Origin of the sequence: Nocardioides daeguensis (genome assembly GCF_019192965.1) — a bacterium.
In the GTDB taxonomy this organism is placed as follows: Bacteria; Actinomycetota; Actinomycetes; order Propionibacteriales; family Nocardioidaceae; genus Nocardioides; species Nocardioides daeguensis.
The window spans coordinates 110,770-165,902 of the sequence record NZ_JAHTKU010000015.1 but is presented as its reverse complement, the minus strand read 5'-3'; the positions used below and the strand labels follow the sequence as shown (position 1 = coordinate 165,902).

General features: G+C 72.8%; 57 protein-coding genes (2 of these 57 only partly in view). 30 read left to right on the top strand and 27 right to left on the bottom strand.

All coding sequences use genetic code 11. The features are described 5' to 3' along the window. Window positions 1-222 carry the 3' end of a cation diffusion facilitator family transporter gene (locus KU893_RS13065; RefSeq protein WP_218234800.1) on the top strand. Its footprint begins 714 nt before the window's first position, so 222 of the gene's 936 nt are visible here — the last part of the coding sequence; its start codon lies beyond the left edge, outside the window; its stop codon occupies window positions 220-222. A gap of 76 nt (window positions 223-298) precedes the next feature. Here the strand turns inward: KU893_RS13065 and leuE are convergent, their stop codons facing one another. Then, a complete protein-coding gene (leuE, locus tag KU893_RS13060) occupies window positions 299-955 on the bottom strand; it encodes a leucine efflux protein LeuE (protein WP_218234799.1) in 657 nt (218 codons plus the stop codon). 32 nt (window positions 956-987) lie between these two features. On the opposite strand from leuE, the gene KU893_RS13055 reads away from it, so the two are divergent. Beyond that, the gene (locus KU893_RS13055; protein ID WP_246592563.1) at window positions 988-1,617 is read left to right on the top strand and encodes a dihydrofolate reductase family protein; all 630 of its coding nucleotides are present in this window, start codon (window positions 988-990) and stop codon (window positions 1,615-1,617) included. 372 nt (window positions 1,618-1,989) lie between these two features. Here the strand turns inward: KU893_RS13055 and KU893_RS13050 are convergent, their stop codons facing one another. Both KU893_RS13050 and KU893_RS13045 read right to left on the bottom strand, forming a co-directional pair. After that, complete coding sequence (locus tag KU893_RS13050) at window positions 1,990-2,706, bottom strand: cache domain-containing protein (protein WP_218234798.1); 717 nt, start codon at window positions 2,704-2,706, stop codon at window positions 1,990-1,992. Further along, window positions 2,703-3,449 carry a FadR/GntR family transcriptional regulator gene (locus tag KU893_RS13045; protein ID WP_218234797.1) on the bottom strand — a complete coding sequence of 249 codons (747 nt, stop codon included), beginning with the start codon at window positions 3,447-3,449 and terminating at the stop codon, window positions 2,703-2,705. Before KU893_RS13045 ends, KU893_RS13050 begins: the two co-directional genes overlap by 4 nt. 137 nt (window positions 3,450-3,586) lie before the next feature. Between KU893_RS13045 and KU893_RS13040 the strand changes: the two genes are divergently transcribed. From KU893_RS13040 to KU893_RS13020, 5 genes are all read left to right on the top strand, one after another. Continuing rightward, window positions 3,587-4,663 (top strand): ABC transporter ATP-binding protein, encoded by a 1,077-nt coding sequence (locus KU893_RS13040; RefSeq protein WP_218234796.1) that lies wholly within the window; start codon window positions 3,587-3,589, stop codon window positions 4,661-4,663. Between the two features lie 63 nt (window positions 4,664-4,726). Beyond that, entirely contained in the window at window positions 4,727-5,908 is a 1,182-nt protein-coding gene (locus KU893_RS13035) for an extracellular solute-binding protein (protein ID WP_218234795.1), read from the top strand. A 2-nt stretch (window positions 5,909-5,910) separates the two neighbouring features. Further along, the gene (locus KU893_RS13030; protein ID WP_246592562.1) at window positions 5,911-6,825 is read left to right on the top strand and encodes an ABC transporter permease; all 915 of its coding nucleotides are present in this window, start codon (window positions 5,911-5,913) and stop codon (window positions 6,823-6,825) included. Window positions 6,826-6,838: 13 nt separating this feature from the next. Next, entirely contained in the window at window positions 6,839-7,639 is an 801-nt protein-coding gene (locus KU893_RS13025; protein ID WP_218234794.1) for an ABC transporter permease, read from the top strand. 61 nt (window positions 7,640-7,700) lie between these two features. After that, a complete protein-coding gene (locus KU893_RS13020) occupies window positions 7,701-9,044 on the top strand; it encodes an NAD-dependent succinate-semialdehyde dehydrogenase (RefSeq protein WP_218234793.1) in 1,344 nt (447 codons plus the stop codon). A 50-nt stretch (window positions 9,045-9,094) separates the two neighbouring features. Here KU893_RS13020 and KU893_RS13015 read toward each other — a convergent pair whose 3' ends face one another. Then, entirely contained in the window at window positions 9,095-9,373 is a 279-nt protein-coding gene (locus KU893_RS13015) for a hypothetical protein (RefSeq protein ID WP_218234792.1), read from the bottom strand. 31 nt (window positions 9,374-9,404) lie between these two features. Then, window positions 9,405-9,794: a VOC family protein gene (locus tag KU893_RS13010; protein ID WP_218234791.1), complete on the bottom strand. Its 390-nt coding sequence runs from the start codon at window positions 9,792-9,794 to the stop codon at window positions 9,405-9,407. Between the two features lie 51 nt (window positions 9,795-9,845). Here KU893_RS13010 and KU893_RS13005 point away from each other — a divergent pair, with 51 nt between their 5' ends. After that, window positions 9,846-10,688, top strand: a complete 843-nt coding sequence (locus KU893_RS13005) for a helix-turn-helix domain-containing protein (RefSeq protein WP_218234790.1) — start codon at window positions 9,846-9,848, stop codon at window positions 10,686-10,688. 182 nt (window positions 10,689-10,870) lie between these two features. Here the strand turns inward: KU893_RS13005 and KU893_RS13000 are convergent, their stop codons facing one another. Beyond that, on the bottom strand, window positions 10,871-11,347 hold the full coding sequence (locus KU893_RS13000; protein ID WP_218234789.1) for a GNAT family N-acetyltransferase: 477 nt from the start codon (window positions 11,345-11,347) through the stop codon (window positions 10,871-10,873). Next, window positions 11,335-11,943 carry a TetR/AcrR family transcriptional regulator gene (locus tag KU893_RS12995; protein ID WP_218234788.1) on the bottom strand — a complete coding sequence of 203 codons (609 nt, stop codon included), beginning with the start codon at window positions 11,941-11,943 and terminating at the stop codon, window positions 11,335-11,337. The genes KU893_RS13000 and KU893_RS12995 overlap by 13 nt, the downstream gene beginning before the upstream one ends. Before the next feature lie 63 nt (window positions 11,944-12,006). On the opposite strand from KU893_RS12995, the gene KU893_RS12990 reads away from it, so the two are divergent. The 7 genes from KU893_RS12990 (at window position 12,007) to KU893_RS12960 (ending at window position 18,331) form a co-directional block, all read left to right on the top strand. Beyond that, entirely contained in the window at window positions 12,007-13,071 is a 1,065-nt protein-coding gene (locus KU893_RS12990; protein ID WP_218234787.1) for an oxygenase MpaB family protein, read from the top strand. A 177-nt stretch (window positions 13,072-13,248) separates the two neighbouring features. Further along, window positions 13,249-14,346: an ABC transporter permease gene (locus KU893_RS12985; RefSeq protein WP_246592597.1), complete on the top strand. Its 1,098-nt coding sequence runs from the start codon at window positions 13,249-13,251 to the stop codon at window positions 14,344-14,346. A 32-nt stretch (window positions 14,347-14,378) separates the two neighbouring features. Then, window positions 14,379-15,059, top strand: a complete 681-nt coding sequence (locus KU893_RS12980) for an ABC transporter ATP-binding protein (RefSeq protein ID WP_218234785.1) — start codon at window positions 14,379-14,381, stop codon at window positions 15,057-15,059. A 67-nt stretch (window positions 15,060-15,126) separates the two neighbouring features. Further along, on the top strand, window positions 15,127-15,720 hold the full coding sequence (locus KU893_RS12975; RefSeq protein WP_218234784.1) for a TetR/AcrR family transcriptional regulator: 594 nt from the start codon (window positions 15,127-15,129) through the stop codon (window positions 15,718-15,720). A gap of 203 nt (window positions 15,721-15,923) precedes the next feature. Then, on the top strand, window positions 15,924-17,141 hold the full coding sequence (locus tag KU893_RS12970; RefSeq protein WP_218234783.1) for an NAD(P)/FAD-dependent oxidoreductase: 1,218 nt from the start codon (window positions 15,924-15,926) through the stop codon (window positions 17,139-17,141). 151 nt (window positions 17,142-17,292) lie between these two features. Further along, window positions 17,293-17,589 carry a DUF1905 domain-containing protein gene (locus KU893_RS12965; protein WP_218234782.1) on the top strand — a complete coding sequence of 99 codons (297 nt, stop codon included), beginning with the start codon at window positions 17,293-17,295 and terminating at the stop codon, window positions 17,587-17,589. Between the two features lie 7 nt (window positions 17,590-17,596). After that, window positions 17,597-18,331, top strand: a complete 735-nt coding sequence (locus KU893_RS12960) for a DUF4184 family protein (protein ID WP_218234781.1) — start codon at window positions 17,597-17,599, stop codon at window positions 18,329-18,331. On the opposite strand, the gene KU893_RS12955 is transcribed toward KU893_RS12960, so the two are convergent. From KU893_RS12955 to KU893_RS12920, 8 genes are all read right to left on the bottom strand, one after another. Then, window positions 18,309-18,782 carry an acyl-CoA thioesterase gene (locus KU893_RS12955; RefSeq protein WP_218234780.1) on the bottom strand — a complete coding sequence of 158 codons (474 nt, stop codon included), beginning with the start codon at window positions 18,780-18,782 and terminating at the stop codon, window positions 18,309-18,311. The genes KU893_RS12960 and KU893_RS12955 overlap by 23 nt on opposite strands. Window positions 18,783-19,068: 286 nt before the next feature. Further along, window positions 19,069-19,746, bottom strand: a complete 678-nt coding sequence (locus KU893_RS12950; RefSeq protein WP_218234779.1) for a response regulator — start codon at window positions 19,744-19,746, stop codon at window positions 19,069-19,071. After that, window positions 19,743-22,280: a sensor histidine kinase gene (locus KU893_RS12945; protein ID WP_218234778.1), complete on the bottom strand. Its 2,538-nt coding sequence runs from the start codon at window positions 22,278-22,280 to the stop codon at window positions 19,743-19,745. Before KU893_RS12945 ends, KU893_RS12950 begins: the two co-directional genes overlap by 4 nt. Before the next feature lie 4 nt (window positions 22,281-22,284). Continuing rightward, a complete protein-coding gene (kdpC, locus tag KU893_RS12940) occupies window positions 22,285-22,887 on the bottom strand; it encodes a potassium-transporting ATPase subunit KdpC (protein ID WP_218234777.1) in 603 nt (200 codons plus the stop codon). Between the two features lie 15 nt (window positions 22,888-22,902). Beyond that, window positions 22,903-24,915, bottom strand: a complete 2,013-nt coding sequence (kdpB, locus tag KU893_RS12935) for a potassium-transporting ATPase subunit KdpB (RefSeq protein ID WP_218234776.1) — start codon at window positions 24,913-24,915, stop codon at window positions 22,903-22,905. Between the two features lie 110 nt (window positions 24,916-25,025). Then, a complete protein-coding gene (kdpA, locus tag KU893_RS12930; protein WP_218234775.1) occupies window positions 25,026-26,684 on the bottom strand; it encodes a potassium-transporting ATPase subunit KdpA in 1,659 nt (552 codons plus the stop codon). A 2-nt stretch (window positions 26,685-26,686) separates the two neighbouring features. Next, window positions 26,687-26,776: a K(+)-transporting ATPase subunit F gene (gene kdpF / locus KU893_RS12925; protein ID WP_218234774.1), complete on the bottom strand. Its 90-nt coding sequence runs from the start codon at window positions 26,774-26,776 to the stop codon at window positions 26,687-26,689. Beyond that, a complete protein-coding gene (locus KU893_RS12920; protein ID WP_218234773.1) occupies window positions 26,773-27,144 on the bottom strand; it encodes a hypothetical protein in 372 nt (123 codons plus the stop codon). The genes kdpF and KU893_RS12920 overlap by 4 nt, the downstream gene beginning before the upstream one ends. A 138-nt stretch (window positions 27,145-27,282) precedes the next feature. Between KU893_RS12920 and KU893_RS12915 the strand changes: the two genes are divergently transcribed. Continuing rightward, complete coding sequence (locus KU893_RS12915; RefSeq protein ID WP_308167222.1) at window positions 27,283-29,244, top strand: APC family permease; 1,962 nt, start codon at window positions 27,283-27,285, stop codon at window positions 29,242-29,244. Between the two features lie 195 nt (window positions 29,245-29,439). Further along, window positions 29,440-29,769, top strand: a complete 330-nt coding sequence (locus KU893_RS12910) for a 4a-hydroxytetrahydrobiopterin dehydratase (RefSeq protein ID WP_218234772.1) — start codon at window positions 29,440-29,442, stop codon at window positions 29,767-29,769. A gap of 238 nt (window positions 29,770-30,007) precedes the next feature. Here the strand turns inward: KU893_RS12910 and KU893_RS12905 are convergent, their stop codons facing one another. Further along, on the bottom strand, window positions 30,008-32,392 hold the full coding sequence (locus KU893_RS12905; protein WP_218234771.1) for an ATP-binding cassette domain-containing protein: 2,385 nt from the start codon (window positions 32,390-32,392) through the stop codon (window positions 30,008-30,010). Window positions 32,393-32,545: 153 nt separating this feature from the next. Between KU893_RS12905 and KU893_RS12900 the strand changes: the two genes are divergently transcribed. Further along, window positions 32,546-33,175 carry a hypothetical protein gene (locus tag KU893_RS12900; protein WP_218234770.1) on the top strand — a complete coding sequence of 210 codons (630 nt, stop codon included), beginning with the start codon at window positions 32,546-32,548 and terminating at the stop codon, window positions 33,173-33,175. Here KU893_RS12900 and KU893_RS12895 read toward each other — a convergent pair. Next, a complete protein-coding gene (locus KU893_RS12895; RefSeq protein WP_218234769.1) occupies window positions 33,129-33,347 on the bottom strand; it encodes a hypothetical protein in 219 nt (72 codons plus the stop codon). The genes KU893_RS12900 and KU893_RS12895 overlap by 47 nt on opposite strands. Before the next feature lie 166 nt (window positions 33,348-33,513). On the opposite strand from KU893_RS12895, the gene KU893_RS12890 reads away from it, so the two are divergent. Beyond that, a complete protein-coding gene (locus KU893_RS12890; protein ID WP_218234768.1) occupies window positions 33,514-34,143 on the top strand; it encodes a TetR/AcrR family transcriptional regulator in 630 nt (209 codons plus the stop codon). On the opposite strand, the gene KU893_RS12885 is transcribed toward KU893_RS12890, so the two are convergent. Continuing rightward, window positions 34,133-35,185 (bottom strand): LLM class flavin-dependent oxidoreductase, encoded by a 1,053-nt coding sequence (locus KU893_RS12885; protein WP_218234767.1) that lies wholly within the window; start codon window positions 35,183-35,185, stop codon window positions 34,133-34,135. The two genes, KU893_RS12890 and KU893_RS12885, sit on opposite strands and share 11 nt — an antisense overlap. Next, the gene (gene trxA / locus KU893_RS12880; protein WP_218234766.1) at window positions 35,182-35,532 is read right to left on the bottom strand and encodes a thioredoxin; all 351 of its coding nucleotides are present in this window, start codon (window positions 35,530-35,532) and stop codon (window positions 35,182-35,184) included. The genes KU893_RS12885 and trxA overlap by 4 nt, the downstream gene beginning before the upstream one ends. A gap of 95 nt (window positions 35,533-35,627) precedes the next feature. On the opposite strand from trxA, the gene KU893_RS12875 reads away from it, so the two are divergent. The 3 genes from KU893_RS12875 to KU893_RS12865 are packed head-to-tail and all read left to right on the top strand — an operon-like array spanning window position 35,628 to window position 38,078. Continuing rightward, window positions 35,628-36,185 carry an NYN domain-containing protein gene (locus tag KU893_RS12875; protein ID WP_218234765.1) on the top strand — a complete coding sequence of 186 codons (558 nt, stop codon included), beginning with the start codon at window positions 35,628-35,630 and terminating at the stop codon, window positions 36,183-36,185. Between the two features lie 41 nt (window positions 36,186-36,226). Next, window positions 36,227-37,195 carry an NAD-dependent epimerase/dehydratase family protein gene (locus tag KU893_RS12870; RefSeq protein ID WP_218234764.1) on the top strand — a complete coding sequence of 323 codons (969 nt, stop codon included), beginning with the start codon at window positions 36,227-36,229 and terminating at the stop codon, window positions 37,193-37,195. Window positions 37,196-37,208: 13 nt separating this feature from the next. After that, window positions 37,209-38,078 (top strand): exodeoxyribonuclease III, encoded by an 870-nt coding sequence (locus KU893_RS12865; RefSeq protein ID WP_218234824.1) that lies wholly within the window; start codon window positions 37,209-37,211, stop codon window positions 38,076-38,078. Window positions 38,079-38,089: 11 nt separating this feature from the next. On the opposite strand, the gene KU893_RS12860 is transcribed toward KU893_RS12865, so the two are convergent. Together KU893_RS12860 and KU893_RS12855 are read right to left on the bottom strand one after the other, a co-directional pair. Further along, window positions 38,090-39,310 (bottom strand): glycoside hydrolase family 16 protein, encoded by a 1,221-nt coding sequence (locus KU893_RS12860; protein ID WP_218234763.1) that lies wholly within the window; start codon window positions 39,308-39,310, stop codon window positions 38,090-38,092. A 228-nt stretch (window positions 39,311-39,538) separates the two neighbouring features. Beyond that, the gene (locus KU893_RS12855) at window positions 39,539-40,786 is read right to left on the bottom strand and encodes an MFS transporter (RefSeq protein WP_257441414.1); all 1,248 of its coding nucleotides are present in this window, start codon (window positions 40,784-40,786) and stop codon (window positions 39,539-39,541) included. Between the two features lie 186 nt (window positions 40,787-40,972). Between KU893_RS12855 and KU893_RS12850 the strand changes: the two genes are divergently transcribed. Genes KU893_RS12850 through KU893_RS12840 form a run of 3 tightly spaced genes read left to right on the top strand, consistent with a single transcriptional unit; the run spans window position 40,973 to window position 43,816 of the window. Then, complete coding sequence (locus KU893_RS12850) at window positions 40,973-41,857, top strand: hypothetical protein (protein WP_218234761.1); 885 nt, start codon at window positions 40,973-40,975, stop codon at window positions 41,855-41,857. Between the two features lie 58 nt (window positions 41,858-41,915). Continuing rightward, complete coding sequence (locus KU893_RS23625; RefSeq protein WP_218234760.1) at window positions 41,916-43,139, top strand: sensor histidine kinase; 1,224 nt, start codon at window positions 41,916-41,918, stop codon at window positions 43,137-43,139. A 5-nt stretch (window positions 43,140-43,144) separates the two neighbouring features. Further along, window positions 43,145-43,816 carry a response regulator gene (locus KU893_RS12840; protein ID WP_257441413.1) on the top strand — a complete coding sequence of 224 codons (672 nt, stop codon included), beginning with the start codon at window positions 43,145-43,147 and terminating at the stop codon, window positions 43,814-43,816. Between the two features lie 94 nt (window positions 43,817-43,910). Here the strand turns inward: KU893_RS12840 and KU893_RS12835 are convergent, their stop codons facing one another. Both KU893_RS12835 and KU893_RS12830 read right to left on the bottom strand, forming a co-directional pair. Beyond that, complete coding sequence (locus KU893_RS12835; RefSeq protein WP_218234759.1) at window positions 43,911-46,427, bottom strand: glycoside hydrolase family 65 protein; 2,517 nt, start codon at window positions 46,425-46,427, stop codon at window positions 43,911-43,913. Then, a complete protein-coding gene (locus tag KU893_RS12830; protein WP_257441412.1) occupies window positions 46,424-47,182 on the bottom strand; it encodes an HAD family hydrolase in 759 nt (252 codons plus the stop codon). The genes KU893_RS12835 and KU893_RS12830 overlap by 4 nt, the downstream gene beginning before the upstream one ends. A 96-nt stretch (window positions 47,183-47,278) precedes the next feature. Here KU893_RS12830 and KU893_RS12825 point away from each other — a divergent pair, with 96 nt between their 5' ends. Beyond that, entirely contained in the window at window positions 47,279-48,640 is a 1,362-nt protein-coding gene (locus tag KU893_RS12825; protein ID WP_218234758.1) for a cytochrome P450, read from the top strand. Window positions 48,641-48,967: 327 nt separating this feature from the next. Further along, window positions 48,968-49,474 carry a mycothiol transferase gene (locus tag KU893_RS12820; protein ID WP_218234757.1) on the top strand — a complete coding sequence of 169 codons (507 nt, stop codon included), beginning with the start codon at window positions 48,968-48,970 and terminating at the stop codon, window positions 49,472-49,474. 1 nt (window position 49,475) lies between these two features. Here the strand turns inward: KU893_RS12820 and KU893_RS12815 are convergent, their stop codons facing one another. The 4 genes from KU893_RS12815 to KU893_RS12800 are packed head-to-tail and all read right to left on the bottom strand — an operon-like array spanning window position 49,476 to window position 52,661. Next, window positions 49,476-50,495 carry an NAD(P)H-dependent flavin oxidoreductase gene (locus KU893_RS12815; protein ID WP_257441411.1) on the bottom strand — a complete coding sequence of 340 codons (1,020 nt, stop codon included), beginning with the start codon at window positions 50,493-50,495 and terminating at the stop codon, window positions 49,476-49,478. 25 nt (window positions 50,496-50,520) lie between these two features. Continuing rightward, a complete protein-coding gene (locus tag KU893_RS12810; protein WP_218234756.1) occupies window positions 50,521-51,513 on the bottom strand; it encodes a sensor histidine kinase in 993 nt (330 codons plus the stop codon). A gap of 2 nt (window positions 51,514-51,515) precedes the next feature. Beyond that, on the bottom strand, window positions 51,516-52,187 hold the full coding sequence (locus KU893_RS12805) for a response regulator transcription factor (RefSeq protein ID WP_246592560.1): 672 nt from the start codon (window positions 52,185-52,187) through the stop codon (window positions 51,516-51,518). 6 nt (window positions 52,188-52,193) lie between these two features. Further along, entirely contained in the window at window positions 52,194-52,661 is a 468-nt protein-coding gene (locus KU893_RS12800; protein ID WP_218234755.1) for a DUF2231 domain-containing protein, read from the bottom strand. 268 nt (window positions 52,662-52,929) lie between these two features. Here KU893_RS12800 and KU893_RS12795 point away from each other — a divergent pair, with 268 nt between their 5' ends. The 3 genes in view from KU893_RS12795 to KU893_RS12785 are tightly spaced (each overlapping or abutting the next) and all read left to right on the top strand, a layout consistent with a single transcriptional unit that may run on beyond the window. Continuing rightward, the gene (locus tag KU893_RS12795; RefSeq protein WP_218234754.1) at window positions 52,930-54,036 is read left to right on the top strand and encodes a DUF6801 domain-containing protein; all 1,107 of its coding nucleotides are present in this window, start codon (window positions 52,930-52,932) and stop codon (window positions 54,034-54,036) included. Further along, the gene (locus KU893_RS12790; protein WP_218234753.1) at window positions 54,033-54,812 is read left to right on the top strand and encodes an MlaE family ABC transporter permease; all 780 of its coding nucleotides are present in this window, start codon (window positions 54,033-54,035) and stop codon (window positions 54,810-54,812) included. Before KU893_RS12795 ends, KU893_RS12790 begins: the two co-directional genes overlap by 4 nt. Beyond that, on the top strand, window positions 54,812-55,133 hold the 5' end (the start) of the coding sequence (locus KU893_RS12785) for an ABC transporter permease (protein ID WP_218234752.1). 506 nt of this gene lie beyond the right edge of the window; 322 of the gene's 828 nt are visible here — the first part of the coding sequence; it begins with the start codon at window positions 54,812-54,814; its stop codon lies beyond the right edge, outside the window. Before KU893_RS12790 ends, KU893_RS12785 begins: the two co-directional genes overlap by 1 nt.

Genomic DNA, 55,133 nt, shown 5'->3' with positions numbered 1-55,133 from the left:
GGCGGGATCGACGGCGTCTGCGACGTCCACGACCTGCACGCCTGGACCCTCACCTCCGGCATGCACGTCGCCACCGCGCACCTCGTCCTCGACGAGGGCGCCGACGGCGCCGGCGTGCTGCGGCAGGGCCAGCTGCTGCTGCGCGAGCAGTTCCAGATCGAGCACGCCACCTTGCAGATCGAGGGCCACCGCTCGGCCGCCTGCGACGCCGTCACCTGGTGACCTTTCCGCGTCGCACCTGACGGATGGGCTGTGAACTGGCGCGTTCCGCAACCCACGTCAGGTGCGACGCGGCGACTCAGGCGTGCGCGAGGGAGAGCTTGACCGCGAAGCCGAGGAAGACCGCGCCGACGGCCGACGTCCCGGCCGCGGAGAGGCCCTTGCGGCGGCGGAAGGCCGCGGCCAGGCGGGTGCCGCCGAAGATCAGCGCGCTCAGGTAGGCCACGCTGGCGATCTGGGCGAGCGTGCCGAGCACGAGGAACGACAGCGCCGGATGGGCGTAGTCGGGGTCGACGAACTGCACGAAGAAGGCGACGAAGAACAAGATCGCCTTCGGGTTGAGCAGGCTGATCACCAGCGCTCGGCGGTACGGCCGCTCGCCCGGCACGGGCGGCGGCGAGCCCTCCTCGATCGCCCGCACCGCGCGCCGGCGCTGGCGCCACATGACGATCGCGCCGCGCAGCATGGTGAAGGCGAGGTAGCCGAGGTAGCCCGCGCCGACGTACTTCACGAGCGCGAACGCCACGTGGTTGGCCTGCAGCAGCGAGGCCACCCCGGCCGCCGACAGCGTCATGAGCACCGCGTCGCCGGTCCACACGCCGGCCGCGGCGGCGTACCCGGGACGGACGCCGCGGCGCGCCGCCACCGACAACACGTAGAGCGAGTTCGGGCCGGGCAGCAGGATGATCAGGACGAGACCGACGAGGTACGTCGACAGGTCGGTGATGCCCAGCACGGACCCGATCCTCCCACGCCGAGCTGGGAGCGATGAGTTCGCGCGCCCGCGCCGGTCTGCAGGTCATGGGCATCGTGACCGCGGACATCGCCATCACCCTCGACGGCTTCGGCGCCGCGAGCGACCAGTCACGGGAGCACCCGTTCGGGTCCCTCGACGCGAGCCGGCTGCACGCCTGGATGTTCGAGCACGCCGACGACAACGCCGCCGAGGTCGCGGCGATCGTCGACGCCGGTGCCTTCGTGATGGGCCGCAACATGTTCACGCCCGGCCGCGGGGAGTGGGACCCGGCCTGGCGCGGCTGGTGGGGCGAGGACCCGCCGTACCACGCACCGGTGTTCGTCCTGACCCACCACGAGCGGGACCCGCTGCCGATGGCGGGCGGCACGACCTTCCACTTCGTCACCGACGGCCTCGCCTCCGCGCTCGCGCAGGCCCGCGCCGCCGCCGGCGAGCGCGACGTCGCCATCGCCGGTGGGGCGTCCACGATCAACGCCTACCTGGCGGCGGGCGCGATCGACGAGCTGCGGCTCCACGTCGTCCCGTACGTCGCCGGGCTGGCCAGCGGCTCCCGGATGTTCGACGGGGTCGGTCCGCTCGATCTCGAGCCGGTCGCGACCCGGCCCACGCCGTACGTGACCCACCTGACGTACCGGCGGTGATCCGGTCCGGTGGTTTCGAGGCTCCTCGCTGGCGCTCGTCGCACCTCAACCACCGGGGCGGCTCCTCGATGGTTGAGGTGTGAGGCCGCCCGCGGCCGAGTGCTCCCGCTGGTTGAGGTGTGAGGCCGCCCGCGGCCGAGTGCTCCCGCTGGTTGAGGTGTGAGGCCGCCCGCGGCCGAGCCTCGAAACCTCTGGCCGGACCTCGAAAGCCGGGGGTTGGCACCGTCCCGGCATCGGTTGCGGTGGTTTCGAGGCTCCTCGCTGGCGCTCGTCGCACCTCAACCACCGGGGAGGCTCCTCGCTGGCGCTCGTCGCGCCTCAACCACCGGGGCGGCCGGCGACCACCGGGGCGGCCCGGCGACCACCGCAGGTTCAGTCGAGGGCCACCACGGCGAGGGGGAGGTCGCCGACGCGCTGCTCGCTGGGGAGCGCGTCGAAGGCGACTCCGTCGAGCAGGTCGCCGCACAGGTGCCGGCCGCTGTTGCTCGCCAGGATCCGGCCGAAGCCGTTGACCACGGCGATCCGGTGCTCGCTGGCGCGCAGCGAGGGCAGCAGCGCGCGCTCGGCGTTCTTCACCGCGACGTCGGCGCCGCCGACCCCGCAGAACCGGCCGTCGACGACGACGGGAACGGTGAAGGTGAGCGTGTACTCCTCGGTGCACAGGTAGTCGACGTAGGGCCCGGTGACGTGCCGCTGCCCGGTCTCGCGGGGCACGACGTACCACGGCAGGTGCTGGTAGTCGTAGAACCCGATCGCCTGTGGCTCGGAGTGCGTCACCAGCCGCTGTGCTCGGCCGTCCGCGTCGCGGGCGAACCACTCCAGCCACCACTCGGCGTCCTGGAGCACCCCGGGCGCGGCGACGAAGCCGGCGCCCTGGACGGGCTGGGCGGCGTCGCCGAGGACCGGGACGAGGAGCGGCTCCACCGCCGCGAGGTCGCTACGCCGGGGCGCCGGCCGGCCGGCCAGCGCCTGCTCGACGGCGGCCGCGATGGCGGTGGCGACGCCGAAGGCCTGCTCGGCGATGGTGGCGACGGCCGCGATGACCGGCGCGGTGTCGGCGACGGCGGGGCGGGTGTTCGAGGGGTTCATGGGCGGGCCTCGCTGAGCTGGTAGTCGACGAGGCGGGCGGTGGAGTCGGCCACCCGCTGCTCGGCCGCCGCGCGGGCGGCGTGGGGATCGCGCTCGGCGATCGCGGCGACGACGGCCCGGCAGCTGCGGACCATCTGGGCGTGGCTGTCGTCGTCCCCGAAGGCGAGCCACAGCAGGGTCCCGAACTCTGCCTGGAGGTTGACCTCCTCGTGGTAGAGCCGGGGGGACTGGGCGGCGGCGGCCACCTCGATGTGGAACTGGGCGTCGGCGCGGCGTCGGGCGTCGGGCTTCTCGGCGTGCTCGAGGGCGTCGGCCACCCGCTCCAGCCGGTCGACGTCCTCGGGGCTGGAGCGGCGGGCGGCCAGGGCCGCGCTGGCGCCGCAGATGGCGGCGTACACGTCGCCGAGGTCGCGCAGCTCGCCGAGGCCGAACCCGTCGAGCCGACGGCGGGCGAGGTGGCTGATCCCGTCCTCGGGGGTCCGCACGAAGCTGCCGCCCCCGCGCCCGCGCCGCGTCTCGATGAGGCCCTCGGAGCGCAGCACGGACAGCGCCTCGCGCACGGTCACGGTCGAGACGCCGAAGATGCCGGCGAGGTCGAGCTCGCCGGGGAGCTGCTCGGCGTCGGGGAGCAGGCCGAGCGCGATCGCGTCGGTGAGCCGTCGCACGACCAGCTCCGAGCGGCTCATCGACTCCAGCGGCGAGAACACCGCCGCGGATGCGCGCCCGTAGAACGGCACGGTCACCGTCCGACCTCCCTGTCCCTCGTTGTCGCGTGTTACCGCTGCGTGACGTTTCGCCGCAATCTTGCCGGATGCTCTTGTGCTGTGAACTGTGAAGTCATATGTTAACGCCAATCCGTTCGTGACGAAAGGCACATCCGATGTCTCTCTCGACCAGCGCTCCCGCGCAGGCCGCCGTCGTCGACCGCGCCCCCGCGATCTCGATCCGGGGGCTGCGCAAGACCTACGGCGACGTCGTCGCCGTGGACCACGTCGACCTCGACATCGCCGACGGCGAGTTCTTCTCGATGCTCGGCCCGTCCGGTTCGGGCAAGACCACGGTGCTGCGGCTGATCGCCGGCTTCGAGCAGGCGACGGCGGGCAGCGTCACCCTCGGTGGCGTCGACGTGACCCGCGCGGCACCCTTCGAGCGCGACGTGCACACCGTGTTCCAGGACTACGCCCTCTTCCCGCACATGAGCGTGCTCGACAACGTGGGCTACGGCCTGCGGGTGCGCGGGATGAAGAAGGCCGAGCGGCGCGAGCGCGCCCAGCAGGCCCTCGACACCGTCCGGCTCGGCCACCTCGGCGCCCGCCGTCCGGCGCAGCTCTCCGGCGGCCAGCGGCAGCGGGTCGCGCTGGCGCGCGCGATCGTGCTCCAGCCGCGGGTGCTCCTGCTCGACGAGCCGCTCGGCGCCCTCGACCTCAAGCTGCGCGAGCAGATGCAGGTCGAGCTCAAGCAGCTCCAGCGCGAGCTCGGCATCACCTTCGTGTTCGTGACCCACGACCAGGAGGAGGCGCTCACGCTCAGCGACCGGATCGCCGTCTTCGACGCCGGCAGCATCCAGCAGCTCGGCACCCCGCGGGAGATCTACGAGAACCCGACGTCGGCGTACGTCGCCGGGTTCGTCGGCACCACCAACCTGTTCGACGCCGCCACCTCCCAGCGACTCCTGGGCGTCGCCGCCGAGCACGCCGTACGGCCCGAGCGGCTGCGGCTCTCGCCCGGGACCGACACCGAGCCCGCGCGTCCCGACGAGGTGCGGCTGGACGCGGTCGTCGTCGAGACGATCTACCTCGGCACCGGCAACCGGGTGCACCTGCGCACCTCCGACGGCGTCGAGCTGGTCGCGCTCGAGCAGTCCACCGGCTCGCTCGACACCCGCGAGCACCGCGGCGACGACGTCACCGTCCGGTTCGCGCGCGCCGACGTCGTCCCGTTGACCAGCGGCTCCTGACCCGCCCCGCACCACCCCGTGCTCCCGCCCCATCTGCAAACCAACGAGAAAGCGGAGAACCCGATGAAGAACACCCTCCGGAGAGGCCGTGTGGCCGCAGCCTGCCTGACCCTGCTGTCGGTCTCCGTGCTCAGCGCCTGCGGCAGCAGCGACGACGACAAGAAGACCGAGGCCGTCGAGAAGCTCGGCAAGACCGAGGGCAAGGTCTCGATCCTGGCCTGGCCCGGCTACGTCGAGGACGGCAGCAACGACCCGGCCGTCGACTGGGTCTCCGCCTTCGAGAAGGACACCGGCTGCGAGGTGACCAGCAAGAGCTACGGCACCTCCGACGAGGCGTTCAACCTCGCCAAGTCCGGCGAGTACGACGTCATCGCCGCGTCCGGCGACCTGTCGCTGCGCCTGGTGGCCTCGAAGGAGGCCCAGGCGATCAACACCGACCTGGTCCCCAACTACGCCAACGTCTACGACTTCCTCAAGAACACCGAGTGGAACACCGTCGACGGCAAGAACTACGGCGTCCCGCACGGCTACGGCGCCAACCTCCTCATGTTCAACAAGAAGAACTTCGCCGAGGCGCCCACCTCGTGGAGCGCGGTCTTCGACAAGGCGCAGCTGGAGAAGAACAAGGGCAAGGTGACGGCGTACGACTCGCCGATCTACATCGCCGACGCCGCGCTGTACCTGATGAAGACCCAGCCCGAGCTGAAGATCGAGAACCCCTACGCGCTCGACCAGGACCAGCTCGACGCCGCCGTCGCACTGCTCAAGGAGCAGCGCAAGTACGTCGGCGAGTACTGGTCGGACTACCTCAAGGAGATCCAGGCCTTCGAGACCGGGGACTCCGTCGTCGGCACCACCTGGCAGGTCATCAAGAACAACATCAAGAACAAGGACGTCGACGTCACGCTGCCCACCGAGGGCGCCACGGCGTGGAACGACACCTGGATGCTGTCCTCGCAGGCGAAGAACCCCAACTGCGCCTACAAGTGGATGGACTACATCCTCTCGCCCGAGGCCAACGCCCAGGCGACCGAGTACTTCGGCGAGGCGCCCAACAGCCCCGAGGCCTGCACCAAGACGGCCGACCCGAAGCACTGCGACACCTTCCACGCCGGTGACCAGGAGTACGCCAAGCAGCTGTGGTTCTGGCGCACCCCGGTCAAGGACTGCCTCGACGGGCGCACCGACGTCGAGTGCACCGACTACGCCCAGTGGACCGAGGCGTGGACGGAGATCAAGGGCTGATCATGTCCGCCACGTCCGCTGACACCCGGCCCGGCCGGACCACCGACCCCGCACTGCGGGGCCCGGTGGCCCGGCCGGGGTCCCGGCTGCTGCACCGCATGGTGTGGCTCCGGCTCACGCTCCTGCTCTCCGCGCCGCTCGCCTGGATGCTCCTGGTGTACGTCGTCGCGCTGGCGGCGCTGCTGATCACCTCGTTGTGGTCGGTGGACAGCCTGACCAGCGAGATCGACCGGACGTGGACCCTCGACAACTTCCGCACGCTCCTCGAGAACGACGTCTACCGCAAGGTCACCGTGCGCACCCTCGGGGTGGCGGTCGCGGTGACGCTGATCGACGTCGCCATCGCCCTGCCGATCGCCTTCTACATGGCGAAGGTCGCCTCGCCGCGGGTGCGCCGGATGCTGGTGGTCGCGGTGCTCACCCCGCTGTGGGCCAGCTACCTGGTGAAGGTGTTCTCGTGGCGGGTGGTGCTCTCCGAGGGCGGCCTGGCCGACTGGACCGGCCTGGGCTCGCCCGGCTACGGCCTCACCGCCGTGGTCATCACGCAGGCCTACATCTGGCTGCCCTACGTGATCCTGCCGATCTTCGCCTCGCTCGAGCGGGTCCCGGACTCGCTGCTCGAGGCGGCCGGTGACCTCGGTGCACCGAGCGGCTTCGTCCTGCGCACCGTCGTGTTCCCGCTGCTCGTCCCCGGCATCGTGGCCGGCGCGATCTTCAGCTTCTCGCTGACGATGGGCGACTACATCACCGTCAACATCGTCGGCGGCGCCAACCAGATGCTCGGCAACCTCGTCTACATCAACGCCGGCGCGGCCAACAACCTCCCGCTGGCCGCGGCGATCGCGATGATCCCGATCGTGGTGATGCTGGTCCTGCTGACCGCGATCCGTCGTACCGGCGCCCTGGACAACCTGTGATGGAGATCCTGCGATGACCCTCAGCCCGCTCGCCCGGCGAGTCCTGGCCGGCCTCACGTTCGGTGTCCTGGCGCTGATCTACCTGCCGCTGCTCGTCGTCGTCGCCAACTCGGTCAACCCGAGCCAGTCGATGACCTGGCCGCCGGACGGCCTCACCTTCGAGTGGTGGCGGCGGGCCGCCCACAGCGAGGGTGCCCGCGAGGCGCTGGTGACCAGCCTCCAGGTGGCGGCCGTCGCCACCGCGCTGGCGCTGCTGCTCGGCACCCTGCTCGCGCTCGCCCTGCAGCGCTACTCGTTCTTCGGCAAGAACGCGGTCAACCTGCTGGTGATCCTGCCGATCGCGCTGCCCGGTGTGGTCACCGGCATCGCGCTGAACAACGGGTTCAAGGGCATCTTGGGCGTGGACCTGGCGCTGTGGACCATCGTCGTGGCACACGCGACCTTCTGCATCGTCACCGTGTTCAACAACGTCCAGGCCCGCCTGCGACGGATGGGGACCAGCCTCGAGGAGGCCTCCGCCGACCTCGGCGCGGGGGTGCTCACGACCTTCCGGCTGGTGACCCTCCCGCAGCTGCGCTCGGCGCTTCTCGCCGGTGGCATGCTTGCCTTCGCACTGAGCTTCGACGAGATCATCGTCACCACGTTCACGGCCGGCAACGGCGCGACCACCCTGCCCATCTGGATCCTGAACAACATGTTCCGCCCGAACCAGGCGCCGGTGGTCAACGTGGTCGCGGTCGTGCTGATCGTCTTCTCGATCATCCCCGTCTGGCTCGCACAGCGACTGTCCTCGGACGTCGAAGGAGTCCGTTGATCCACCCCACCCGGCGCACCGAACCGGCGCACCGACCGATCATCCGAAGGAGCCCCACCCCATGACCGAGTACGCCGTCCGCAACCCCGCGACCGGAGAGCTGGTCGAGACCTTCCCGACCGCCACCGACGCCGACATCGCCGCCGCGATCGACGCGGCGTCCGCGGCGTACACCTCCTGGGGGCGCACCACCAGCGTCGCCGAGCGGGCCGCGCTGATCCGCCGGGTCGCCGAGCTGCACCGTGAGCGGACCGCCGAGCTGGCCGCCGCGATGGTCGAGGAGATGGGCAAGCCGCTCTCCGACGCCGAGGGCGAGGTCGACTTCTCCGCCTCGATCTACGAGTTCTACGCCGACAACGCCGAGCGCTTCCTCGCCGACGAGCCGATCGAGCTCGGCGAGGGCGAGGGCACCGCGGTGGTCCGCAAGATGCCGGTCGGCGTCCTGCTCGGCATCATGCCGTGGAACTTCCCCGTCTACCAGATCGCCCGGTTCGCCGGCCCGAACCTGGTCACCGGCAACACGATCCTGCTCAAGCACGCGCCGCAGTGCCCGCGCTCGGCCGCGCTGCAGGAGCAGATCTTCCGCGACGCCGGGTTCCCCGAGGGCGCCTACGTCAACATCTACGCCACCAACGAGCAGGTCGCCGACATCATCGCCGACCCGCGCGTCCAGGGCGTCTCGCTCACCGGCTCCGAGCGCGCCGGTGCGGCGGTGGCCGAGATCGCCGGGCGGAACCTGAAGAAGGTCGTCCTCGAGCTCGGCGGCTCGGACCCGTTCATCGTGCTGTCCACCGACGACCTCGACGCCACCGTCGAGGCGGCGGTGTTCGCGCGGATGGACAACGCCGGCCAGGTCTGCAACGGCGGCAAGCGGTTCATCGTCGTCGACAGCCTGTACGACGACTTCGTCTCCCGCTTCACCGAGAAGCTCCTCGAGGCCTCCGGTGGCTCCCCGCTGTCCTCGGTCACGGCCGCGGACAACCTCGCCAAGCAGGTCGACGAGGCCGTCGCCGGCGGCGCGATCCTGGCCACCGCCGGCGAGCGCGACGGCGCCTTCTACCCCAGCGGCGTGCTGTCGGGCATCACGACCGACAACCCGGCGTACCGCCAGGAGCTGTTCGGGCCGGTCGCGATGGTGTTCCGCGCGAGCGACGAGGACGACGCGGTGCGGATCGCCAACGACACGCCGTACGGCCTCGGCTCCTACGTCTTCTCCACCGACGCGGCCCAGGCGCAGCGCGTCGCCGACCAGATCGAGGCCGGCATGGTCTTCGTCAACGGCGTCGGGCTCGACGCGGCCGAGCTGCCCTTCGGCGGCGTGAAGCGCTCCGGCTTCGGCCGCGAGCTGAGCCGCTACGGCATGGAGGAGTTCGTCAACAAGAAGCTCATCCGCACCGTCGGCTGACGCAATCGCTGGGTGAGGTGCGAGGAGCGCGAGCGACGCGCCTCGAGACCTCAGGCGCTGCCACGCACCTGGCGGATGGGCTCCGTATCCGGCGGATACACAGCCCGTTCGTCAGGTGCGTCGGCGTACCGGGCCGCGAGCAGGTCGACCAGGCCCGGCACGTCCTCCAACGCGAGCTGGAAGGTGCCGGTGCAGACGTTGTCGCGCCACAGCGAGAGGACGACGACCTCGGCCTCGGCGTGCCAACTGACCCGCATCGCGCGGCCGTCCCCGCGGGCGTCGAGGTAGGCCGCACCCGCGCTCGGGAGGGGCTGGTGGACCCGGCGCATGCCCCATCATGCGCCGGGGTGCGCTGCGTTGTCAGCCCTCCTGCGGCGGGCAGAGGCAGAACGGGTGGCCGTCCGGGTCGAGCATGACCCGCCAGGCGCCGCCCACCTCGGCCGCCGGCTGGGTGTCGGCGACGCTCGCGCCGAGCGACTCGGCGTGCGCGGTGGCCGCCTCGAGGTCGGGCACCCGGAAGTCGAGGTGGAACTGCTGCGGGTGCGCCTGGCCCGGCCACTGCGGACGGGCGAAGTCCTGCACCGTCTGGAAGTTGAGGGTCGCGCCGAGGACGGAGGCGGAGGCGTACCCGTACTCCGGGTAGTCGCCGGTCACCTCGCCGCCGGTCAGGTCGGCGTAGAAGCGGGCCAGCGCGGCGGCGTCGGCCGAGTCGATGGTGAACGCGATGAGCTCGGTCACGGGAGAGGTCATGTCCCCACCGTGCCCCTGGCCACCGACAGTGGTCTTGAAAGAATCCGACACATGCGCTGGACGCCCGACGGACCGCTCGACGTGGTCGAGCCCGCCCAGCTGCGCGACGTCCGCGGGTACAGCCCCTCGCTGCGCCGCTACGCCCCGCCGCCGGCGCTCGCCGACGCGGTACGCCGGTTCTGGGTGCCGGTGTGGTCCCTGCCGCCGGGGCAGACCTCGGTGCAGCGGGTGCTGCAGTACCCCGTGTGCCAGGTCGTCGTCGGCCCGGACGGCGGGCAGCTGGTCGGTCCGCACGCCGGGCTGAGCACCGAGGAGCTCGCCGGTTCCGGGTGGGCCGTCGGCGTGATGATGCAGCCGGCCGCCGGACTCGCGCTGGTCGGTGGTCCGGTGGTGGAGCTGACCAACCAGCGGCGAGCACTGGCCGCGGTCCCCGGCCTGGACGCCGCTGGCCTGGTCGCGGCGGTCGTGGCCGCCCTCGGGGACGATCCCGCCGAGGTCGCCCGGCAGCAGGAGGCGTGTGCGCTGGTCGCCGAGGCGCTCGCCGTCCTGGTGCCGGTGGACGACGAGGGGCGGCTGGTCAACGCGATCGTGGAGCACGTCGAGGGCGACCGCGAGGTGCAGCGGGTCTCCCAGGTCTGCGCGAAGTTCGACATCGGCGAGCGGGCGCTGCAGCGGCTGACCCGGCGCCGGATCGGGCTCTCGCCCAAGTGGCTGGTGCAGCGCCGCCGGCTGCAGGACGCGGCCGACCTGCTGCGCGCCGGTGAGCGCGTCGACCTGGCGCGGGTCGCCGCCGAGCTGGGGTACGCCGACCAGGCGCACCTGACCCGCGACTTCCGGACCGTCACCGGCCTGACGCCGGGGGAGTTCAGCGCGGAGCCGTCCGGTCGAGGGTGAGGTCGAGCCGGGGGAGGACCCCCGCGGGGGCGGCCGCTGCCACCGGAAGTAACACGCTGTCCGCGCAACTAGCTGTCGCGATTCAGCAGAATCGGCCCGGAGTTCGGCGACTTTCGGCTGACAACCGTCGGGAAGTCGGGTGGACAGCGTGTTACAGCGGGGGTGACCTCAGCCCGGCGGGCTCACGTCAGCTCGCGCAGGTAGCAGAGCATCCGGTAGTCCGCGCCGGGCTGGATGTTCGTGAACCCGTGCCGCTCGTAGAACCGCCGGGTGTCGACGTCGACCTCGTCGACGTTGATGTGCACCTCGATCCCGCCGCGCTGCTCGACCTCGGCGACGGCCCGGGTGAGCAGGGCGGTGCCGATGCCCCGGTCGCGCAGCGGCGGGACCACGTACAGCTCCTCGAGCTGGGCCAGGGGCCCGTCGCCGTACGGCGTGGGGCGCAAGGTGAGGTAGCCGAACCCGGTCGCGTCGCCGCTCGCCGGGTCCTCGGCGAGCACGACGAGCACGTCCGGGCGCGCCAGCAGGGCGGTGAAGCGGTCGCCGAGGTCGGCGGCGCTCGGCGTCGGGGTGTCGTACTCGGTGTTGAAGTCGAAGAGGAGGCCGCCGACGACGAACGCGTCGGCGGGGGTCGCGAGCCGTACCGTCACGGGATCCATGCCCCGATCATGGCGCGTGCCGCCGCGGTGAGGCGTTCGGCGCTGAACTGCTCCGGCTCGGCGAGCACCAGCTGGCCGAAGTGGTCGAGGAGCGCGAGGACGGCGTGGGCGAGCACCTCGGCGTCCGCGCCCGGCAGGACCGCGGCGACCATCATCTGGAGGGTGCCGCGGACCCGGGTGCGGTCGCCCTCGATCCGCTCGCGCACGACGTCCGGGACGTTGGCCGGCGAGCGCAGGATCGCCCGCCAGGTGACCGGGTCGGCGAGCACCATCGCGTGCAGCGCCGGCACCGCGCGCTCGACGATCCCGAGCGGCGTGCTGGCGAGCGCGGTGAGTGGGAGGGCGCCGTACAGCTGGGTGATCGCGCGCTGCTGCTGTCGGTCGAGCAGCGCCGTGAGCAGCGGCCCGAGGCCGTCGAAGGCGCCGTACACGACCGGGCGGGTGACGCCGACCTCGCGGGCGATGGCGTCGATCGAGACGCCGTCGTACCCGTCGCGGTCGATGATCGTCAGCGCGGCGTCGAGGAGCTGCTCGCGGCGCTCGGCCATCGGCACACGGGGCGCGTACGGGCGTCGCTTGCGGGCCGGCGCGGACATGGTGCCCACCTTAGGGCGACCGGACCCTTCCATTTACTACGCATGTGTAGCATTCTCTCCTGCATGGCGACCACGAAGCGCTCCGGCGCGATCACCCCCGCCGACGACCACGGCTTCTTCGGTCCCGGTTCGGTGACCTGGAAGGTCTGGAGCTACCCCACGTCGTTGACCATCGGCTTCAGCCGGGCGGTCGTCGTCGAGGAGCTCGACCCGGCCCTGGTGGCCTCGGTCGACCGCACCCAGGACATCTACCGACGCCCGCAAACCCGCTACGACCGCACCATCCACTACTTCGCGCTGGTCGCGTTCGGGGGGAGCCGGGCGGCCGCGCACGCTGCCGACGTGCTGGTCAAGGTGCACAGCAAGGCAATCGGCACCGAGCCCTACAGCGGCGCGCGCTACGACGCCAACGACCCCGACTCGCAGCTGTGGATCCTCGTCACCGGGTGGCACTCGGTGCTCAAGGCCTACGAGATGTACGGGCCCGGCCGGCTGTCCGAGGCCGAGGAGGCGCAGTACTGGGAGGAGTGCGCCCGGGCCGCCGAGCTGCAGACCTGCTCGCCCGACGACGTCCCGCGCTCGCGAGCCGAGCTGCACGCGTACTACGAGCGGATGCGCCCGGTCATGTCCGGCTCGCCCATCGCGCAGCGGGCGATGAAGCACCTGATGGACCTCGACCAGCTCGTCGGCGACCTCCCGCCGGTGCTGCGTCCGGCGCAGTGGGTGGTCGGCCGGTTCTTCCGCGCGGGCGTGATCGCCACCCTGCCGCACTGGATGCGGGAGATGGGCGACGTGACCCAGCCGCCGGCCCTGGATCTCCTGGCGCGGCCGGTCCTGCGCTCGACCTTCGCGGTGCTGGCGACCAACAAGCGGCTCCAGCTGCGGCTCCTCGCCCTGCTCTCGCCCAGCACGGTGCCGGTTGCCGCGCCGGTCCTGCTCGGCGTACCACCGGTGAGCCCCGAGGTGCTCACGCCGACCCAGGCGCAGGCGCGCTACGGGTACGACCGCCCGGCCGAGGCGCACCTGGCCTGGCGCGCGAAGCAGCACGAGAAGGTGTTCGGCCGCGGCGAGGCGCCCAGCGACGCCGGCCTGGTCGAGTCCGAGGCGGTGCTGGGCCGCCTGGCCTGAGACCGCCCGGTCATCGTCGCCCGGTCATCGTCGCCGGGTCCGTCGCCGGAGGTCCGTGACCGCCCTGTCTGGGGGAGGGCCGTCACGGTCGTCACGAGGTCGCGCCGGGCTCCCTTGTTTGCCGACATCTCGTCGATATGATGTCGACAAGGTGTCGTCAAACAGGGAGTGGTGGAGATGTACCTCGCGCTGAGGGAGCTGCGGGTCGCCCGGGGGCGATTCGTCCTGGTCGGGGCGGTGATCGCCCTCGTGGCGATGCTGACGACCATGTTGTCCGGGCTGGCCAACGGCCTGGTCGACGACGGCATCTCCGGCCTGCGCCGGCTGCCGATGACGCACCTCGCCTTCCAGCACGGTGCCGAGGAGACGTTCAGCCGATCGACGCTCAACGACCGCGACCTCGAGCGCTGGTCCGGCGTCGAGGGCGTCGAGGCGTCCCCGCTCGGGGTGTCCTTCGTGAACGCCCGGACCGAGAGCGGGAAGACGGTCGACGTCGCGCTGTTCGGCGTACCGGCCGGCTCCTTCCTCGCCCCGCGCCACGACGCCGAGGAGGCCCTCGCCGGACCGCCGGGGCTCGTGCTGAGCCACGAGTTCGAGGAGCAGGGCATCGAGGTCGGTGACCGGCTGACCATCGTCGGTGTCGACGAGGAGGTGCCGGTCCTCGGGTTCACCTACGCCGGCTCGTACGGGCACGTCGACATCGCCTTCACCAGCCTCGAGACCTGGCAGTCGCTGCTCTACGGCGACAACGCCCGCGGCCGCTTCTCCGCGATCGCGCTCCAGGGCGACCCCGACACCGTCGCCGCCGCGGCCGAGCGGATCGACGCCGCCGACGGCACCGCGACCGTCACCAAGCAGGAGGCGTACGCCGGCTCGCCGGGGTACGCCGGCGAGACCCAGACCATGTCGATGATCCAGTGGTTCCTGCTCGTCATCTCCGCGCTCATCGTCGGCGCCTTCTTCGTGGTGTGGACGATGCAACGCGCCCGCCAGATCGCGGTGCTCAAGGCGCTCGGCGCCTCCCGCGGCTACGTCGCCCGCGACGCGGTCGGCCAGCTGGTCGTCGTGCTCCTCCTGGCCACCGCGCTGGGCGGCCTGGTCGCCTTCGGCGCCGGGGCGCTGGTCGGCAACACCGCCGTGCCGTTCCGGCTCGCCGCCGCCCCGGCCCTCACCGCCCTCGGCCTCCTGGTCGTCGCCGGCCTGCTCGGCTGCCTCGCCGGCATCCGCAAGGTGGTCTCGGTCGATCCCGCCATGGCCCTGCGCAGCGCCGACTGACCTCTCGCCGAACCCGAACCAGGAGAACCCTCATGTCCCTCCGCCTGGAGAACATCACCGTCGCCGTCCCGGACGGCACGACCCGCCGCGTCCTCCTCGACCGGCTCGACCTCGGGGTGCAGCCCGGTGAGACGGTCGCCGTCACCGGGGCGTCCGGCTCCGGCAAGTCCACGCTCGTCGCCGTCGCCGGGCTGCTCCGTGCGCCCGACGAGGGCCGGGTCCTGCTCGGCGGCACCGACGCCACCGCGCTCAACGACCGCGGCCGGGTCCGGCTGCGCCGCGACCAGGTCGGCATCGTGTTCCAGTCGCCCAACCTGCTGCCCGCGCTCACCGCGCGCGAGCAGGTCGAGGTGGTCGCCCACATCGCCGGCGCGCTCGACGCGACCGCCCGCGCCCGGGCGGTGGACCTGCTCGAGCGGGTCGGCCTGGCCGACCGCCTCGACGCCCGGCCCGCCGAGCTCTCCGGTGGCGAGCGCCAGCGGGTCGGCATCGCCCGCGCGCTGATGAACGAGCCGACCGTCGTGCTCGCCGACGAGCCGACCGCGTCGCTCGACCCGGAGCGGGGACAGGCCGTCCTCGACCTGCTGCTCGACGAGGCCCGGCGGGTCGGCGCCGCTACCGTGGTGGTCACCCACGACCCCGACCAGGCCGCCCGCGCGGACCGCCACCTGCACCTCAGCAGGGGCACGATCCAGGCGGGCAGCAGGGCCTGACCGACGACCCGGGCAGCCGCCCGGGCGACCCCGATGCCACTCGAGCCGACCTCACGGGAGGAGCCCCATGCCGCGGATCACCGGCGCCAGCATCGCCGAGCACGTCGCCGCGCAGGAGGCGGCCGTGGTCGCCGCGGCGCAACGGCTCTTCGCCGAGCGCGGCGTCGCGGCGGTCTCGCTGGGCGACATCGCCGCCGAGGTCGGGCTGCGCCGGACGTCGCTCTACCGCTACTTCCCGACCAAGGGGCACATCCTCCAGGTCTGGTTCGACCGGGAGATGGACCCGCTCCTCGCCCGCTCGCAGGAGGTCGTCGACGAGCTCGGCCCGACGGTCGAGGCGCTGCGCGCCTGGCTCGACGTGCAGCTCGACTTCGTCGCCGACGAGGCGCACGGCGCCCTCGTCGACGCGAGCGCGGGAGCGTCCGACCTGTCGCCGGAGATCCTCGAGCACTTCGGCCAGCGCCACCGCGAGCTCTACGCGACCCTCGGCGGCATCCTCCGGACCGGCGGCGCCCGCACGCCGGAGGAGGTCCGGGTCCGCGCCCTGCTGGTGGCCGGCCTGGTCCGCTCGTCGGCCGACCTCGTGGCGGGGGGCGTCCCGACGGCCGTCGTACGCGAGGAGCTGCACCGGGCCGCGACGGCGGTGGCCGGGCTCGACTGATCGTGGCCGGCCGGTGGCCGGCCGGATCGGTCCGGTGTGGAGTTGTCAGGACGCCATCGGCACCGCCTCCTCCCCCGTGGGGGTGCCGCCTCGTCGCTCAGCCATGGGAGGAGTGTGTGCGCAGGGTCCGACGGTTGACAGGCGCCCTCCTCCTCGTTCTCCATAGAAGGCGTGACGGCTGTGGAGAAGGGGTGGGATCGGCGATGAACGTCGTGGTGATCGGCGGCGGGCTGGCGGCCGCCAACGCGGCCGCGGAGCTGCGCGAGCAGGGCCACGGCGGTGACATCGTCGTCGTGGGCGGCGAGCCGCGCCTGCCGTACGAGCGTCCTCCGCTCTCCAAGGGCCTCCTGCTCGGCTCGGCGGAGCCGGAGGACGCGTTGGTCCACCCCCGGGAGTGGTACGACGAGCACCAGGTCGACGTCCGTGTGGGGACCCTCGCGACGGGGATCGACCTCGACCGGCGCCGGGTGCGGCTCGGGTCGGAGGAGCTGCCCTACGACCGGCTGCTGATCGCCACGGGGGCGACCCCGCGCCACCTGCCGCCGGCGGACGCCTCCGGCGCGCCGGTGCTCCACCTGCGCACCCTCGACGACGCGATCGCGCTGCGCGAGCAGCTGACCGAGGGCGCCCGGATCGCGATCATCGGCGCCGGCTGGATCGGCCTCGAGGTCGCCTCGGCCGCCCGCCAGCGCGGCGCGTCGGTGACCGTCCTCGAGTCCGCGCCGCTGCCCCTGCAGCGGGTCCTCGGCGACCAGCTCGCGACCGTGTTCGCCGACCTGCACCGCGAGCACGGCGTCGACCTGCGCCTCGGCGCCCAGGTCTCCGGCGTCGAGCACGACCACGGCAAGGTCGTCCTCCACGCCGAGGGATCCGACCCGGTCGTCGCCGACCTGCTCCTCGTCGCCGTCGGCGTCTCGCCCACCGACGAGCTCGCCGCGCGAGCCGGACTCGCGGTCGACAACGGCATCCTCGTCGACGCCCGGCTGCGCACCCCGGACCCGCACGTCTTCGCCGCCGGCGACGTCGCCAACCACGACCACCCCGTGCTCGGCACCCACGTCCGCGTCGAGCACTGGGACACCGCGATCCAGCACGGCCGCCACGCCGCCCGGGTGATGCTCGGCAGCGACGAGCCGTACACGCGGCTGCCGTACTTCTTCACCGACCAGTACGACCTCGGGATGGAGTACGTCGGCCACGTCGCCGGCGGCACCGGGTACGACGACCTGGTGGTCCGCGGCGACCTGGCCGCCCGGCAGGCGAGCGTGCTGTGGCTGCGGGAGGACCGGGTGGTCGCCGGCCTGCACCTCAACGACTGGGACGCGATCGGTCCGCTGCGGGCAGTGGTCGGCCAGCCGGTCACCGACGCCGTGCGGGATCCGTCGGTGCCGCTCGCCGACCTCGTCGACGGTGAGGGGTGACGAGCGCCGGCGCGGAGCCGGGTGGCGAGAGACGGTGATGCCCCCGACGGACTGCCGACCGCACCCCATGCGTTCTGGTCGTCCGCTCGCTTGATTCCGCGCCAAAGCGCATGGGGTGCGGGGCATGGCGGAGGCCGACTACGGTTCCTGGATGCCCTTCGTCTTCCGCGGCGCCGTCCTCGAGTGGCGCGGCCCCGCGCCGTTCCACTTCCTCGAGGTCCCGGTGGAGACCAGCGACGACATCAAGGAGGCGGCGCGCGGCCAGGAGTACTGGGGGCAGGTCGCGGTCGACGTCCGGATCGGCGAGACCGACTTCCGCACGGCGCTGTTCCCCAAGGACGGGCGCTATCTGGTGCCGCTCAAGGTCGCCGTACGCCGCGCCGAGGGGATCGAGGTCGGACAGCAGCTCACCGCGACCCTCGACCTCGCGTCGAGGGACCGGGGCTAGGGACGCCGTGCCCGTCACCCTCGCCCACCCGGCAGCCGTCCTGCCCCTGCGCGGTCTCGGACTGCCGCTCTCGGCCCTGGTCATCGGGTCGATGACGCCGGACCTGCCGGTGCTGGCGCAGACCTGGGGGCTCTACACCTTCAGCCACAGCCTCGCCGGCATCGTCACGCTCGACCTCGCGCTGAGCGTGGTCCTGCTGGCCTTCTGGGACCGCTGGGGCCGGGACGCCCTCGTCGACACCGCGCCCGCCGCCGTCCGCGACCGGCTCCCCGCCCACGCCCGGATCGGGCGTCGCGGCTGGCTGCTCGCCCCGCTGGCCGCCGTCGTCGGCTCGACCACCCACACGCTGTGGGACGCGTTCACCCACCAGGGCCGCTGGGGCGCACGGCACGTCGCCTGGCTGCGGGACACCCACGGCGCGCTGCCCGGCCAGCAGTGGGCGCAGTTCGCCTCCGGCATCCTCGGCCTGCTCGTCGTCGGGTGGGCGATCGTCCACCACGTGCGCCGCTCGCCGCGCAGCGGACCGCGGCCTCGGCGCCTGCCCGCCGCCACGCTGCCGGTCGGCTTCGGCGTCGCCACGGCGATCTCGCTGACCGGCGGCGTGCTCCACCTCGACGGCGGCTGGCACGACGCGGCCTTCCACGCCGCCGTGGCCGGGATCCTCGCGCTGGCGGCGCTGGTCGGCCTGCTCGGCCTGGCTTGGCGCATCGCCCCGCAGGTCAGTGACCGGGCCGGGGCCTGAGCGCCACCGCCGGACCGGTGTACGACGCGAGCGCAGCCCGCAGCGCGTCCGAGATCGGCCACGACGACCCCGCCGCGGTGTCCCAGAACACCGTGCTCGTCTCGGCGACGACCGCCGGCGGGTGGTCCGGTGCGACCCGCAGCTCGAGGGAGACCGCGAACGAGGAACGGCTGACGTGGCTGACCCAGATCCGCACCAGGAAGGGCTGGTAGGCCGCGAACCGCATCTCCGTGTGGTACTCGACGTGCTGGGAGCCGACCAGCTCGGTCACGCCCGGCGGCAGGTCGCGGAGCAGGCCGCGCGGCTCGTCCCCCTCCTCGAGGCGGCCGTGCCGGAAGAACATCAGCCGGGCCTCGTCGAGCACCCGGATCGCCTCGACGTTGTCGACGTGGCCGCCGAGGTTGATGTCGCGCAGCCGCGCCTGGATCTCGCACTCGAAGACCTTGCCCACGGACCGCATCCTCGCAGCAGGGGCTCACCCGCTCTCCCGGGCACCGGTGGTCGAGGTGTGAGGAGCGCCGGCGAGGAGCCTCGAGACCTTTGGGCGTGATGACGGCTGGGCGTCGGGGCGGGGTTCGAGGTCGGGCGGGTGGTTTCGAGGCTCGGCCGCGGGCGGCCTCGCACCTCAACCACCGGTGGGGCTCGGCCGCGGGCGGCCTCGCACCTCAACCACCGGTGGGGCTCGGCCGCGGGCGGCCTCGCACCTCAACCACCGGCAGCGCTCGACCACCGGCTGTTCACAGCTCGAAGCGGTAGCCCATCCCCGGCTCGTTGCGGATATGCACCGGCCGGGCCGGATCGGCCTCGAGCTTGCGGCGCAGCTGGGCGACGTAGAGCCGCAGGTTGCCGTTCGCGTTCTCGTACCCCGGTCCCCACACCTCGGTGAGCAGCTGGCGCTGGCTGAGCAGCCGGCCGGGGTTGCGCAGCAGCACTTCGAGCAGGTGCCACTCGGTCGGCGTCAGGCGGACCTCGTCGCCGTCGACGGTGACCCGGGTGGCGCCCAGGTCGACGGTGACCGCGCCGAAGGTGACGACGGGTGCGGCGTCGTCGGGGGGCGCCGTACGCCGCTCCATGACGCGCAGCCGGGCGAGCAGCTCGTCCATGCCGAACGGCTTGGTCACGTAGTCGTCGGCGCCGGCGTCGAGGGCCTCGACCTTGTCGGCGCTGTCGCTGCGGCCCGACAGCACGAGGATGGGCACGGCGGAACGCGCGCGCAGCCGGGTGATGACGTCGACGCCGTCGAGGTCGGGCAGGCCGAGGTCGAGGATGACCAGGTCGGGGGGCGCGAGGTCGGCGACCGCCACGGCCTCGGTGCCGTCGCCGGCCGTGGTGACCTCGTAGCCGCGTGCCCGGAGGTTGATCGACAGCGCCCGCACGATCTGCGGCTCGTCGTCGACGACCATGATCCGCGTCATCCCACCCGCTCCCTGATGCCGAGGTCGCCTCCGGTGGGCTCGCCGGCCGCGACGGGCAGCGAGATCACCATGGTCAGCCCGCCACCGGGCGTCTCCTCGGGCTCCAGTGTGCCGCCCATGGCATCGACCAGGCCGCGCGACAACGCCAGGCCGAGGCCGACCCCGGTGCTGTTGTCGTGGTCGCCGAGCCGTTGGAACGGCAGGAACACGCGCTCGTACTCCGCCGCCGGGATGCCGGGACCGGTGTCGACGACCCGGATCTCGACCCGGTCGAGCACGGCGCTGCCGGTCAGCAGCGGCGGCACGCCCTCAGGGGCGTACCGGTGCGCGTTGGTCAGCAGGTTGACCACGACCCGCTCCAGCAGCGCGGCGTCGACCAGCGCGGGCGGCAGGTCCTCGGCAACGTCGAGGCGCACCGGGCCGGCGATGCTGACGTCGTCGAGGGCGCCGGCGATCACGTCCTCGACGAGGGTGGGGGACAGGTGCACCGGCAGCGCGCCGGCCTGCAGCCGGCTCAGGTCGAGCAGGCTGTCGACCAGGCCGGCCAGGGTGTCGAGCGCGTCGTCGGCGGTGCGCAGCAGCTCGCGCCGGTCGTCGTCGGTGAGGGCGACGTCCTCGGCCCGCATTCCCGACACGACGGCCTTCGCGGCCGCGAGCGGGGTCCGCAGGTCGTGGCCGACCGCAGCCAGCAACGCCGTACGCACGGTGTTGGCCTCGGCCAGGGTGCCGGCCCGGGCTGCCTCCTCGGCGAGCCGGATCTGGTGCACCGCCTGGCTGGTCCGGGCCGCGAACGCCGCGGCCACGCGGGCGTCCTCGGGGGCGAGGCCGTGCCCGCGCAGAGCGAGAGAGGTGTCCGGGTCCGCGGGGACGACGGTGTCCGCCGCCTCGGGTGTCGTCGCCGGATCGGGTCCCGCCGCGCTCAGCAACCGCCAGTGCCGGTCGTCCTTCTCCAAGAACGCCACCGACTCCAGGGAGAGGCTCTCCCGGAACCGCTCCAGCAGCGCGGCGAGGTCGTGGCTGCCGGTGAGCGGGGTGGCAGCCAGGCTGGCGAGGACGTGGGACTCCGCGACCGCCCGCGCCGCCTGCCGGGTACGCCGGGCGGCCAGGTCGACCACGGAGCTCACCATCACCGCCACCAACAGGTAGACCCCGAGAGCGAGGGCGTTGTTGGTGCTCGCGATGGTCAGCGTGTGCACGGGCGCGGTGAAGAAGAAGTTGAGCAGGAAGGAGCCCAGCAGGGCGGCGACCACGGCCGGCCCGACGCCGCCGACGAGGGCGACCGCCACGACGAGAAGCAGGAACAGCAGCACGTCGCTCACCAGGTTGAGCGCGTGGTCGACGGGAAGCAGGGCCAGCGTGAGGAGCGCTGGTAGCAGCCCGGCCAGCGCGTAGCCGCGCACTCGGCGGCGCAGGCTGAGTGCGCCGCGGCCGACCGGCAGCCGCCGCCCCTGACCGGCGTGGGTGTGGGACACGATGTGCACGTCGATGTCGCCGGACGCACGGATGGTGCGGGCGCCGATCCCCGGCGGCAGGACGGACGCCGCCCACCGCGATCGCCGGCTGTCGCCGAGCACCAGCTGGGTGGCGTTCTCGGCGCGGGCGAAGGCGAGCAGGGTCTCGGGGACGTCGTCGCCGAGCAGCTGGTGGTAGCTGCCGCCGAGCGACTCGACCAGCTGGTGCTGGTGGGTGAGGTGCGTGGGGTCGGCCCCGGTCAGGCCGTCGGAGCGACTCACGTGGAGGGCCAGCAGGTCGCCGGTGCCCGAGCGGGCGGCGATCCGCGCGGCACGACGGATCAGCTGCTCGCCCTCGGGTCCGCCGGTGAGTGCGACCACGACCCGCTCGCGGGCCTCCCAGGTGCCGGTGATGTCGTGCCGGCGACGGTAGCCCTGCAGCGCGTCGTCGACCTTGTCGGCGACCCAGAGCAGCGCCAGCTCACGCAGCGCGGTGAGGTTGCCCTCGCGGAAGTAGTTGGAGAGCGCGGCGTCGATCTTGTCGGGCGCGTAGACGTTGCCGTGGGCCAGCCGGCGGCGCAGCGCCTCGGCCGACATGTCGACCAGCTCGACCTGGTCGGCCGCCCGGACCACGGCGTCCGGCACGGTCTCCTGCTGCCGGACGCCGGTGATCTTCTCGACGACGTCGTTGACCGACTCGAGGTGCTGCACGTTGACCGTGGAGATGACGTCGATGCCGGCGTCGAGGATCTCCTGCACGTCCTGCCACCGCTTGGCGTTGCGTGAGCCGGGCACGTTGGTGTGCGCCAGCTCGTCGACGAGCACCACCTTCGGCCGGCGCCGCAGCACCGCGTCCAGGTCCATCTCCTCGAGCTCGGTGCCGCGGTAGCGGCTGGTCCGACGAGGCACCAGCTCGAGCCCGTCGAGCATCGACGCGGTGTGGCTGCGGCCGTGGGCCTCGACATACCCGACGACCACGTCGGTGCCACGGTCGAGCCGTCGTCGACCCTCGCCGAGCATGGCGTAGGTCTTCCCGACGCCGGGGGCGGCGCCGAGGTAGACCCGCAGCCGACCTCGCTTCATGGGATCAGTCTTCCAGCCCGTCGAGAGCGAGGTTGAGCTCGAGCACGTTGACGCGCGGCTCGCCGAGGAAGCCCAGGGTGCGGCCCGTGGTGCTGTCCGCGACCAGGCTCCGGACCGTGGCGGGGGCGAGCTTGCGGGTGCGGGCGACCCGGGCGACCTGCTGCTCGGCGTACTCCGGGGAGATGTGGGGGTCCAGGCCGGACCCGCTCGCGAGGACCGCGTCGGGGGCGACCTCGGCCGGGTCGACCCCGTCGAAGGCGGCCACGTCGGCGATCCGCTGCCGGACGGTGGCGACCAGGTCGGGGTTCTCCGGCGAGAGGTTCGAGGCGCCGCTGGCGAGCGGGTCGTAGCCGTCGCCCGCCGCGGACGGACGGGACTGGAAGTACGACGCGTCCCCGGCGAACGACTGGCCGACCAGGGCCGAGCCGACGACGGTGCCGTCACGCTCGACGAGGGCACCGTCGGCGCGGTGCGGGACCACGACGCGGGCGAACCCGGTGAGCGCGAGCGGGTAGGCGAGGCCGAGCAGGACCGTCAGCACGCCGAGGAAGCGGGCGGCGGCGGCGAGCTGCGTGAGGCCGCCGCGCAGGGTGGAGGTGAGGGACATGGGATCGCCTCCTGTTCAGCCGATGCCGGGGATCGTGGACACCAGCAGGTCGATGAGCTTGATGCCGAGGAAGGGCGCGACCAGGCCGCCGAGTCCGTAGACCGTCAGGTTGCGGCGCAACATCACGGATGCGCTCGACGGCGTGTACTTCACCCCGCGCAGGGCCAGCGGGATCAGCGCGACGATGATCAGGGCGTTGAACACGACCGCCGAGAGGATCGCGGACTCCGGCGACGAGAGCCGCATGACGTTGAGCGCGTCGAGGCCGCCGTACACACCGGCGAACATGGCCGGGATGATCGCGAAGTACTTCGCCACGTCGTTGGCGATCGAGAACGTCGTCAGCGCGCCACGGGTGATGAGCAGCTGCTTGCCGATCTCCACGATCTCGATGAGCTTCGTCGGGTTGGAGTCGAGGTCGACCATGTTGCCGGCCTCCTTGGCACTGGAGGTGCCGGTGTTCATCGCGACCCCGACGTCGGCCTGCGCGAGCGCGGGCGCGTCGTTGGTGCCGTCGCCGGTCATCGCGACCAGCCGCCCGCCCTCCTGCTCGCGCTTGATCAGCGCCATCTTGTCCTCGGGCGTCGCCTCGGCGAGGAAGTCGTCGACCCCCGCCTCCTCGGCGATCGCCCGGGCGGTGAGCGGGTTGTCGCCGGTGATCATCACGGTGCGGATGCCCATCCGGCGCATCTCCTCGAACCGCTCGCGCATCCCCTCCTTGACCACGTCCTTGAGGTGGATGACACCGAGGACCCGCGGTACGGCGCCCGCGGTGCGCTCGGCCACGACGAGGGGGGTGCCGCCGGCGGACGAGATCGCGTCGACCGTCGTACCGACCTCGGGAGAGGGGCGGCCCCCGCCCTCCCGCACCCAGGCGGTGACCGCGGACGCCGCACCCTTGCGGATCTCGCGCCCGGGCAGGTCGACGCCGGACATCCGGGTCTGCGCGGTGAAGGGCACGAACTGCGCGTCGGTGAGCTCGCCGGCGGAGCGTTCGCGCAGGCCGTGCTCGCGCTTGGCGAGGACGACGACCGAGCGACCCTCCGGCGTCTCGTCGGCCAGCGACGCGAGCTGGGCGGCGTCGGCGAGGACCGCGACACCCGCGCCGTCGGCCGGGATCAGCTCGGCGGCCTCGCGGTTGCCGAGCGTGATGGTGCCGGTCTTGTCGAGCAACAGGGTGTTGACGTCGCCGGCGGCCTCGACCGCGCGGCCGGACATGGCGAGCACGTTGTGCTGCACGAGCCGGTCCATGCCGGCGATGCCGATCGCACTCAGCAGGGCGCCGATCGTGGTCGGGATCAGGCAGACCAGCAGCGCGACGAGGACCAGGATGGACTGGTCGGCGCCGGAGTAGATCGCCAGCGGCTTCAGGCTCACCGTGGCGGCCAGGAAGACGATGGTCAGGCTGGCGAGCAGGATGTTGAGGGCGATCTCGTTGGGGGTCTTCTGCCGACTGGCGCCCTCGACGAGCGCGATCATCCGGTCGATGAAGGACTCGCCCGGGTTGGTCGTGATCCGGACGACGATCCGGTCGGAGAGCACCTTGGTGCCGCCCGTGACGGAGCAGCGGTCGCCGCCCGACTCGCGGATGACCGGTGCGGACTCGCCGGTGATCGCGGACTCGTCGACGCTGGCGATGCCCTCGACCACGTCGCCGTCGCCGGGGATCACCTCGCCCGCCTCGACGACCACCCGGTCGCCGACCCGCAGGTCGGTCGCCGGCACGGGCACCAGGCCGCCGTCCGCCTCGAGGCGGCGGGCCAGGGTGTCGGTCTTGGCCTTGCGCAGGGTGGCCGCCTGGGCCCGGCCGCGGCCCTCGGCGACCGCCTCGGCCAGGTTGGCGAAGACGACGGTCAGCCAGAGCCAGCCGGTGATCGCCCACCCGAACCCGGAGCCGTCGCGGATCGTGAGCACGGTGCAGAAGACGGCGCCGACCTCGACGACGAACATCACCGGCGTGCGGACCATGACGCGGGGGTCGAGCTTGCGGAAGGCATCCGGCAGGGACGTCAGGAGGGTGTGCAGCATGGAGGTCTCCGGGTGTGGGGTCTGCTTCGTCGAGGAACCCGCTGAGGAACCGGGGTCCCCACGACGTTGTTCGGGGGAGCGAAGCGGAGGAGAAGAACGTCGTGGGGTGCTCACAGGCCCTCCGCCAGCGGGCCGAGCGCGAGCGCGGGGAAGAAGGTCAGGCCGGCGACGATGAACGTGACGACCGCGAGCATCCCGACGAACAGCGGGCCACGGGTCGGCAGTGTCCCCGCGGTCCGCGGGACCGGGACCTGGCTGGCCAGCGAGCCGGCCAGGGCCAGCACGAGCACGATCGGGACGAACCGGCCGAGCAGCATCGCCAGACCGATGGTGATGTTGTAGAACGGCGTGTTCGCCGACAGGCCCGCGAACGCGGAGCCGTTGTTGTTGGCGCCCGACAGGTAGGCGTAGAGCACCTCGCTCAGCCCGTGCGGCCCGGTGTTGAGGATCGACTCCCGCGGTCCAGGCAGCGAGAGCGCCAGGGCGGTGAAGCCGAGGACGAGCAGCGGCATGGTGAGGATGGTGAGCGCCACCAGCTTGATCTCGCGGGCCCTCAGCTTCTTGCCGAGCAGCTCCGGAGTCCGGCCGACCATCAGGCCGGCGATGAAGACGGTGAGGATCGCCAGCACGAGCATGCCGTACAGGCCGGTCCCGACGCCGCCGGGCGCCACTTCGCCGAGGCCCATGTTGAGCATCAGCAGGCCGCCGCCGACCGGCGAGAACGACGAGTGGAAGGAGTTCACCGCGCCGGTGCTGGTGCCGGTGGTGGAGACCGCGAACAGGGCTGAGCCCGGTACGCCGATCCGCGTCTCCTTGCCCTCCATGGCCGCGCCCACGACGTCGTACGCCGTGGTCGGGTGGGCCGCCTCGATCGCCCAGACAGCGGCGAGCATGATCACCCAGATCACCGCCATCGCGGCCAGGACGGCGTAGCCCTGGCGGACGTCGCCGACCAGCACGCCGAAGGTCCGCGTCAGGCAGACCGGGATCAGGAGCAGCAGGAACACCTCGAACAGGTTGCTGACCGGGTTGGGGTTCTCGAAGGGGTGCGCGGCGTTGGCGTTGAAGAAGCCGCCGCCGTTGGTGCCGAGCTCCTTGATCGCCTCCTGGGAGGCCACCGGCCCGCCGGGGATGGTCTGGTGGCCGCCGGTCAGCGTCGTCGCGTCGACGCCGCCGGACAGGTTCTGCACGACACCGAGCAGGATCAGCGCGACCGCCGCCACGACGGCGAGGGGCAGCAGCACCCGGATCGTGCCGCGGGTCAGGTCGACCCAGAAGTTGCCGAGCCGGCCGGTGCGTGAGCGGGTGAAGCCGCGGATCAGGGCGACGGCGACGGCCAGGCCGACGGCGGCGGAGAGGAAGTTCTGCACGGCCAGTCCGGCCATCTGGACCAGGTGGCCCATCGTGGCCTCGCCCGAGTAGGCCTGCCAGTTGGTGTTCGTCACGAACGACGCGGCCGTGTTGAAGGCCAGGTCCGGGGCCACGTCGGGGAGGCCGAGCGACCAGGGCAGGTGGTCCTGCAGCCGCTGCAGGGCGTAGAGCAGCACCAGGCCCGCCACCGAGAAGGCGAGCAGCGACACGGCGTACGTGCGCCACGCCTGGTCGCCGCGGGGGTCGATCCCGACGGCCCGGTAGATCCCGCGCTCGACCCGCAGGTCCCTCTCGGAGGTGAAGACGTGGGCGATGTAGGTGCCCAGAGGGCGGTAGCACAGGGCGAGGGCAGCGATCAGCGCGCCGACCTGGAGCAGGCCGGCCAGGGTGTCGGGCATGACTAGAAACGCTCCGGGAGGATCAGGGCGACGACGAGGTAGCCGAGGAGGAGGGCGCTGACGACCAGCGCGACGACGTTCTCGGCGCTCACGAGAGCCTCCGCTCCGCGCCGCCCAGCAGCGCGGCGGCGAGGCTGGCGAGGACGAAGCCCGCGAGCAGCCCGAGGTCGGTGGGCGCGAGCCGCAGCTCGCCGTACGCGTGCACGGCGAAACCCTCCGCGACGGCCCAGCCGGCGAGGCCCAGCCCGCAGGCCGGCCCGCGGTCCAGCGGCAGCGCGGCAGCGGCGGTGACACCGAGCACGACGGCGGTGCCGATCGCGGAGGGGAGGTCGAGAGCCGTGACCAGGCCGGCGGTGACGAAGAGTGCGAAGCCGCCGAGGCCGAACCGGACGGCGGGCTCCTCGATGATCCGCGGCCCTGCGTCGTCCGTGGCGCGGTGGAGGAGGTGGACGGATGTCATGCCTCGCAGTCTTCGCCGGCCGGCGGACGGCGGCGGCGGTCCTGACGCGTCCCTAACGACGGCCTGACAGGCCCTAACGGCTGTTAGGAACGTGTTAGAGACGCTGCTGGGGATGCCGGTGCCGGATTGACTTGATGCGTGAGTGCCCGAGGCCTGATCCGTCGCCAGCCGCCCGCTGCGCACCACCCGACGGAGGAGCCCGCGGCGGCGCAGACGCTCGACGGAGTGACCCGGTCACCCGGCGCGCCCGATCCCACCCACGACCACACCCGGCCGTGGTGGCAGGTGATGTGCCTGACCGGCGTCGACTACTTCTCCACCCTCGGCTACCAGCCGGGCATCGCGTTCCTCGCCGCCGGCCTGCTCAGTCCGCTGGCGACGATCGTCCTGGTCCTGCTGACCCTGTTCGGGGCGCTGCCGGTCTACCGCCGGGTCGCGGCCGAGAGCCCGCACGGGCAGGGCTCGATCGCCATGCTCGAGCGGCTGCTGGTCGGCTGGCGCGGCAAGCTGTTCGTGCTCGCGCTGCTCGGCTTCGCGCTCACCGACTTCATCATCACCATCACCTTGTCGGCGGCCGACGCGAGCGCGCACGTGGTCGAGAACCCGCACGTCCCCGCCTTCCTGCACGGCCAGGAGCTGTGGATCACCCTCGGCCTGATCGCCCTGCTGGGCGCGGTGTTCCTCAAGGGGTTCACCGAGGCGATCGGGCTCGCCGTCGGGCTGGTCAGCGTCTACCTCCTCCTCAACGCGGTGGTGATCGTCGTCAGCGCGGTCCACGTGTTCGAGAACGGCCACGTCGTCACCGACTGGACCAGCGCGCTGAGCGCCGAGCACGGCAACGTCGTGCTGATGATCGCCGTCGCGCTGACCCTGTTCCCGAAGCTCGCGCTCGGCATGTCCGGGTTCGAGACCGGCGTGGCCGTGATGACCCACGTCGAGGGCGCCCCGGACGACGACGCCGAGCGGCCCGCCGTACGGATCCGGAACACGAAGCGGCTGCTCACCACCGCCGCCATCATGATGAGCGCCTACCTGATCTGCTCGAGCCTGGTGACCACGCTGCTCATCCCGGCCGAGGAGTTCGAGGACGGCGGCAGCGCCAACGGGCGTGCGCTGGCCTACCTCGCGCACGACTTCCTGGGCGACGGCTTCGGCACGGTGTACGACGTCTCGACGATCCTCATCCTCTGGTTCGCGGGTGCGTCGGCGATGGCCGGCATGCTCAACCTGATCCCGCGCTACCTGCCGCGCTACGGCATGGCGCCGGAGTGGGCGGGCGCCGTGCGGCCGCTCGTGGGCGTGCTCACGGTGACCGCCTTCGTCATCACCTGGCTCTTCGACGCGGACGTCGACGCCCAGGGCGGTGCGTACGCCACCGGCGTCCTGGTCCTGATGACCTCGGCGAGCGTCGCCGTCGCCCTGGCCGCCCGCAAGGCTCGCGAGCGCGGCTGGACGATCGCGTTCACCGTGATCTCGGTCGTCTTCGTCTACACGACCGTCGACAACGTCCTCGAGCGCCCCGACGGCGTGAAGATCGGCGCCTGCTTCATCGCCGCGATCATCGCCGTCTCACTGCTCTCGCGGATGACCCGCTCGCTCGAGCTGCGCACCACCCACATCGAGTACGACGCCAAGGCGGACGCCTTCATCCGAGACTGTGCCCGCCGGACCCTCCGGCTCGTCGCCCACGATCCTGAGCATGGCGATGCGGGCGCCTACCGCGCGAAGGTGCGCAAGATCGTCGAGGCGCACGAGCTGCCCTACGGCGGCGACCTGCTCTTCGTCGAGGTCGTCGTCGAGGACTACTCCGACTTCGAGAGCCGGGTCGTGGTCGCGGGCTCGGTGGCGCACGGGGAGTACCGGGTGCTGACCGTGCACGCCGCGACCATCCCCAATGCCCTCGCCGCGCTGCTGCTCGACCTGCGTGAGCGGACCGGCGTCCGACCGCACATGTACTTCGAGTGGACCGAGGGCTCCCCGGTCCCGCAGATGGTGCGCTTCTTGATCTTCGGCACCGGCGAGGTCGCGCCGCTCACCCGGGAGGTGCTCCGTCGCGCCGAGCCGGACCCGCGGCGGCGGCCGTACGTGCACGCCGGTTGATCCGGGCGTCTCGCCATCCGCGCCGAGCCGTCGCTGTAACACGCTTCCACCCGACTACCCGACGGTTGTCGGCGCGCGCGTCGGCGCGTTGTCGGCGTGTCGTGCTGAGAACTGGCGACCAGTGCGGTGGACGGCGTGTTACTCCAGCGGGAGCAGGCCGGCCCGAGGCCGAGCCGGCCGGCGTACGGTCGGAGCATGGGCTACGAACAGATCAGCGCGGAGCAGTTCAGCCACGCCGAGGGCGTGGGGGACTGGCGGGTCCTGGGGGAGCATGCGTACGCCGTGTTCCGGACGGGCAGCTTCGTGAAGGGCCTCGCGCTGGTGAACGCGATCGGTGAGCTGGCCGAGGCCGCCAACCACCACCCCGACCTCAAGCTCGGCTACCCCTCGCTCGCGGTGCACCTGACGACCCACGACACCGGGACGCTCACCACCGCCGACCTCGACCTCGCTCAGCGGATCTCGGCGGCTGCGCGCGACCTCGGCGTGGCCGGGGACCCGGATGCGGTCCAGGCCTGGGAGTGACACCGCCGGTGGTCGAGGTGCGAGGCCGCCCGCGGCCGAGCCTCGAAACCTCCGGCCGAACCTCGACAGCTCGCTCGGGCACAGTGCCGGCTTCGCATCCGGTGGTTTCGAGGCTCCTCGCTGGCGCTCGTCGCGCCTCAACCATCGGTACGGCTCCTCGCTGGCGCTCGTCGCACCTCAACCATCGGTACGGCTCCTCGCTGGCGCTCGTCGCACCTCAACCATCGGTCGGTGAGCCTCAGCCCGCGACGTACTCCGCCAGGTGCTCACCGGTGAGCGTCGACCTCTGGGCGACCAGCTCGGCCGGGGTGCCCTCGAAGACGACCTTGCCGCCGTCGTGGCCGGCGCCCGGGCCGAGGTCGATGATCCAGTCGGCATGGGCCATCACGGCCTGGTGGTGCTCGATCACGATGACCGACTTGCCGGCCTCGACCAGGCGGTCGAGCAGGCCCAGCAGGTTGGCGACGTCGGCGAGGTGGAGGCCGGTGGTCGGCTCGTCGAGGACGTAGACACCGCCCTTCTCGCCCATCCGCATGGCGAGCTTGAGCCGCTGCCGCTCGCCGCCCGAGAGGGTGTTGAGGGGCTGGCCGAGCTTGAGGTAGCCGAGGCCGACGTCCTCCATCCGCTGCAGGATCGCCGCCGCGGCCGGCGTCTTGGCGTCCCCGGAGGCGAAGTAGGCGTGGGCCTGGGCGACCGGCAGGTCGAGGACCTCGGAGATGTTGAGCTCGCCGAGCCGCAGCTCGAGCACGGAGGCCTGGAAGCGCCTGCCCTCGCACTCGTCGCAGACGGTGGCGACGGTGTCCATGAAGCCGAGCTCGGTGTAGATCATCCCGTTGCCGTTGCAGCTCTCGCAGGCGCCCTCGGAGTTGGCGCTGAACAGCGCCGGCTTCACGCCGTTGGCCTTCGCGAACGCCTTGCGGATCGGCTCGAGCAGACCGGTGTACGTCGCCGGGTTGCTGCGCCGCGAGCCCTTGATCGCGCCCTGGTCGATGACCACCACCTCGTCGCGCCCGGCGATCGAGCCGTGGATGAGCGAGCTCTTGCCGGACCCGGCGACACCGGTGACGACGCAGAGCACGCCGAGCGGCACGTCGACGTCGACGTCGCGCAGGTTGTGGGTGGAGGCGCCGCGGACCTCGATCACACCGGTCGGCTCGCGCACGGTGTCCTTCACCGCCGCGCGGTAGGACAGGTGGCGACCGGTGAGGGTGTCGGAGGCCCGGAGGCCGTCGACGTCACCCTCGAAGCAGATGGTGCCGCCACCCGTGCCGGCGCCCGGGCCGAGGTCGACGACGTGGTCGGCGATGGCGATGGTCTCCGGCTTGTGCTCGACGACGAGGACGGTGTTGCCCTTGTCGCGCAGCTCGAGGAGCAGCTTGTTCATCCGCTGGATGTCGTGGGGGTGGAGCCCGATGGTGGGCTCGTCGAAGACGTAGGTGACGTCGGTCAGCGCGGAGCCGAGGTGACGGATCATCTTGGTGCGCTGCGCCTCGCCACCCGACAGGGTGCCGGCGGGTCGGTCGAGGGAGAGGTAGCCGAGGCCGATCTCGACGAACGAGTCGAAGAGGTGGAGCAGGTTCTTGACGAGGGGAGCGACGCCCGGGTCCTCGATGCCCCGGGCCCACGCGGCGGCGTCGGTGATCTGCATCGCGCACACGTCGGAGATCGACCTGCCGTTGATCTTCGAGCCGCGCGCGGCCTCGTTGAGACGGGTGCCGTCGCACGCCGGGCAGGGCGCGAACACCGCGGCCCGCTCGACGAACGCCCTGATGTGGGGCTGCAGCGCATCGACGTCCTTGCTGAACATCGACTTGCGGATCTTGGGGATCAGGCCCTCGTAGGTGACGTTGATCTTGTCGACCTTGACCTTGCGCGGCTCGGCGTACAGGAAGTCCTCGCGCTCGGCGTCGGTGAAGTCCGCGACCGGCTTCTCCGGGGGAAGCACCGCCTTGAACGCGGCCACCATCCAGCCGTCGGCCGTGTAGCCGGGCACCAGGATGGCGCCGTCGACCAGCGACCTGCTCTCGTCGACGATCGCGGTCAGGTCGAGGTCGGAGACACTGCCGCGGCCCTCGCACTCGGGACACATCCCGCCGAGGTAGACGGCGTTCTTGACGACCTTCTTCTCGACCCTGCCGCCGGCCTTCTCGGTCTGCATCACGCCGCCGGCCCGGCGGGTCGGCACGTTGAACGCGAACGCGGTCGGGGGACCGATGAACGGCTCGCCGATCCGGCTGAACAGGACGCGGAGCATCGCGTTGGCGTCGGTCGCCGTGCCGACCGTCGAGCGCACGTTGGCGCCCATCCGCTCCTGGTCGACCAGGATCGCGGTGGTGATCCCCTCGAGGTTGTCGACCTCGGGTCGCGCCAGCGACGGCATGAAGCCCTGCACGAACGTCGAGTAGGTCTCGTTGATCATCCGCTGCGACTCGGCGGCGATGGTGCCGAAGACCAGGGAGCTCTTGCCCGAGCCGGACACGCCCGTGAACACGCTCAGGCGGCGCTTGGGGATGTCGACGTCGACGCCCTTGAGGTTGTTGACGTGGGCGCCCTGCACCCGGATGGTGTCGTGGCTGTCGGCGGGGTGACTGTCGCTGGTGCGGGGGGCGGCAGGCTTCGGCATGTCGCCCATCATGACCGACGACACCGACACGGGCCCCCGATCGCGGGACCCGCCGCCACGGTGGTCGTTGGGGTGTACGAGGATCATCAGTCCTGGAGCGGGATTCCGGGGCAGGACTCCACGATGGGGTCCGCTTCGTGGGGGAGGAGAGTCGTGCGGGAGGGAGCCGTGGCCGAGGAGGTCGGCACGCCGACGACGTACGAGGAGTTCGGCGTCGCGTGGATCCACCGGGTGCTCCACAAGGAGCGGATCCTGCGCACGATCGACGAGGTGCTGGGCGACCAGATCGCCCTCGGCCCGATCGGCGCGGGGCCCGGGCGGGCGTTCGCGAGCGTCAGCTTCGTCGGGACCTATCGGCCCACGACGGGCGAGCCGGTGCCGGGCGAGCGGCTGACCTATGCGATCGACCTGCCGATCAGCGTCGTGTTCGAGCTCGGCCTGCCGATGGACCGGTTGACGTTCACCGCGGAGGTCGTCGTCCCGCTCGTGCTCGTGGTCCACACCGAGGCGCCGCTCAAGCTGCGCCTGGAGCTGAAGACCCCGACCGAGGACCAGATCGGGCTCGAGCTCACCACCGACACCCGGCGCGGGGCGATGCTGCGCAAGATCGCCGGTCTGGACGCCGAGCTGCGGCGGTTCCTGCTCAAGGTGCTGGACACCGAGCTGGCGAAGGCCTACGTGCGCAAGGCGACCTGTCTCGACATGGACGAGCTGATCGCGGAGGCCTGGCCGGCCTTCACCGCGCAGTTCCTGCCGCAGGGACCCGAGGACCGCCAGGGTTGACGGCGCCGCGGGGCGCGGGCTGGGCCACGCCGCCCGTCGTCGTGCGCCGCGCCGCGCGGGCCGGGGCGAGGACGGCGTCGTGGAGCGCGCCGAACGCCATCGCGGCGAGCGGGATCCACAGCGGGATCAGCATGAAGGCGAAGATCGGCACCAGCGTCATCAGGTCGTGCATCGCGGCTCCTCCGTCGGGTTCCCGGTCGGGGTCTCGGTCGCACCGAGTCTGCGGCGCCGGGCGGTGCCCTCGCTCGTGCGCGGCAACAGAGAGCCAGCCGGGATTTGTGCTCCCGTGACAGGCGCCGGTGGCCGGCGTCGGTCCACGTGCGTGCCACGATGGGCCGGTGACGGAGAGCGCCCGACGGTACGGCGGCCGCGCGGCCGAGGAGCGGACCGCTGAGCGTCGTACCCGGCTGCTGGACGCGGGCCTCGCGCTGATGGGTACCCGCGGCGTCGCCGGCACCACCGTGCGCGGTGTCGCCGAGGAGTCGGGCCTGGCGGCGCGGTACTTCTACGAGAGCTTCCCGAGCATCGAGGCGCTCCAGCTCGCCGTCTTCGAGCAGATCGCCGCCGAGGCCGCCGCGCGCTCGCTCGCCGCGCTGGCCACCGCTCCCGACGACGCCGTCGCGCGGACCCGGGCGGTGCTGGCCGAGATGGTCGAGCTGTTCCTCGAGGACCCGCGCAAGGGTCGGATCGCGCTGCTCGAGTCGATCACCTCGCCTGTGCTCGGTCCGCGGGTGCTGGCGGAGTCCCGGCGCTTCGCCGGGATGCTCGCCGCCACCGCGTCGTCCGGCGACCCGGCCGAGTCCCCCGAGGGACTGCCGGTCGAGGTGCGGCTGCGGGCGCAGTTCCTCATCGGCGGTGTCGCGCACACGCTCGGCGCGGCCCTGCACGGCGACATCGAGGTCGAGCGCGAGCGGCTGGTCGACGTCCTCGTGGAGCTGTTCGTGAGCGCGGCCGCCGTCAGGCCGTGACGGGGGCCTGCGCGAGCAGCTCACGGACGCGGGGCACGACCCGGGTGCCGTACAGCTCGATGCTGCGCAGCAGCTGCGGGTGCGGCATCGCGCCGTTGCTGTACTTCAGGTCGAAGCGCTGGATCCCGAGGTCGCGGACCGCTGTCGCGATCTTGCGCGCGACCGTCTCCGGCGAGCCGACGAAGAGCGCACCGTGGTCGACCTCGGCGTCGTACTGCGCGCGCGTGGCGGGCCCCCAGCCGCGCTCGGCGCCGATCCGGTTGCGGCTCTCGGTGAAGTGCGGGTACAGCGCCTCGCGCGCCTCGTCGTCGCTGTCGGCGACGAAGCCGGGGGAGTGCACCGCGATCGGGAGCGCCGGCCGGCCGTACTCCTTCAGCGCGCGCCGGTAGAGGTCGGTGAAGGGCGCGAACCGGGCGGGCTCGCCGCCGATGATCGCGATCGCCAGCGGGAAGCCGTAGCGGGCGGCGCGCACGACCGACTCGGGCGAGCCGCCGACCCCGATCCACGTGGGGATCGAGCCGCGCTCGGTGGTCGGGAAGACCCGCGCGTCACGCAGCGGCGCCCGCAGCTCGCCGCGGTCCCAGGTGACGGCCTGCTCGCCCTGCAGGGCTGCCCACAGGTCGATCTTCTCGCTGAAGAGCTGGTCGTAGTGGGCCAGGTCGTAGCCGAAGAGCGGGAACGACTCGGTGAACGAGCCTCGGCCCATGGTGATCTCGGCACGACCGTTCGACAGCGCGTCGAGGGTCGCGAACCGCTCGTAGAGCCGGACCGGGTCGTCGGAGCTGAGCACCGTGACCGCCGTACCGAGCCGGATCCGCTCGGTGCGCGCCGCGATCGCCGCCAGCACCATCTCGGGGCTGGTCACCGCGAAGTCGTTGCGGTGGTGCTCGCCGATGCCGAAGACGTCGACGCCGACCTCGTCGGCCAGCACCGCCTGCTCCACGACGTTGCGGACCACCTGCGGGTGGCGCAGCCGCTCGCCCGTCGCCGGGTCGAGGGTGACGTCGCCGAAGGTGTCGAGACCGAAGACCAGCTCGCTCACTGGTCGGCGGCCTTCGCCGCGTCGACGTCGAAGTCGCGGACGGCGGCGATGACCTGGGCGAGCGCGGGCGCAGGCAGCGCACCGGCCTGTGAGAAGACGAGCGCGCCCTTCTTGAAGGCCATCAGTGTCGGGATCGAGGTGACCCGCGCGGCAGCGGCGAGCTGCTGCTCCTCCTCGGTGTTCACCGAGCCGAAGACGAGGTCGCCGTGCTCCTCGGCGGCCGCCTCGTAGATCGGGGCGAAGTTGCGGCACGGGCCGCACCACGACGCCCAGAAGTCGACGAACACGATCTCGTTGTCGAGAACCGTCTGCTCGAAGTTGCCGGCGGTGAGGTCGATGGTGGACATGTCTTCCCAACGCTCCGGGAGCCGGATTGTTCCCCGAACCCCCCGACTCCCCCGACTCCCCGCGGCCGATCCGGCGGGACGGCTAGCCTCCTCCCATGGAGACCGCACGGACCACCCACGTCCTGGTGGACGGGGAGAACATCGACGCGACCCTCGGCACGTCGATCCTGGGCCGGCGCCCCCGGCCCGAGGAACGTCCGCGGTGGGAGCGGCTGCTGCAGTTCGTGGAGCGGCAGTGGGGGCAGCCGACCAACGGGCTGTTCTTCCTGGCGGCCAACAGCGAGCTGCCGATGTCCTTCGTGCAGGCCCTGCTGGCCATCGGGTACCGCCCGATCCCGCTCTCCGGCGGCGCCAACCAGAAGGTCGTCGACATCGCCATCCAGCGCACGCTGGAGGAGCTGAAGAACCGCGAGGCCGACGTCGTCCTCGTCAGCAACGACGGCGACTTCGTCGAGCAGGTCGACCAGGTCCTCGACGGGCGTCGGGTCGGGCTGGTCGGGTTCACGGAGTTCCGCAACAGCGCGTTCTCGCAGCTGACGCCGCGCGGGCTGGAGTTCTTCGACCTCGAGTACGACGTCAACGCGTTCAACGAGCGGCTGCCGCGGGTCCGGATCATCCCGATCGACGAGTTCGACCCGACGCAGTTCCTCTGAGGTCCACCCGACCCCAGCCACCGGCAGGGCATGCTGTCGGGATGAGGCTCCTGGTTCTCGGCGGTACCCAGTTCCTTTCCCGCGCGGTCGCGGCCGAGGCGGCGCGCCGCGGCCACGACGTGGTGTGCGCCAACCGGGGCCGGTCCGGCACCGTGCCCCCCGGCGTGACGACGGTGCGGTGGGACCGGGAGCAGGAGGCGCCGGACCGGCTCATCGACGGGGACCCGTACGACGCCGTGGTCGACGTGTCGCGGACGCCCTCCCACGTGCGGCGCGCCCTGGCCGCCGTACCGGGGGCGCACTGGGTGTTCGTCTCCACCATCTCGGTGTACGCCGACGACGCCGACCCGGCCGGCCCCGGCGCGGGCCGGCTCAAGGAGGCGATCGGCGAGGACCTCGACCCGATGGCCAGCGTGGAGAACTACGGCGGGATGAAGCTCGCCTGCGAGCGGCTCGTCCTCGACGCCGTGCCCGGCGCCGCCGTCGTCCGGCCCGGCCTGATCGTGGGCCCCGGCGACCCGAGCGGCCGGTTCGCCTACTGGGCCCGCCGTTCGGCCGCCACCGGTGAGGTCCTCGCGCCCGGCGACCCCGCGGACCTCGGGCAGATGATCGACGTGCGCGACCTCGCGGCCTGGATCGTCACCCTCGCCGAGGAGGGCATCGGCGGCACCTACGACGCCGTCGGCTCCGCTCGGCCCCTCGGGGACCTGCTGGCGGCCTGCCTGCCCGACGCCGACCTGGTCTGGGTCGACCACGACTTCCTTGCCGGCGAGGGCGTCGAGCCGTGGTCGGGACCGGACAGCATCCCGCTGTGGCTGCCCCGACCGGCGTACGACGGCATGCTCGCCCACGACGCCGCACCCGCTCTGGCGGCGGGCCTCGAGCCGCGTGCCGCCGATGCCACGACGCGCGACACCCGGGCCTGGCTGGACGCCGATCCTGCGGCGCGGATCACGGGGATCACGACCGAGCGGGAGGCCGACCTCCTGACGCGCTGGCGGGCTCGCTAACGTCCCGCCCGTGCTGAGAGTCGCCACCGCCAACATCAACGGCATCCGCGCTGCCCACCGTCGCGGCTTCGGCGACTGGCTGGCGATGCGCGGGTGCGACGTGATCACCCTCCAGGAGGTGCGCTGCCCGGTCGACGCGCTTCCGGAGAAGGCGTTCGGCGACTACGAGGTGGCCTACGACGCCGGCGAGCTCGCCGGCCGCAACGGGGTCGCCGTGCTGACCCGCGAGCCCGCCGCCGCGGTGCGTACCTGGTCGGTGCCCGACCCGGACCGTCCGCTGCCGCGGGCGTTGCGCAGCCATGCGGCCGAGGGCCGCTACGTGGAGGTCGACCTGGCCGACGTACCGCTGACGGTGGCGAGCCTCTACCTCCCGAAGGGGGGCCTGCCGGCGCACCTGCAGGACCCGAAGCGGATGCGGGAGGCGCCCGACGGCGGGGCGAAGTACGAGCGCAAGATGGCGTTCATGGCCGGCTTCGCCCGGCACCTCGCGGCCTCCCGGAAGGCGGCTGCCGCGGCCGGTCGGGAGTTCCTGCTGACCGGCGACCTCAACATCGCGCACACGAGGGCCGACGTCGCGAACTGGCGGCGCAGCAACCAGGTCGAGGGCTTCCTGCCCGAGGAGCGGGCCTGGCTCGACGCGCAGCTCTCGCCGCGCACCCTGGTCGACGTGGTCCGTCGGCTGCACCCGGACGTCGAGGGCCCGTACTCCTGGTGGAGCTGGCTCGGCAAGGCCTACGCCAAGGACGCCGGCTGGCGCATCGACTACCACCTCGCCACGCCCGCCCTGGCCCGCGCCGCCGTGTCCGCGGTCGTGGATCGCGAGCACGCGGGCGTGCGCCTGAGCGACCACGCGCCGGTGGTCGTCGACTACGCGTTCGGCTGAGGGCGGGAGAGCTACTCCCAGGCGCGGACCCAGTCGACGTCGAGGGTCGTGGTCGTCGGCGACGTCGTCCGACGGGCGGCCCAGCCGGATCCCCAGATCTGCGCGAGGACGACGGTGAACGGCTGGTCGAAGGGTGCGGGCGCACGGACGTTCCTCGGCGTCCAGCTGTGCGACCAGCAGAACCGGTCGTCGTAGAGGAACCTCATCTCCGTCGGCGTCCACTCGACGGTGTAGGTGTGGAACCCGGTCGTCGCTCCGGGCACCGGGCACTCGCGTCCCGTGCTCTGCGACTTGTCCTCGCCGAGGTAGTGGACGGAGGGGTACACGCGGGTCGCGTCGTTGCCGAACCACTCGGCGACGTCGACCTCCCCCGAGAGCGGCCACTTGCCGTAGGCGTGGTCCTGGGGAGAGAGCCAGAACGCCGCGTGGCCGCCGGTGGCGGCCGAGAAGCGCATCCGCGCGGAGAACCGCCCGTAGGTCTGCGCGAACCGATGGGTGGTGGCGACGGTCGCGACCTCGGAGCGGGTCGGGAACGGTGCGTAGGGGCTGCGGCACAGGAACATCCGGTCGCGGATGGTGGCGGTCAGGTGCAGCGTCCCGTCGTCGACCCGGATGGCCCGGTCGTTGTCCACGTAGCATCCGCCCTGCCCGGTGAACACCCCGGTCAGCGCGGTGTCCTGGGCGATCCAGCGGGTCCGGTCCAGCGTGGTGCCGTCGAACTCGTCGTGGAAGGTGCAGCTGTACGACGAGCCGTCGGCGCGTTGCACGCGGGGGCCGCACGCGTCGACCGGCGCGGACGGCGCCGCGGGGGCGAGGTCGACGCGGCGCGACTGACTGGCGCGGCCCGCCGCGACCGCACGGAACACGCGCGGGCGGCGGGGTGCGGGCAGGGTCATCGAGAACCGCCCGGACGGGGAGGAGCGGCGCACGGCGACCTCGGTCCACCGCCCGCCGCCGCGGACCTGCAGGCGGACGGCGGTCCGGGGCCTGGCCCGACCGCGGAACGTCACGGACGAACCGTCGTGGGAGGGGCGCCGCAGCACGGGGGTCGCCCTCGCGCTGGTCGCGACCGACGCGGTCTCGACGCTCGCGCTGGCGACGGGCGTCGCCGGTGCCGCCTGCAGGCCCGCGGCGAGTGCTGCGGCGACGGTGACGACGGCGATCCGGCTGCGTCGGATCCGCCGGATGCCGGTGTGCCCTTGCCCTGCCGGGCGTGCCCCCATGCTCCCCATGTCGCTCTCCTCGGTCCGTGTGCTGTCGTCCTACTGGGCGGCGGTTCGGCACGGGCTCACCGCGCGGGAGGTGGTTCCGGACGGCAGGGAGCAGTGCGGACCTCGCTCGGTGGTCCGGGATCTGCCGGCCGGTGGCGAGGTCGGCGCCAGACTAGTGGGGTTGATGTCGGCCGGGTCGGCGTTCCGCGCATTTCCGGGAGGGCGGACCTCGACCGGGAGCGCCGGACGTCAGGCGCCGATCCGCCGCTCGCCCGCGACCGGGACGACGGCCACCGCCAGCAGCGGGAGTGCCGCCGCGAGTGCGTACGTCGCGCCGTACCCCGCCGCGGTGATGGTCAGTCCGGCCACGGGCGGGACGGCGACGGCCGCGAGGTGCTGGGCGGTGTTCTGCAGGCCCAGGGCGCGCCCGGACCAGAACGGGCCGGCGCGCTCGGCGACCGCGGTGAAGGCGAGCCCGTTGTCGGCGACGGTGACCGCGGACGCGACCACGAGCAGCGCCACGGCGAGGCCGGTCACCACGGCCGACCCGTCGGTGGCGGTGGCCGCGAGGCCGAGCAGGGCCATGGTGGCGGCGGCGAGGAACGCGACGGCGCGCATCGGGCGCATCCGGCTGCCGACCAAGTCGGAGGCCCAACCCGCGCCGATCCGGGCGGCGGCGCCGGCGACCTGGGTGCCGGCGACGACCAGGCCGGCGAGGCCCGGCGACCAGCCGAGGTCGTCGACCAGCCAGGTCAGGCCGAAGGTCCACACCAGGAACTGGGGGACGACCAGGAGCACCGAGGCGGCGTGGATGCGGGCGAGGTACCGGTCTGCGCGGTAGGGATTGACGGCTGCGGCGGCCGCGCTGACGGGGGGCCGGGGCGGGTCGAGGACGACGACCGCGACGAACGCCGCGACGAGGACCGCGGCCGCGGTCGGCACCCACAGGGCGGGGCCGATGCCGTGGTGGTGGGCGATGACCGCGACCGTCCCGGCTGCGATCCCGACCCCGAGCGGCTGCCCGGTCTGCCGGATCCCCATCGCGATGCCGCGGCGCTCCGGTGGGAACCAGCCGACGACGACGCGACCCGAGGCGGAGTTCGTCGCGGCCGCACCGACGCCCGCGAAGCACAGGGCGGCGGCCATCGGCCACGGCGCGGCCAGCGCTGCCGCCGCGGCGCCCCCGGCCGCGGTCACCAGCAGCCCGGACAGCAGCGCGAACCGCTCGCCGCGGCGGTCGACGACCAGACCCCAGAGCACCAGGGTGAGCATCATCCCCGTCATGGACGCCGACGCGACCAGACCGGCCTCGGCGAGGCTCATGCCGTAGCCGCCGGACGCCACCGGGCGGTGCAGCTGCGGGATGAGGAAGCTGGGCGCGGTCACCATCGCGGCGGTTGCCGCCTGCGCTCCGGTGCCGGCCGCCAGCATCGCCCAGCGGCGCGCGGCCGAGACCGTCCGCGTCCCCGTCTGCTGCGGGGCGGCGGTCGAGGTCACCGCCCCAGTCAAGCAGGCGCGTCCAACAAGTGAGACCACCATCTTGCCAGTCGAGACGGTGGGGGCAAGTGCTACCAAATTCTGGGGACGTCGCGCCGCATCCTCTCCCCTCGCCGCCCGACGTACCCGACGCTGGTGGTCCGGCGCGTCGGGGGGACGCGCCGGACCAGGGGAGGGAACCCATCGATGAACCAGCTGAGCCCGCACGACCTCGTGGACCTGGCCGACCTCGTCGGCGCCGCGCTCGAGCGCCCGGTCCGCCTGATGGCGCAGCCGGGCCTGCCCGGCGAGGCCCTCCTCCACGCGTACGACGAGCAGGCGCGCCGCGTCGCCGTCGTGCGCTGGGCCGGGGACGAGTCCGCCGCGCCCGGACTGCTCGACGGCGCCACCGCGCTCGCGACCCTCGAGGCGCACCACCACACGAGCCGCCTCGTGGCGCCCCGCGTGCTCGCGCTGACCGCCTGGCACGGGCGCCCGCTCCTCGTGCACGAGTGGTGCGTGGCGCCGTACCCCGGCCGGGTGCCGACCCGCCCGGCCCGCCAGGACGCCGAGCGGGTGGTCGCGGAGCTCGCGACGATCGCGGACCTCGACCACTCCTATGCAGGGTCGCTGCGCTCGCGGCTGCACGCCCTCGAACCGTCGGCGTTCGGCGACCAGCTCCTCGCGTCGCTCGACCGGCTCGCGACGTGCCACGACCTCGACGCCCTGCCACGCGGCGCCTGGCACGGCAGCTGGTCGCGGGCGACGGTGGCCGCTGGCCCCCACGGCACGGTGCTGGTGCGCGAGTGGGACCGCTACGGCCTCAACCGCCCGATCGGCTTCGACACCCTGTACTTCCGGCTCGACGAGCTCAGGGGTGGGCGGCGCTGGTGGGGCGCGGGCTCGGCGCTCGTCGACGAGGCGCCCCGGCTGCTCGCCCGCTGGCACGGCCGGGTCGTCGCCGAGAGCCGGTGCATCGCGCTGCTCCTCCTGCTGGAGCTCGCGGTCCGCGAGCTCGGCGAGGTCGGGCCGGGCCGGGCGCCGATCTCGTGGACCGCGGACTGGATCGCGCCCACCCTGTTCAGCGCCTGACCAGGAGTCCGGCCCGGCCGACGAATGAGTCCGGCCGGTTGCGGGCACCGTTCCCCGTGTGGAGGTCGACCGGACGCTGGCCCGTACCCTGCAGCTCCTCGCCGAGGGCGTGATCGAGTTCGCGGGCTTCGGCGTCGCTGCCGTCAGCCTGGTCGAGGACGGCGCCCTGCACACGGTGGCCGTGGTCGGAGACGACGGCGCCGCCGCCCAGCTGCTCGACTGGCGCGCGCCGGTCGAGCTCGTCGAGCGCGAGCTCGCGCCGGCGGAGGTCTGGGGGGCGCTGCGCTTCCTCCCGGCCGACCGCGCGAGCGGTCACCTCGACCAGCACGCCTGGGTGTCCGACGTACCTCCTCTCGAGGTCGAGGACGCCTGGCATCCGCAGGACCTGCTCTGCGGCCTGCTCCACGACGACGACGGACGCCTGCGCGGCCTGCTCTCGGTCGACCTGCCCACGAGCGGCCGCCGTCCGGACCAGGTGCAGCGCGCCACGCTGCAGATGTACGTCCGCCTCGCCGAGCGGGCCCTGGTCACCACCCTCGAGCGGGACGACCTCGCGCTGCTGGTGGAGCGCGAGCACGCGGTCGCCGAGTACCGCCGCTCCATCATCGACGTGCTGTCCCACGAGCTGCGCGGTACGGCGGCCGCGATCGCCCACACCGTCGAGTCCCTGCAACGCGGTCCGGCGCTCGCCGACGACGTGGCGACCGCGCTCGGCGTGGTCCACGGCGGTGCCGAGCGGCTGCGCTCGGTGGTCGACGACATGGCGGCGCTCACCAAGCTCGGCCGCTCCGACGCCCTCCTGCGCGCGGTCACCACCGACCTCGGGGAGCTCGCCAGCGAGGCGGTCGGCCTGCACCGCGCCGAGGCCCGCAGCCGTGCGGTGGAGGTCGAGCTGGACGCGCAGGACGGCGCCACCCTGCTCGGTGACCCGGAGGACCTCGGCCGCATGGTCGCCAACCTGGTGTCCAACGCGGTCAAGTACTCCGAGCCCGGCGGCCGGGTCCTGGTCCGGGTGAAGGCCGGGCAGGGCTGCGTCGCGCTGGTGGTCAGCGACCGCGGGATCGGGATCGCCGCCTGCGAGCGCGAACGGGTGTTCGACGAGTTCTTCCGCTCCCCCCGGCACGCCGTACGACGCCGTCCCGGCGCCGGACTCGGCCTGGCGATCGTGCGCAGGGTCGTGGCGCTCCACGGTGGCGCGGTCCGGGTCGCCTCGGCGCTCGGCGAGGGCGCGACGTTCACCGTCGAGCTGCCGCGGGCCGGCGCCGTACCCGATCGGGGCTGAGGGTCGTGCGCACCCGGCTGCGGATCGTGCTCGTCGAGGACCACGCGCTGTTCGCGCAGTCCCTCGACTTCGCGCTGTCGCGGGAGGGGCACGCGGTGCTCGCGCTGACCCCCGACGAGTTCACCACCGCCGCCGCGCTGCTGGGCCGGATCCGGCAGGTGCGCCCCCACGTCGTCCTGCTCGACCTCGACCTCGGGCCGCTCGGCGACGGCCGGCTGCTGATCGCACCGCTCCACCGGGCCGGGATCCAGGTCGTCGTACTCACGGCGACGACGGACCGGGTGCGGTGGGGCGAGTGCCTCGCGGTCGGGGCGCGGCGGGTGCTGTCGAAGACCGGGACCCTTCACACGGTCCTCGACACGATCACCGCGCTCTCCCGCGGGGAGGCGGTGCTGGACCCGGCCGAGCGTGGTGAGCTGGTCGCCCTGGCGCTCGAGAAGGGCCGGGAGCAGCGGGAGATCCGCGCCCGGTTCGAGACCCTCACCCGACGGGAGGCCGTGGTCCTCGGGCACCTGATGCGCGGCGAGTCGGTGCGCGACGTGGCGCACGCCTTCGTGGTGTCCGAGAGCACCGTGCGCACCCAGGTCAAGCGGATCCTGGCCAAGCTCGAGGTGTCCTCGCAGCTCACGGCCGTTGGCCTCGCCAACCGGATCGGGTGGCAACCGCCGGCTGCATGAATCCCCGGACATCAGGGATTTCATGCGCTTGTCAGGTGTTGCAACCCCTGACAAGCGCATGGATCCCCGGACATCCGGGGATCCATGCACCCCCTCAGTCCCCGCTCGGCACGATCGCCGAGATCACCGTCCCGTCGGCGCGCTGGATCCCGGCCGGGTACGGCGGGTCGCCGTCCAGGCGCGGACCCTGGTGCTCGAGCGGCACGACCACGGGCTCCCCGCGGCCGACCTTCACCAGCGAGTCCCGCACCGCGAACGTGACCGGCCCGGCCCCGTCCTCGATGGCCAGCTCCAGCTCGTCCGGGCGGACGGTGACCCGGACCCGGGTGCCGTTCAGGGTCAGTCGGTAGGTGAGCGAGGACCAGTCCGCCGGCAGCCGGGGGTCGAGCAGCCACTGCTGGTCGCCGGCCCCGGAGCCGCGGTCGCGGAAGCCGCCGAAGCCGCCGACGAGCGCGCTCCACACGCCGCCGGTGGAGGCGACGTGGACGCCGTCGGCGGTGTTGTGGTGGCGGTCGGCGAGGTCGACGAACAGTGCGGAGTGGAAGTAGCGCAGCGCGAGCTCGTGGTAGCCGACCTCGGCGGCGACGATCGACTGGACGACCGCGGACAGCGTGGAGTCGCCGGTGGTGATCGGGTCGTAGTACTCGAAGTCGGCGCGCTTCTGCTCGGCGGTGAACTCCTCGTTCTGCAGGTAGAGCGCGAGCACGACGTCGGCCTGCTTGAGCACCTGGAACCGGTAGATCACCAACGGGTGGTAGTGCAGCAGCAGCGGCCGCTTGTCGAGCGGCGTGTTCTCCAGGTCCCACATCTCGCGCTCGAGGAAGTGCGCGTCCTGCGGGTGGATGCCCAGGAACGAGTCGAACGGGATGGACATCCCGTCGGCGCACTCGGCCCACTCGTCGGGCTCGCGCGGGCTCAGGCCGGTGCGGCGGACGAGGTCGTCGTACGCCGCCGGGGCGTCGCGCTGCAGCTCCCACACGGCGCGGGCGGCGCGCCGCAGGTTGAAGCGGGCGAGCACGTTCGTGTACAGGTTGTCGTTGACGACGGTCGTGTACTCGTCGGGCCCCGTGACGCCGTGGATGTGGAAGGTGCGCCGCGACTCGTCGCGCCAGAACCCGAGGTCGGCCCACATCCGGGCGGTCTCGACGAAGATGTCGACCGCCTCGCGTGCGAGGAACTCCTCGTCGCCGGTCGCGCCGACGTACTGGCTCAGGGCGTACGCGATGTCGGCGTCGATGTGGTACTGCGCGGTGCCGGCCGCGTAGTAGGCCGACGCCTCCTGCCCGCTGATCGTGCGCCACGGGAACAGGGCGCCCTTCTGCGAGAGCTCCCGGGCCCGCGAGCGGGCGCTGCCGAGGAGGTTGTAGCGGAACCGAAGGGCGTTCCGGGCCGCCCACGGCATCGTGTAGGTGAGGAACGGCATCACGTAGATCTCGGTGTCCCAGAAGTAGTGGCCGCCATAGCCGGAGCCGGTGACGCCCTTGGCCGCGATGCCCTGGCCCTCGGCGCGCGCCGACGCCTGCAGGACCGAGAAGAGGTTCCACCGGATCGCCTGCTGGAGGTCCGGGTGGCCCTCGACCTCGACGTCGGCCCGGGCCCAGAAGCCCTCGAGCCAGGCCTTCTGCGCGGCGTACTGGTGGGCGACGCCCTCCTCGTGGGTGCGGGCCAAGGTCCGCTCGCAGCGGTCGATCAGCTCGCGCGGCGGCACCGTGGCCGCGGTGTGGAACGAGACCAGCTTCGTCAGCACCACCGGGACGCCGGGCTCGGCCGCGACCCGGTAGATCGCCTTGGCGATGTCGTCCTCGGCGCGCACCTCCAAGGAGTACGGCGCCTCCGTCTCCAGCCGGTGGTCCGCGACCACACCGAGCGTCATCCCGCTCTGAGCCGCGCGGTAGCCGAGCTTCAGCCGGCCGGTGGCCGGGTCGGCCTCGTGGATCCGCGGCTCCAGCACGCGGCGGTCGAAGTCCTCGGCCCGGCGCGGGTCCGCCGTACCCCCGCCGCTCTGGTCGAGCGGGCCGGCCTCGCGCTGCTCGTCTTGCCGGTTGACCAGCTGCGAGGAGATCACCAGCGACGCCCGCTGGTCGAGCAGGGTGACCTCGAAGGTGAGGACGGCGAGGTGACGCTGCTCGAGCGGCACCATCCGGGTGCTGCGGATCCGGACCCGCTTCCCGCCGGGCGTGCGCCACAGCAGGTCCCGGCTGAGCACGCCGCTGCGGAAGTCGAGGGCGCGCTCGTACTCCACGAGGTCGGCGACCGACACCTGCAGCGGCTCGTCGTCGACGTAGAGCCGGATCACCTTCGGGTCCGGTGCGTTGACGATGGTCTGGCCGATCCGCGCGAAGCCGTAGGCCTCCTCGGCGTGGGAGATCGGCCAGGTCTCGTGGAAGCCGTTGATGAAGGTGCCGTTGAGGTGGGCGTCGCGGCTCTCGGAGTAGTTGCCGCGCAGGCCGAGGTAGCCGTTGCCGACGGTGAACAGCGACTCGGTGGTGCCGAGGTCGCTGCCGTCGAAGCGGGTCTCGACCAGCCGCCACTCGTCGACGGGGAACCGGGTCCGGTCGAGCGGGTCCCCGACCGGCGGGGCCTTGTGGGACGGGCCCTCCGGCGCGTTCATGCCTGCTCCCCCTCCGGCACCAGGTCCGCGAGGTCGCGGACGACGAGGTCGGCTCCCGCGGCGCGCAGGGCGTCGGCGCCGGCGCCGCGGTCGACGCCGATCACCAGCCCGAAGCCGCCGGCGTGCCCGGCGGCGACGCCATTGATCGCGTCCTCGAGGACGACGCACCGGGCGTTCGTCGCGCCCAGGACCTGCGCGGCGTGGGTGAAGGTGTCGGGCGCCGGCTTGCCCGGCAGGCCCAGCTCGGTGGCCAGGCCGCCGTGCATGATCGTGGTGAAGTACTCGCTCAGTCCGGCCGCGGCGACGACCGCGGGTGCGTTGCGGGAGGACGACACGACCGCCATCGGCGTACCCGCCTCGTGCAGCTCCACGATCAGCGCCACCGAGCCCGGGTAGGCCACGACCCCCTCCGCGGCGAGGATCTGGTTGAACGACTCGTTCTTCCGGTTGCCCAGCCCGCACACGGTCTCCGCGGTCGGCGGGTCGTCCGGCGATCCCTCCGGCAGCGCGATCCCGCGCGAGGCGACGAACGAGCGGACCCCGTCGTAGCGGGGCTTCCCGTCGACGTAGGTGAAGTAGTCCTGCTCCGTGTACGGCGGGTACGCGACGCCGTCCGCCGCGGACCGCGCGGTCAGGAAGGAGGTGAACATCGCCGACCACGCGTGCATGTGCACCGCGGCGGTGGGTGTCACCACCCCGTCGAGGTCGAAGAGCACCGCATCCCAGGCATCCCAGTCCACCAGCGTCCGAGGCACCCACTCAGGCTAACGGGACGGACCTCAGGGTCGGGTCAGGGCGCGATCCGGGCCACACCGGATTTGTCGAGGCGTCTCGTCTGATGGAATACACCCATGCGCATCCCCCTCTTCGACTCGCTGCTGCGGCCGGTCCTGGACCCCGTGCTCGGCCCCGCCAAGCAGCGGATCGGCATCTGGCTGCTCAACCGGACGATGCGCAACGGCATCGACCTGCGCAAGCTGCGCTTCCTGCCCGACGCCTTCACCCTCCCGCTGCGCCGCGACGGGCTCGACCCGGTGCCCGAGCTCGCGACCGTGCAGGCCGAGGAGCCGGTCAAGAAGCTGGCCGACCTGTTCGGCAAGGGCGTGTGGCTGGTGAGCGGGTACGACGAGGCGCGCGAGGTGCTCGGTGGCGGCGCGGAGGTGTGGTCCAACGACCTCGGCCAGTTCGTGTCGCAGGAGGGTCGTTCCGACGAGGAGCAGATCGGCGGCCTCGGCATGACCGACCCGCCGCTGCACACCGCGCTGCGCCGCTACCTGACCCCCGAGTTCACGATGCGCCGCCTCGCCCGGCTGCAGCCCGGCATCGAGGCGATCGTGAAGCAGCGCCTGGACGCGATGGCCGAGGCCGGCCGCGACGGCAGGCCGGTCGACATGGTGGAGGAGTTCGCCTTCGCCGTCCCGTTCGACGTCATCTGCGACCTGCTGGGCCTCCCGGTCGACGACCGGGCCCGGTTCCTCGAGCTCGGCGTCGCACGCTTCGACCTCACCGAGGGCGGCGCGGGCGCGTTCGGGGCCGCCGCCCACACCCGCGAGTTCCTCATCAACGCGGTGCGTGAGCAGCGGGCGAACCCGGGCGACGGTCTGATCGGCGCGCTACTGAAGGAGCACGGCGACGAGCTCGACGACGTCACCCTCGGCGGGATCGCCGACGGCGTGTTCCTCGGCGGCTACGAGACCTCCGCGTCGATGCTGGCGCTGGGGGCCTACCTGATCGCGACCACCCCGAAGGCGGGCGAGATGCTGCGCTCGGAGGACGCCGAGCAGGTCAACCAGGTCGTCGAGGAGCTGCTGCGGCACCTGTGCGTCGTCCAGCTCGCGTTCCTGCGCTTCGCCAAGCAGGACGTCGAGATCGGCGGCACCCTGATCAAGGAGGGCGACGCCGTCGGCGTCTCGCTGCTCGCCGCCAACCGCGACCCGCGCCTGGCGTCGGGCCTCGACGCCTTCGACCCGACCCGCGAGCCCACCCGCCACCTCGCCTTCGGCTGGGGCATGCACCGCTGCGTCGGCGCCGAGCTGGCCCGGATGGAGCTGCGCACCGCGCTGCGGATGCTCGCCGAGCGGTTCCCGGACCTCACCATGGCCGCGGACATCTCCGAGCTCGACTTCCGCAAGCTGTCGGCGGTCTACGGCGTCGAGGCGCTCCCCGTCCTCACCGGCAGCGACCGGGTCGCCGAGCCCTCGCTCGTCGAGTAGCCCAGCTGGTCGATCCCGCAGCACGTCACGCTCTCCTACGACAACGACGGCGGTCTACCGGTTGAAGAACCGGGATCGGGGGAAGAGGATCTCCGTGCAGGTGACCGGCACCCGGCCGGCGTACGCCGCGGTGACCCGGGTGAGCGCAGCCAAGCGGGTGCGCTGACCCCCAGACCCCTGCGCCGCGTTCGCCCATCGTGGGGATGGCGGACGCGGCGCAGGCCTGCCGCTCGTGAGGGCCGCACCCCATACGAATTGGTCGTGGAATCCGTGGTTTCGCGACCAGAACGCATGGGGTGCGGTGAATCCCCGGCGTAGCGTCGCCCCATGACACCTGCCGACCTGCTGACCGACGCGTTGTCCCGTGTGCTCGGTGTCGTCGAGTCCGTCCTCGACGGCGCCGACGACGCCCTCCTGGTCCAGCGCCCCGGTCCGGACGCCAACAGCATCGCGTGGCTGGTCTGGCACCTGACCCGGGTGCAGGACGACCACGTCGCCCACGTCGCGGGGACCGGACAGGTCTGGACCGACGGCGGGTACGCCGAGCGCTTCGCCCTCCCGCTCGACCAGCGCGACATCGGCTACGGCCACACGAGCGAGCAGGTCGCCACGGTACGGGCACCTGCCGGCCTGCTGCTCGACTACTACCGCGCCACCCACGCCCGCACCCTCGGCTACGTCGGCGCGCTGAGCCCCGAGGACCTCGACCGGGTGGTCGACACCCGGTGGGACCCGCCCGTCACCCTCGGGGTGCGGCTGGTCAGCGTGGTCGACGACTGTGCGCAGCACGCCGGGCAGGCGGCGTACGTGAAGGGTCTGCTCGCCCCGGCCTGACCTAGAGAGCTGCCGCGAGATCTCGCACGATCTCGCCCGCCGGCCGGTCCTCGGCGCGGCGCCAGCCCGTGCCCGCCCACAGGTGCAGCCGGTGCGGGTCGCCGGTGCGGGCGGCGGCCCGGCGCAGGTCGCGGGTCAGGTGGTGCAGCTCCGGATAGCCGTACGGCGCCTCCGCATGGTGCCGCTCGGCGAAGGCGTTGCGCAGCGCCCGCGCCGGCCTCCCCGTGAAGGCGTGGGTGACTACGGTGGTCGGGAACGCCGGGTCCCTCAGCGCGGCACGGTGGGTCGCGGTCGTGCCGGCCTCGCTCGCCCGCAGCAGCAGGGTGCCGACGGCGACCGCCTCCGCGCCGGCCGCCACCAGGTCGCGGACGGCGTCCGGCCCGTCGATCCCGCCCGCGGCGACCAGCGGCAGCCGGGTCACGCCGGACACCGTGCGGACGACGTCCGCGGTCGCGGCGTCGGTGATCGTGCGGCGCGGGTCGAAGGTGCCGCTGTGTCCGCCGGCGGCCGGACCCTGCACGACGAGGCCGTCGACGCCGGCCTCCTCGGCCGCTCGGGCCTCCTCGGGCGTCGTCACCGTCGCCAGGACCCGGGTGCCGGCGGCGCGCAGCGCGGCGATGTCGGCGCGGTCCGGCAGGCCGAAGGTCAGCGACACCACCGGCGCCGGCTCGGCCGCCAGGAGGGAGACCTTCGCCCGCCACGCGTCGTCGTCGTGGCGCGGCTCGGCGGGGAGCTCGACGCCCAGTGCCTCGGCGTCGGGGCGGATCGCGGCCGCGTAGGCGCGGTAGGCCTCCGGCGGGATCGTGCCCGGCTGCGGCACGAACAGGTTCACCCCGAAGGGCGCACCCGTCGCGTGCGCGAGCGCCAGGTCGGCGGCGAACGCCTCGGGCGAGAGGTAGCCGGCCGGCCAGAACGCGAAGCCCCCCGCGGTGGTGACCGCCGCGGCGAGCGCGGGGGTGGAGGGGCCGCCCGCCATGGGTGCGGCCGCGAGCGGGAGGTCGGACTCGAGCAGGGGCACCACCCCAGCATCCCCCAGCCCTGGCTGGTCACGCGGCGGGCAGGCGGACCAGGAACGTGGCCCCCGCGCCCGGTACGGCGGGTGCGAGCGTGACGTCGCCGCCGAAGCTGCGGGCCACCCGGCGCGCGAGCGACAGGCCGAGCCCGCTGCCCGAGCCTCCGGAGCGTCCGGGCTCGAAGAGCACCTCGCGGATCCCGGACGGCACGCCGGGACCGTCGTCGGTGATCTCGATCTCGATCCAGCCGGCCCGGGCCACCGCCCGTACGACGACGTGGTCGGCCAGGCGCGTGGCGTTGTCGAGGACCGGTCCGATCGCCCGGGCGGCCAGCGCTGCGGGCGCGGCGAGGACGAGGTCGGCGCCCTCGCTCAGGGTGATCCGGTCGTGCCCGGGGCCGTTGGAGGCCGCGGCGACGGCGGAGGAGACGTCGGTCTGCTCGTCGGAGTGCGCCCGTCCGGTCCGCGCGAGGTGGAGCAGCCCGGTCATGGTGGCGGCCATCTCGTGACAGGCGGCGAGGATGTCGTCGACGTCCTCGCGCAGCTGGTCGTCGAGGTCGGGGCGCATCGCGACCAGGTCCGCCGTCGCCCGGATCGTGGTGAGGGGGCTGCGCAGCTCGTGGGCCAGCTCGGCCGTGAGTCGCTGCTCGCCGAGGATCACCTGCGAGACCCGGTCGAGCAGGGTGTCGAGGGTCGCCCCGAGCGCACGGATCTCGTCGGTCGGCGGGCCCAGGGCGAAGCGCCGGTCCAGGTCGTGCTGGCTCCACTCGGTCGCCGTGCGGGCCATCCGCCCGACCGGCTCGAGCGCCCGCCGGCCGACCCAGGCGGCCAGACCGGCCGCGAGCAGGACCATGACCAGGCCGGCGGCGATGCTCGACCACACCGTGTAGCCCTCGACCCGCTCGGCGAGTGCCTCGTCGGCGGTGTTGTCGATGACCAGGTGCACGACCGCGACCTGGGCGAGCGCCACCGCGGCGCCCAGCCCGGCCGCGCCGAGCACGAGCCGCCGGCGGAGGCTTCCAGCCACCGTCACGGGATCCGGAACCCCACGCCGCGCACCGTCTCCAGGGTCACCGGGGCGTCGATGGCGCGCAACTTGTCGCGCACCCGCCGGGCGAAGCTGTCGAGGGTGTTCTCGGCGACGATGGCGCCGTCGGGCCAGGCGGCGGCGACGACCGCCCGCCGTCGCACCACCTCGCCCCGGCGGGCCAGCACGGCCGCCAGGACCCGGAACTCCGTCGGCGTCAGGCGGACCTCGCCGTGGTCGGTCCGGGCGGCGTGGGTCAGCGGGTCCAGGCGGAGTCCGCCCGCCGCGGAGTCGGGGGCCGGCGTACGTCGGGCCAGCACCTCGATCCGGGCGAGCACCTCGCGGATGTCGAAGGGCTTGACCACGTAGTCGGCTCCGCCGGCGGCGAAGCCGGAGAGCTTGTCGTGGGTCTCGCCGAGCGCGGTGAGGAAGAGGACCGGGGCGTGCTGCCCCGCCGACTGGAGCGCCTGCACCACGTCGCGGCCGTCGGCGTCGGGCAGGCCGATGTCCATCACGATCGCGTCGAGCGACTGGTCGGGGCCGAGGCGGGTCACGGCCTCCCGGCCGTCGTGCGCCACGACCACCGTGTGGCCGGCCGCGCTCAGGCCGCGCACGAGGACCTTGCGGATGGCGGGGTGGTCGTCGCACACGCCGATGGTGAGCACGACGACCATCTTCGCTCAGTCCCCGTCGCCACCGGAGGAGGACGTGCCGACCTGGTCGCCCCAGGCCGCGCGGGCGCCGGAGTCGCCGACCCGGTAGACCTGCACGGCGGTGGCCAGGGAGGCCACGACGGCGAGGGCCGCGATCACCCGCAGCGCGCGGACCCGGTCGCCGCTGCGGCCGAACCAGGTCAGGGCCGCGGAGAGCAGGAGCAGCGGGATGGCGAACCAGATGAGCTGCTCGCCCAGGGCGGCGTGCTGGCCGGGGTCGCCGACGTGCTCCTCGAGCGCCTCGCCGCTCGAGGTCGCGACGGGCAGCAGCACGGTGGCGACGAGGGCGGTGACGACGACGAGCGGGCCGTAGCGCTCCCGCCAGGCCGGGCGTACCGCGATCGCGATGGTGCCGAGCACGGCGAGCGGCAGCAGCACCACGACGGCGTGGACGACGAGGGGATGGATGGGAAGACCGTTGATCAGATCGAACACGCGACCAGCGTGACGGGCCCGACCTGCCAGCAACCTGACTGCCGCCCGCCCGTCGCGTCGAGGGGGCGCGAAGCACGGCGCTGCGGCGCCACTTTCCGCGCCAGATTCAGGAACGCAGATGTTTATCAACGGCTAGGCTGTGACCCGGTTCACGCGGGACGATCGGCCGCTGTTCCCGGAGAGGTATCGCCAGATCGGTTGACAGATCGGTAAACAGTGTTGTTTCTTGTACTCGCCAGTAGCCAGATCCTTGGGAGGGGATGAGCGCATGGTTGATCGTGCGGTGCGACCGCTGATGGTCCGGCGACTTCCGGCGGCGGTGGGCGTGGCGGCCCTGATGCTGCTCGGGGCGCCGCTGCCGGCACAGGCCGACCTCGGACCCGACCAGGACATCAGCGTCAGCGGAGTCGAGTACGCCTGCAAGGCCAAGAACTCCGTGATCGACGCGACCGTCGGCGGCCCGCAGAAGTTCGTCGTCAACGCCCGGGCCACGGTGCCCTCCAGGTTCGACGGAGGGGAGAGCATCCCGGCCGTTCCCGCCTCGCTGGACCTGGTCATGCCCACCCCGCTGATGGACAAGATCCGCATCCTGCCGACCAACGGTCCCAGCGGACGGGTGGACCGCCTCGGTGGCAGCGCGACGGCGGACGTCGTGCTCGAAGGCGTGGCGAGCAGCGGGGGAACGCTGATCGTCAACCGGGCGGTGCAGAACCTCGCCGCGCCCCTGCAGGCCGTTCCGGCCACCGGGTCGATGACGATCGCCGACGTCAACGGCACGGTGGCGCCCTTCACCGCGCCGAGCGTCGGCAGCGCCGGCCTGGTGTACGTCGCGTTGCCGTTCTACTTCCAGCTGCACGCCAAGCTGGATCCGCCCGTCCTGGGCTCGATCGCCGAGACCGACCTCGACTGCTACCGCCTCTCGGACACCGCCGGCCAGCGGGTGATCGGCACGATCGAGGTCGGTGCCGGCTGCAGCACCAGCGCCTGCCCGATGCCCGCCGTCGACCGCTCGAAGGAGCCGACCTGGGTCCAGCGGGTCCGCGGCGGCAACACGGGCGGGAACACCGGCGGGAACACCGGTGGCAACACCGGCGGCAACACCGGCGGCAACACGGGCGGCAGCACGGGCGGGAACACCGGCGGGAACACCGGCGGCAGCACCGGCGGCGCCGGTCTCGATCCCGCCGGCCAGGCGCCGGGTGGGCGGGACGGCGCGGCGGATGGCGGACGCGACCAGGCCGGCGACATCGTCGTGACCCGTGCCCTCGCCGACACCGGATCTCCGGTCCCCGGCTGGGTCTACGGCCTGCTGGTGGTGGCCGTGCTCGCCCGGGTCGCAGTGGCCGTCGGGCGACGCACCCCTGTGCGTCGGTGAGCGCTCTCGCCGTTGCCGGACGACCCTTCACCGCTGCCGGTCGCCTCTTCGCCTTCGGTGCCGACGCGTTCCTGGCGCTGTTCCGCGGACCCTTCCAGGTGCGTGAGTTCGTCCAACAGGCCTGGTTCCTCGCGTCGGTCACGATCGTCCCCACGGCGCTCGTGGCGATCCCGTTCGGCGCAGTGATCGCCTTGCAGGCCGGGAGCCTGATCCAGCAGTTCGGCGCCCAGTCCTTCACCGGCTCGGCCGCCGTGCTCGCCATCGTGCGGGAGGCCGGACCGATCGCGACCGCCCTGCTGGTGGCCGGCGCCGGGGGCTCGGCGATCGCGGCCGACCTCGGCGCGCGGAAGATCCGCGAGGAGCTGGACGCCATGATGGTGATGGGCATCGACCCGGTGCAGCGTCTGGTCGTCCCGCGCGTGCTGGCCAGCATGCTGGTCGCGGTCTTCCTCAACGGGCTGGTCAGCTTCGTCGGCGTCCTCGGCGGCTACTTCTTCAACGTGATCCTGCAGGGCGGCACGCCCGGCGCCTACCTCGCCAGCTTCACCGCACTCGCGCAGCTGCCGGACCTGTGGCAGGGCATGGCCAAGGCGCTCGTGTTCGGGCTGATCGCCGGCGTGTGTGCGGCGTTCCAGGGGATGAACGCCGGCGGCGGCCCGCGCGGCGTCGGCCAGGCCGTCAACGAGACCGTCGTGATCACCTTCCTGCTGCTGTTCGTGGCCAACTTCGTGATGACGACGCTCTACTTCCAGATCATCCCGGCGAAGGCCCTGTGATGGCGACCCTCGACTCGCTGCGCCGCCGCTCCACCGGTCTCGTCGACGAGCTCGGGGACCACCTGGTCTTCTACGCGCGCGTCGTCTCCTGGCTGCCGGGCACCCTGGTCCGCTACCCGCGGCAGACCTTCCAGCTGCTCGGAGAGGTCGCGTTCGGCCAAGGGGCGCTCGCCGTCATCGGCGGCACCGTCGGCGTCGTGGTCGCGATGGCCTTCTTCACCGGCACCGAGGTCGGGCTGCAGGGCTACACCGCCCTGAACCAGCTCGGCACCGGCGCCTTCGCCGGCTTCTTCTCCGCCTACTTCAACACCCGCGAGATCG

Bases quoted from the DNA above. Each gene is read 5' to 3' on its own strand.
- KU893_RS13055 (WP_246592563.1), top strand. From the start codon at position 988: ATGAGTTCGCGCGCCCGCGCCGGTCTGCAGGTCATGGGCATCGTGACC.
- KU893_RS13050 (WP_218234798.1), bottom strand. From the start codon at position 2,706: ATGAACCCCTCGAACACCCGCCCCGCCGTCGCCGACACCGCGCCGGTC.
- KU893_RS13040 (WP_218234796.1), top strand. From the start codon at position 3,587: ATGTCTCTCTCGACCAGCGCTCCCGCGCAGGCCGCCGTCGTCGACCGC.
- KU893_RS13035 (WP_218234795.1), top strand. From the start codon at position 4,727: ATGAAGAACACCCTCCGGAGAGGCCGTGTGGCCGCAGCCTGCCTGACC.
- KU893_RS13030 (WP_246592562.1), top strand. From the start codon at position 5,911: ATGTCCGCCACGTCCGCTGACACCCGGCCCGGCCGGACCACCGACCCC.
- KU893_RS13025 (WP_218234794.1), top strand. From the start codon at position 6,839: ATGACCCTCAGCCCGCTCGCCCGGCGAGTCCTGGCCGGCCTCACGTTC.
- KU893_RS13020 (WP_218234793.1), top strand. From the start codon at position 7,701: ATGACCGAGTACGCCGTCCGCAACCCCGCGACCGGAGAGCTGGTCGAG.
- KU893_RS13015 (WP_218234792.1), bottom strand. From the start codon at position 9,373: ATGCGCCGGGTCCACCAGCCCCTCCCGAGCGCGGGTGCGGCCTACCTC.
- KU893_RS13010 (WP_218234791.1), bottom strand. From the start codon at position 9,794: ATGACCTCTCCCGTGACCGAGCTCATCGCGTTCACCATCGACTCGGCC.
- KU893_RS13005 (WP_218234790.1), top strand. From the start codon at position 9,846: ATGCGCTGGACGCCCGACGGACCGCTCGACGTGGTCGAGCCCGCCCAG.
- KU893_RS13000 (WP_218234789.1), bottom strand. From the start codon at position 11,347: ATGGATCCCGTGACGGTACGGCTCGCGACCCCCGCCGACGCGTTCGTC.
- KU893_RS12995 (WP_218234788.1), bottom strand. From the start codon at position 11,943: ATGTCCGCGCCGGCCCGCAAGCGACGCCCGTACGCGCCCCGTGTGCCG.
- KU893_RS12990 (WP_218234787.1), top strand. From the start codon at position 12,007: ATGGCGACCACGAAGCGCTCCGGCGCGATCACCCCCGCCGACGACCAC.
- KU893_RS12985 (WP_246592597.1), top strand. From the start codon at position 13,249: ATGTACCTCGCGCTGAGGGAGCTGCGGGTCGCCCGGGGGCGATTCGTC.
- KU893_RS12980 (WP_218234785.1), top strand. From the start codon at position 14,379: ATGTCCCTCCGCCTGGAGAACATCACCGTCGCCGTCCCGGACGGCACG.
- KU893_RS12975 (WP_218234784.1), top strand. From the start codon at position 15,127: ATGCCGCGGATCACCGGCGCCAGCATCGCCGAGCACGTCGCCGCGCAG.
- KU893_RS12970 (WP_218234783.1), top strand. From the start codon at position 15,924: ATGAACGTCGTGGTGATCGGCGGCGGGCTGGCGGCCGCCAACGCGGCC.
- KU893_RS12965 (WP_218234782.1), top strand. From the start codon at position 17,293: ATGCCCTTCGTCTTCCGCGGCGCCGTCCTCGAGTGGCGCGGCCCCGCG.
- KU893_RS12950 (WP_218234779.1), bottom strand. From the start codon at position 19,746: ATGACGCGGATCATGGTCGTCGACGACGAGCCGCAGATCGTGCGGGCG.
- KU893_RS12945 (WP_218234778.1), bottom strand. From the start codon at position 22,280: ATGAAGCGAGGTCGGCTGCGGGTCTACCTCGGCGCCGCCCCCGGCGTC.
- kdpC (WP_218234777.1), bottom strand. From the start codon at position 22,887: ATGTCCCTCACCTCCACCCTGCGCGGCGGCCTCACGCAGCTCGCCGCC.
- kdpB (WP_218234776.1), bottom strand. From the start codon at position 24,915: ATGCTGCACACCCTCCTGACGTCCCTGCCGGATGCCTTCCGCAAGCTC.
- kdpA (WP_218234775.1), bottom strand. From the start codon at position 26,684: ATGCCCGACACCCTGGCCGGCCTGCTCCAGGTCGGCGCGCTGATCGCT.
- KU893_RS12920 (WP_218234773.1), bottom strand. From the start codon at position 27,144: ATGACATCCGTCCACCTCCTCCACCGCGCCACGGACGACGCAGGGCCG.
- KU893_RS12910 (WP_218234772.1), top strand. From the start codon at position 29,440: ATGGGCTACGAACAGATCAGCGCGGAGCAGTTCAGCCACGCCGAGGGC.
- KU893_RS12905 (WP_218234771.1), bottom strand. From the start codon at position 32,392: ATGCCGAAGCCTGCCGCCCCCCGCACCAGCGACAGTCACCCCGCCGAC.
- KU893_RS12895 (WP_218234769.1), bottom strand. From the start codon at position 33,347: ATGCACGACCTGATGACGCTGGTGCCGATCTTCGCCTTCATGCTGATC.
- trxA (WP_218234766.1), bottom strand. From the start codon at position 35,532: ATGTCCACCATCGACCTCACCGCCGGCAACTTCGAGCAGACGGTTCTC.
- KU893_RS12875 (WP_218234765.1), top strand. From the start codon at position 35,628: ATGGAGACCGCACGGACCACCCACGTCCTGGTGGACGGGGAGAACATC.
- KU893_RS12870 (WP_218234764.1), top strand. From the start codon at position 36,227: ATGAGGCTCCTGGTTCTCGGCGGTACCCAGTTCCTTTCCCGCGCGGTC.
- KU893_RS12860 (WP_218234763.1), bottom strand. From the start codon at position 39,310: ATGGGGAGCATGGGGGCACGCCCGGCAGGGCAAGGGCACACCGGCATC.
- KU893_RS12850 (WP_218234761.1), top strand. From the start codon at position 40,973: ATGAACCAGCTGAGCCCGCACGACCTCGTGGACCTGGCCGACCTCGTC.
- KU893_RS12835 (WP_218234759.1), bottom strand. From the start codon at position 46,427: ATGAACGCGCCGGAGGGCCCGTCCCACAAGGCCCCGCCGGTCGGGGAC.
- KU893_RS12825 (WP_218234758.1), top strand. From the start codon at position 47,279: ATGCGCATCCCCCTCTTCGACTCGCTGCTGCGGCCGGTCCTGGACCCC.
- KU893_RS12820 (WP_218234757.1), top strand. From the start codon at position 48,968: ATGACACCTGCCGACCTGCTGACCGACGCGTTGTCCCGTGTGCTCGGT.
- KU893_RS12805 (WP_246592560.1), bottom strand. From the start codon at position 52,187: ATGGTCGTCGTGCTCACCATCGGCGTGTGCGACGACCACCCCGCCATC.
- KU893_RS12795 (WP_218234754.1), top strand. From the start codon at position 52,930: ATGGTTGATCGTGCGGTGCGACCGCTGATGGTCCGGCGACTTCCGGCG.